The following is a 57,438-nucleotide window of genomic DNA, read 5'->3' as shown; positions in this document are numbered from 1 at the left end:
AATGATTGGATTTTTGGTTCATGGTCATACCCATTACTAAGATATTGAACTTTTCAGACAGGATGTTGGCCAAGGTTTCAGCGAGGCTTTAGACCTCAAAAAAACACCATTCGAACATTAGCGTCAAAATAGCAAATTTAGACGCTCGGTCAGACTGAGTCACTTTCGGGTACAATGATACAAATTAGTTCTTATTGAGATTTATTTTCAACAGGGTGTAATGTTTCATGGTCAATTTCGTATATTTCATATAACTCCCTTGAAACAACTTTTAGGAAAGAGAAAATGCTCAAAATTCAGTCACTTAATTTTCGATTTGTCCTGCCATTAGTGGGATTAGTTCATCCCGTTTTAGCGCAAGATTTTCTAGAGGCAACTGTGGTTACCGCATCACGGGTAGAGCAATCACAATTGGAGTCGCCTTATAGTATTTCAATTATTGGTAAGGATGAAATTGTCAATGAGCAGCTAAGAACTGTGCCTGAAGCATTGAGAAACACTTCTGGTGTGCTGATACAAAAGACGACTCATGGACATGGTAGTCCATTTATCCGTGGTTTTACAGGACGCCAAAACCTATTGTTAGTTGATGGTGTTCGATTGAATAATTCGACCTGGCGTAGTGGCCCTATCCAGTACTGGAATACGCTCGATGTGTACTCGGTGGATCGCATGGAGCTGGTCAAGGGACCTGGCTCGGTGATGTATGGCTCGGATTCGCTAGGGGGGACATTGAACCTCTTCAGCAAGGGCGCTGAGTTTCGAGATCAGAAAGGTTTTTTTCAGGACGGCAGTCTGTTTTATCGTTTCGACACGAATAGTCAAAGTCACATAGGACGCATGGAGCAACGGATTGGTGAAGGTGGTAAATGGGGGCTAAATCTTGGTATTAGTGTGAAAAGCTATGGTGACATCCGCGATAGTTATTTCGGTCAAATGAACCGTACGGGCTATCCTGAGCAAAATGTTGATTTAAAGTTTAGTTATGCATTGAGCGAGACGACACAAATGGATTTGGCCTACCAATACGTCAATCAAGATGATGTTTGGAGGTGGCATAGTACTACCAATAATAAGGGATGGACCCACGGGGATCATGTGACTCAGCCTGGAAAGTTAGACTATAGAATTTACGATCAAGAGCGCTCGCTTACTTACGCAAAGTTTTCAGGAACGAATGCCGAAGGAATGATGGAAGAATGGACCAGTACCTTCTCCTATCAAAAAACACAAGATTCTGAAAAACGTAGTGACCCTCGTTGGTCGGTTTCTGATGTGCAGACGCTTGGAATGAGTTTTCAGGCTAGTGGAGTAGTGGGCCCAGGGCGTTTGATCTGGGGTGGTGATTTCTACCACGATGCTGTTGATACCGATGCTAGCGATCCAAGTCGCCGCCCAGTGGCGGATAATTCACGCTACGATTCATTGGGAGGATTTGCCCAATACAACTGGGATTTAACAGAAACTTTCCATCTGGATCTAGGTGCCCGTGCGAGCTATTTTGATGCAGCTTGGGACAATGCCTATAATCGCAATATAGATGCAGATGAATCTGGTGATGGCGACTGGTCCGATCTCTCACTGAGTGTGAGGGCTACCTATGATTTCAGCCAGGACTGGGTGTTGTTCGGCGGTGTTTCAGAAGGCTTCAGAGCACCCAATTTAGCAGATTTGACTGGATCTACCGTGTCACGATCAAGCGACGAGGTGATAGGTTCCTCTGACCTAGACGCAGAAAAAACTCTCAGCTATGAGCTGGGAACTAAAGCGGACTTCAGAGATGTGACAGTGAGTCTCACGAGTTTCTACACACAGATTCGCAATCCTATAACAAGCGCTGGAGAAACCATCGGAGGTGTCGACTATCTGCGACTCACTAATGGCGAGGAAGGATATATCTGGGGGCTTGAAGGGGATGCTGCATGGCGAATTTCCGAGCAGTGGGGGCTTTTCGGAAACCTCACGTATCAAGATGGTAAGCAAAAGTCCCGTGAAGTTATTGGCGGCCCCGTGCTTGAGGACACCGTGTCACGTCTGGCTCCTTTGTTTGGATCCGTACGACTGCGCTGGACTCAGACTGGTGGAAAGTACTGGATAGAGGGGCAAATCTTGGGCGCCGCAACTCAAAATAATTTATCAAAGAAGGACCTTGATGATGATCAGCGTATCCCAACGAATGGCACTCCTGGTTACCTAGTGGGCTCTGTGCGTGGTGGGTGGCAGGCTAGAGAGAATTTATTAGTGACTCTTGGGATCGAAAACTTCACTGATGAAGACTACCGTGTGCATGGATCTGGCTTGAACGAGCAAGGGCTCAATGCGCTCATCGGTGTGAAGTACGATTGGTAAAGGAATCACGAATTTGACGTTATCCGAAGTTGCTGAATTGCGGCTTCGGATTTTTTTGCATCTTTTTCTAAGAAAGTCTTGGTCTGTGCGTTTAAGAGTTAAATAGTGCAGGCAAGGGTACTATGAAATTCGATATGATCACAACTTCAGAACAGCTGGTTGAGCATGCTTTAAAAGAGTATGAGTCGCCGCTTATTGGCTTTGCTATTGGCATTGTTCGTGATCATGACCGTGCCCGCGATGTGGTTCAGGACACCTTTATTCGCTTGTATAAACAAGACGTGGATAAGGTGAAAAGTGGCCTAAAGAGTTGGCTCTTTACTGTCTGTAGAAATCGGGCTCTCGATGTGCTGCGCAAAGAAAAACGGATGGTGAGTGTCGATGACGAAATCCTCCAGAAAGAACCGAGCAATGTGACGTCGCCAGATTTGTCTGCTGACCGACACGAACGGCTCGATGAAGTGCACCAGAAAATGGAGTCATTGAGCGAGAACCAACAACTCGTGATCCGACTCAAATTCGAGCAAGGAATGAGCTACCAAGAGATTAGCGAACAAACTGGGCTGAGCTCCAGCAATGTGGGGTTTTTATTACATAACGGGCTCAAGAAATTGAGAGAAATCCTCCCTAAAGATTTATTAAACTAAGCGGAAAAAAGAGAATGATGAAACTAACCATAGATGATCCGCGATTGACTGCATACGCCTTCGGCGAACTCAATCCTAAGGAGACAAAAGAGGTCGCCAAGCTGGTGACTGCTGATCCTGAGTTGAGAGCGGCAGTGAATGAATTGATCGCCATTGAATCAGTTTTTCAGACAGGTTCGGAACCAAAGTATGCACTACGTCCCGAGCAACGTGCGGCCATTTTCCAATCATCTTCAGAGCCTAGCAATGTTGTGCATATTCCAGAAAAAAGCTGGGCTAAGCGAGTGGTGGCTGTGTTAGGAGTTGCCGCCGCAGTGGTGGTCTCTCTGACAATTCTACAGCGGCCTAGTGGTGAGAGTGTTGACTCAGTCGTGCAGTTAGATTGGTCCTCACTATCTGATGGCGAGCTTCTGCAGGGTGTGACCCCAAGCTCGGATTCGTGGACTAATAATGAGTCTGTGAGCCATGAAAAATCAAGTGAGGTGAGTGAGGGACTACAAATGCATGCGAGTTCGATGAGGTCCGAAATGGCTGATCGCGCTGAAGTTGTTGATGTTTCAGTTCTAGCTAAAACTGGTTCTGGTGAACAGAAGTCCCCATGGGTCATGCGCTCTGAACAGGCTGAAACACGCATCCCGCTAGTGGCTGGAAATGCTAGCTATGCCTGGGTGAGTAAGAGCGTGGCTGCAGGTATATTTCCATCGCCAGCTAGTGTGCGGGTGGAGGAGTTGTTAAATCATTTTCCTGCTAGAGGAATGGCTGACATCACACATAGCGGAGCGAGTGCAGGAGTTGAGCTGGTGGAGTCACCACTGGATTCATCTGAGCTGTTGTTGTTTGTCAGTTTCAATGCGAAGCAATCAATTGATCTAGAGGCCGCATTGGAATTTTCTGAATCAGTAAAATCATATAGGTTGTTAGGTTATCAGCAAGATGCTGGAAAGGTAGAGCTCGCGCCATCTCAGTTGATGGATGCTGGGAACTCGCACCAGGTGGCCTACGCACTTAAGCTGGCCGAAGATGCCGATATAAACGAACCCATTCTGAATCTTCATTTACGACAGAAAGGCGCTGCCGAGCAAGCAAGTCTAGCAGTGATTTATTCTAAGACAGAGTGGAGTGACCTTAGCTCTGGTGGTAAAATGCAGTTGTTAGTAGTGACGTGGGCAGAGTGGTTGGTTGAGCCATCGAGGAATGATCTCCGCAAAGAAGTTGAGCTCATTATGGCTGGTGTCACAGCTATTCATGAGAGCGAAAGTGAGATGTTAGAGACTATTCGAGCAAGTCTCCTGCTATAGTAGGTTGATTGATCCAGCATGATGGTATTATGCTGCAGCTGTGAATTTAAATGATCAGCAAGTTCCAGGACTAAGCGTGCGAGTAGACAACGTGATGTACGTTCCCCACATTGATGCTCCTGAGGATAAGCCCTTTGCTTTTGTGTATTTCATCACGGTGATGAATCGAGCAAAAGTGAATGTGACGATCAAGGCGCGCAAGTGGATTGTACGCGAGGCCGATGGTGAATGTACCGTGGTCGAAGGGCTAGGAGTAGTAGGTGAGACACCACTGATTGAGCCTGGAGATGATTTTACTTACAATAGCTATCATGTGATTCTGCATGACGCAGAAGTGCAGGGGACGCTCTTTGGCTCTACGGAATCTGGGGAGATTTTCAGCGTGAGAATTCCCGATTTCACACTGCGCCAGCCGTTGTCTGATGCGTAAAATCTAGGTGCTTTAGTATATCGATCATTTGAGCATCGGTGTGAGGGCCGATGCTCGCGATAGCTAGGTTTTCTTGAATGAAAATATTTTGAGTGAGCGTTTTTAGTTGCTCCAGAGTGACGGAGTCGAGCGTATTTCTTGCGTCGACTGGGTTCACTATTTTACCGAAAGAGGTGAGAGAATCACCCATCCAACTCATCTGAGAATGTGGAGTTTCTAAGCCGATGCGCGCTTGGCCCATTGCGAAGCGTTTGGCTTGGGCTAGCTCATCCTTGGTGAAGCCATTTTCTAGGATGTCTGTGAGAACCTGTTGGATAGCGAGAATACTTTCTTCTAGTCGATCGCTGTCGAGTCCTGCGTGGATTTCAAAGGTGCCAGTGTCCTCGTAGAGGCTAAAGTCGCTAGCGATATGGTAACAAAGTCCGCGCTTTTCACGTAGCTCTTGGAACAAGCGGGAGCTCATAGTCTCGCCTAATAATAGGCTAAGCATGCGCAGGATATGACGATTTTTGGAATGGCGACCAGAGGTATGAAAAGCTATTGCTAGGTGTGATTGCTCGATGTCCCGCTGGTCATGGAGAGAGGGGATGCTTTTTGAGGCAGCGTGCTGAGTGAAGCTCTCGAAGGGGCTTTTCCCATGCGTTTCTTGTGGAAGGTATTTCTCAACGAGTGTGAGAACCTCTGCATGTGTGGTGTTGCCAGCGATGGAGACAGTAATCCCTTTACTAGCATAGTGCTGATTAGTGAACGCTTTGAGTGACTCGGCATTGATCCCTAGAATCGATGCTTCGGATCCGGTGATCGAACGCCCCATCGGGTGGTTTGGCCAGAGGACTTCAGAAAGTAGATCGTGCAGGTGCTCTCCAGGGTTCTCCTGGTACATCACGATTTCTTCCGCGATGACCTCACGCTCGCGTTCGACTTCTTCATCCGGAAATGTTGAGTTCCAGAGCATGTCAGACATGACTTCTAATAAGTGAGGTAAGAGCTCGGCAGGACCTCGGGTTTCGAGGCAAGTTTGGTCCTCAGTGGTAAATGCATTGACGCTGCCACCTGAGCCTTCGATGGAGATTGCTAGATCGAGAGCATTGCGAGTTTGGGTACCTTTAAAGATCATGTGCTCAGCAAAGTGGGCTGAGCCATTTTCTGCCGCAGATTCATGGCGACTACCAACCGGGATGAAGATGCCGACAGAGACGCTCTCGACGTGTGGCATTTCGCAAGTTGCAATGTGGAAACCACGAATGGTGGTGTGTTTGTATGTGGCTGAGGCGTGCATTTACTCCGATTCTGGGTAGAGAAGTTCAGCTAAAGCTAAGTCTTCAGGGTAGGTGATTTTTAAATTGGGAGTCGGATTGGGAACGAGGTAGGTGTGAACTCCAATAAGCTCAAGTGCTGAGACTTCATCGGTGACGAGCTGCTGAGACTTTTCAACTTTAGCGTAGGCGTCTAACAATAGATCCTTGCTGAAGATCTGTGGAGTCTCCATAGCCCAGAGGTTTTCTCTATCAACCGACTCACTGATGCATTGGTTGCTATCGGCACGTTTGACGGTCTCGGTGATCCGCCTAGCAGAGGTGGCAGCCTTGTGTCGCTGGGCAGCTTTGAGGGTGGTGACTATTTGTTGCTGGGAGATCAATGGCCGAGCACCATCGTGAACAGCTACCCATGTGCTTGACGCGTCAAGGGCGTCGAGTCCATTAGAGACTGAGTTGTGTCTATCAGCACCACCATCAATGCGCTTGATTACTGTTCCATTCTGAGTGAGATCGAGTTGGGTGAAGCGTTCTTCAGGGCAAACTATGATGACTTCATTCACCGCTTCAGAGCGGATAAAGGCATTGATCGAGTGCTGAAGAACTGGGGCGCCAGCGAGTGGAGCAATGAGTTTATCAAAGCCCATCCGACGGCTGGTTCCAGCAGCGACAATGATAGCAGAAAGCATAGTAGTGCTGATAGCTTAGGAAAGAGCTTTCATGACAGCTTGTGAGAGGATCTTGCCATCTGCGCGTCCTTCAGTCTTTTTCTGGAGGAGGCCCATGACCTTGCCCATGTCAGCGCGAGATGCCGCACCAGTTTCGGAAACGACCGCAGCCACTGCGGCATTGATTTCGTCTTCAGTCATTGCGGTTGGTAGATACTTTTCAAGGACTAAAATCTCAGCTTGCTCGTTTTCGGCTAGCTCAGTACGACCTGCTGCGGTGAACTGCTCGATGGAGTCGAGGCGTTGCTTCACTTGCTTGCGAATGATGCCGATGATGGCTGTGTCATCGAGTATAGTATCTGCGCCACCGAGCTCGATCGCAGCGTTCTTGATCGCTGATTTGAGCGCGCGAATGGTAGTGAGGGCGAGCTTGTCCTTAGCCTTCATTGCGGTCTTCATATCGACGGTCAGTGTGTTGTTCATGCTCATGGGTGCAATGTGGCTGGCGATACGACTCTGCACAAGGGCTGAGTTTGGAGACAGTCGGATTTACGGCGTGTAGTAGCTAAGGCGGTAAAAGACCTTTTCGCCGAGTTCAGAGTTAGGATCACTGACGCTCAGAGATCCGTCAGCTAGCGATTCTGTTGTGCTGATGTCTACCCAAGCAGAAAGCTTGGAACTACGCTGAAGAATGTATTTATGCAGTGGAGCGAGATTGGCAAAAACTAGGTCGTTTGAAGTTGCTCCATGGTTGAAGCTAGAAGGGGAACTATTTGTTTCTGTATCCACTCTCCATGCTAGGGCGTAGTCGGCATTGACACTCCCGTTTCTAGCGACTGTGATAGTGTAGGTGCCTGGCGAGAGGTTAGTTTGCCAAATGTGCTCGATGTTATCTACGCTGCTATCTGAGCTAAATACCACTACGTCAGAGCTATCAGTGAGCGTGAGTGAGAGATTAGCTAAGGTAGAGTAACTCCCACCTGAGCTAGCTCGATTCCAGCTAAGGTTGGCACAGAGTGATGAGGACGTAGAATTATCCGGGATTGTTAATGTGTAAGCTTGGGGAAATCTATTTCTGCCGCCAGGAGAAAAATAATCCCAGCCGTAACTGCCAATTGAGCCAGCACTTTGCTCTCCTCCACTGAGTATTCGAAAGCTATTAAGAATGTTTACTTCACCAGCTCCATAAATGTCATCAATGGGTCTAGTTGAGGAGTTATCCCAATCTTCAAATTTTAATTTATCAGCTCCAGCCAATATGACGCTTTTGATTGCAACTGAAGTAGCACTAGAAGCTTGAGCTCGCAAGAGAGTTGCGACAGATGCGGTAGCTCCTGTTGCAGAGCTACTGCTTCCGAGGGAGTTAACTACTTCAGGTTTTTGGCGACCAGCTCCTTCATAGCCATCGGGCACAGGACCTCTGCTATGGTTACCACTTGAAATGCCGACTGAAATTCCGTTATAAGATTGGTTCAATAGTTCAGGGAGTGTTTTTGCTGACCCATTATTTACCCCTACAATGTGGAGAGTGTCAGAATTTATAGTGGTGGCATCAAGTCTAGCTGACAAAATTTCCGTGCCTTGTGAGCTCCCAACTGAGCCTATCCATGCGTGGCTCATGACCCGCTCAGTCCAGAGACCTGAATTATCGTTTTTAATTTTGTCAATAAAGTCATCTGCAGAGTAAATGTTCACTGAGGCGACAGATGGAGTCATACTGCTGGAATTTCCAAAGAATTGGCTAGCTACACCCGTGGCGTGGCTGGATGGAATTATAGATTCTCCTGTGACGTCGATGATCGATTCGTCAGAGAGTTGGATGTCATTAAAGTCTGGTGCATAGGCTGTGGTTCCGGCTTCAGACATGCCAACAGCAAGACCAGACGTATCAGGCAGTGTCATACTATTGAGGCTAGCCCATTCTTGAAGTTCATCCCACCCAATATCTGTGCGCCAGTCAGCAGACACCAAGCATGGCATCAGTGATAGTAGCAGTGCTGATAGTGTGGATTTCATTGATTAGGGAAGCTAATGTAGGAGCGCTAACCTGTGGGTAAAGGTGAAAGTGCTACATTCGCTAACAGTATGAGGCGTAATAAGTAGCTCGAAAGATCTAAGAAATCCTGTGGATGGCGCGTTTTACTGAGTATGAAAGCCACTAGAGCCTACCAATTACACGTCGAAGAGGAAGAAGTGCCAGTCGACATTTCCTCATTGATCGATGTCTGTTTCCTCCTGCTGATCTATTTTTTGGTGACGGCGACCATAATGCCGCGAGAAAGTGATCTAGACTTACAATTGCCTACGCCGGGAGAAAGTGCCGCTATGGAGGATTTAGTGATGCGGCTAAACCTAGAGACGACAGGAGCGGTGAGCATGGCCCAAGAGTCGGGCTCGGCTGAGCCCCTAGACACTGATGGAGATAGTCGTAGTTTGCCTCTACTTAAGGATAGAATCAATCTGATGCAAATGGCGGCAGCTCCCAATGAGTTGCTGGTGCAAATAGACGTGGAAGGCGATGCTTCACACCAACGGTTTATTGATGTGATGAATTGCCTGTCGGAAACGGATGTCGCTAAAGTAAGCTTTATCGATCGTGGGGAGGCACAATAGGAGCTAATCTTAGGGTTGCTACACTCGGGAGGTTATCTAGGTTGTTGCCTGCGGCGCTCGACAGAATGAACAGAATTTATCCAGAATTAACCAATGAAAAACAAAGCTCTTGGGATATTTAAGAGAGGATTCAGGGTTTTGGCCTTTTTCTTAGCTTAACCTTTTGAGAAATCCTGCGGAGTTTTGTTAATTCTGTATGAAAATTTCCTAGTTTAGTGACCATGGAGCTAATCCCAATCGAGAACTATTTTTCCAGACTGACCAGAGAGCATTGTTTCAAAGCCTTTGGCGAAATCGGTGTAATGGAAGCGATGGGTGATCACTGGGCTGATGTCGAGTCCAGCACGCACCATTGAGCTCATTTTATACCAAGTTTCGAACATCTCTCTGCCGTAAATGCCTTTAAGAATAAGCCCTTTGAAGATGATCCTGTCCCAATCGATGGTCACTTTTTCTGGAAATATACCGAGCAGTGAAATCTTCGCTCCGTTGGAACTGTGCTCAAGCATGTCATTGAGGCCGCTGGGGTGACCGGACATTTCGAATCCAATGTCGAAGCCTTCAGTCATGCCTAGCTCGGCTTTGATGTCGTCGAGGCTTTCTTTAGAGACATCAACAACGCGAGAGGCTCCGAGCTTTTTGGCTAGGTCCAGGCGGTAGGGATTGACGTCGGTGACAACGATGTTGCGAGCACCAGCAAATTTGGCGACAGCGGCAGCCATGCAACCAATGGGTCCGGCTCCTGTGATGAGTACGTCTTCGGCAACGAGGTCGAAGGATAGAGCGGTGTGGATCGCATTTCCAAGTGGATCAAATGTGGATGCGATGTCATCAGGGATGGACGTGTGGACTTTGTAGGCATTGACAGCTGGAATGGACAAGTACTCGGCAAAGGCGCCAGTGCGGTTGACGCCAACTCCTTTGGTGTTAGGGCAGAGGTGGCGTCGGCCAGCGAGACAGTTGCGGCAATGTCCGCACACGATATGGCCTTCACCTGAAACACGTTCACCGACGGTGAAATCATGCACACCAGCCCCGACTTCTGCGATCTCACCACAAAATTCGTGACCGATGGTCATTGGAACGGGGATGGTGCGCTGAGCCCATTTATCCCATTTCCAGATATGGAGATCAGTGCCACAAATCGATGTTTTCTTAATTTTGATGAGAACCTCACCAGGGCCAGCTGTTGGTTTTGGCACGTCTTCGAGCCAGAGACCTTCTTCCGCTTTGGATTTCACGAGTGCTTTCATGTTAGACTTTGTCAGTAATCGTTTTATTTTATCATGCCGTTCTGAGCTAAAAAAGAGGAAGTTTAGCAGTTGGCTAAATTTCTTCTGAGAAGTGATGATTGAGTATAAATTGGAGCGCTATTTTTCCTGTTCAAAATAATCTGGTCTTGGATATGGACGCGCCTTACCCCCTGAGTAGGAGCCAAATTTCTAATATATGACCTACGCAATCGCCGAATTACTGATGATTGCGTATCAGAAATAGAGAAGGTTCTAGACTGCAAGTTAAGTAGAATCGTAAAAAAGAAGACGAACTAAATTACGAATCTCCACTAGCTGAGAAGGAAATGTTTTTTCTTCAAATTACTGAAGTATAGAGGTGACGTAGCTGGATTCTCTCGAGACTGATTTCGGTCAGTTTCACATAGAGAAGAATAGGATTGGTTTCTATTGATTACATTGCTATGAACTCTGGCTGGATTAGGGGAGCTATTTGAAGTCCAAGTATTGATGCTCTGTTTCCAGATAAGAAAAAATATTGGGCTTGGCTATTGACCTAAGTTCCATCTTATCAATGTTTTATTGAAATTTAGTGGGTGATTTTGAGGGTGCGGCAATGGAATCATGTTTACATCAACGCCCTAGTAGTGCGATAGTTTAGGTATCTTGATAAGTTTTTCCATGAATTGCATACCGATGTGATTATTCGAGACTCCTGTAGGTGGGGCATCTCGATCAAGCTTAAGCGCCTACAACCTAACCCAAATGAATACCCAAATAACCCATGAGTTCATCTATCAAATCTTCAGAAGTTACCGATAAGGCAACGAAGGTCAGCACGGATCCTAAATCGCAAAAAGGAACCAGTAAACGATTACAGGAGTTCGGCATCAAAGCTCCAAATCAGAAGGCAAAAAACTTTGTGTTAGATACGAATGTGCTGCTGCATGATCCGGGTTGTTTAAATCGGTTCGCCAACAACCATGTGTGCATTCCAGCGGATGTTCTCTCTGAGTTAGACAAATTTAAGAATGAACAATCGGAGCGTGGGGCGAATGCGCGGCAAGTTCACCGTAAGTTGACTGAGATATTTGGCACATCAGAGCAAGTCACCGAAGGAGTTGAAACTGAAGGGGGAGGGACTGTGAGGTTGGTTATTTATGATCCTACCTTCTGCATGGAAAACTCTGAGATTCTAGCTCAATTCCTGAGAGTGTTTCCGGACAGGGAGCGTATCGATCACCGTATACTAGCGGCCACTTTGTTGTTAGCTGAGCACAATAGCTCACCAGTGGTTTTAGTTACTAAAGATCTTAATATGCAGCTAAAGGCGCGTGCCGTGCACATCAACTGCCAAGATTATCTCAACGATAAAGTGGATCCCAGTGAGGTGTCTAACTATGACATGCGCACTGTGGAAGTCGAAGCCAGTGAGCTTCAAAAGTTCGCCAGTGCTGGGCATTTAGAAATCGAGCACGAGAGAAGACCTGAAGTGGTTCTCAACCAATACGTATTGCTCGAAGCTGGAGAGAAACAGACGATGCCTGCACGCCTGGATTCCGAAGGGACTTTTGTTAGGTTACAAGTTCCCAATGTTCTTAAAATCCCAGATGGACATCATTTGAAGCCTTTGAATTTGGGGCAAAAATGTTTGATCGACGCATTACTCAACCCTGATATTTCTCTAGTCACCTGTTATGGGCAAGCTGGTACAGGTAAGACACTGGTTGCAGTGGCGGCCGGGTTAAGCGAGATGTTCAATCGTGAGTATAATGGAATTACCGTTAGTAGACCAGTGGTGGCTATGGGGGATACGATTGGCTTTTTACCTGGTGATCTAGATGACAAGATGCGTCCTTGGTTGCAGCCTATTTACGATGCCTTGGAGCTACTCATGTCACCGCCTGCTCACACCAGCCAAGCTCCTCGACGCAAGCAAGTAAAGAAGGATTCAGCGAGTAAATCCGTCACTAACGCCAAACCTTGGGAAGCACTTATTGAGCAAGGTCTAATAGAGATCGAAGCGCTCTGTTACATTCGTGGGCGATCTATACCTAACAGATTTTTTGTTTTAGACGAAGCTCAGCAGCTCACTCCTTTAGAAGCTAAAACGATAGTGACACGGATGTCGCGCGGGTCAAAATTGGTAATGGTGGGAGATCCTGCGCAGATAGATAACCCCTACGTTGATAGCCGGAGCAACGGTTTAGTTTACACACGTAATCGTCTAAAGGGGCAGCCTTTCACGGCACATGTATCGCTGTCACGTGGTGAACGCAGCCCACTCGCTGAAGCTGGTGCTCAGTTGATGTAGCAGTTTAGTCTTTAAAGAAGCGCTGGAAATTGAGCTCTAACTGCTCAGCCAGCGTTTCTTTTTTTCATCCATCACTTCAGCGAAACCAGTAAGGATTGAGCTGAGGTTTGCTGGATGATTCGCCTGGTTCACAAGGCTATGGCTAATCCATTGGGGAGGGGGAGTCATATCTGGAGCGTCGGTTTCTATCAAAATGCGCTCGCGTGGTAGGGAGCGAAATGTGTCTTGAACGCCAATTTTGCGTTGCTGCAGGAAGTAGCCAGAAAAAGAAAAGTACGCTCCATGTTTTGCCAGCTGTTTCGCGATTTCTGTGGAGCCGCCAAAGCTATGGAGGAGGAAGCCGCGAGTCGGTGTGGGAGTTTCCTGTAGGATGTCTAACAGCCAACCCCAGGCTTTAAGAATATGGATGGAGATTGGGAGGTTCCTGTCGCTAGCCAGTTTGAGTTGGAAGACGAATGCCCCTTCTTGGGCTTGCTTGTCTAGGCCAGTCATCCAGCGGTCGAGGCCGCATTCGCCGATGCAGGCATTCGGGTGGGAGTCGAGTTTTTCGATCAGAAGATCTTTCCATCCATCTTTGATTTCTGGAGTTTTCCAGGGATGAAGGCCGAACGATGGGATGATTATTTCTGGGTAGCGATGTGCAAGTTCGCTCACTTCGTCCCAGTCAAGTGGACTGGTGCCATTGACAACCATCTGGCTGATTCCGACATCCTGCGCTTGCTTAACAATGGCATCACTATCAGCCATCAATAGTGACGACTGAAGGTGAAGATGCGCGTCTTGCAGGCGGAGGGGAGGCATGGGGTTAGATATTCAGATTGACGAGGTCTTCGGCAGATTTGTCGTAGGAGTAGAGTGAAGCGGACTCGACAGTTAGCTCGGCCAAGGGGGCTGAGTAAATGGATTTCTGATCGCTCGGTTTGCGATAGCTTAGGTCGTAGTGGTCGACCAAGATAGACTGAAGGAATGCTTCCCAATCGGAATTTGCAATTTGCTCTTGCCACTGGCTGACTTGGTCCTGGCCACGCAAGCGTACGAGCACATTGAGGAGTTCGGTAAGAGTGGCTGGATTTTCACAAAAATGTGGATAGTCCTCACGCAGCAGAACGCAGCGCTCAGCGATTGAGAGCTTGAGTTCAATGAGTTTACTTTGGCTCAATTTCTTCCACAAGACCGGTGGGCAATGCACATTACCGATTCGGTTGCTTTCAGCTTCGGTCCAGACCTTTTTCTGAGGGTCGTGCGACTGTAAGGCGTTCCAAAGTCGTGTTTCAAATTGCTTTTGACTTGGTTGCTTACCTACTTGTGGGCTGCCTAAAAGCGATCCCTTGTGATTAGCTAAGCCCTCGAGGTCGAGGATTTGCTCACCACGTTTTTCGAGAGCGTGGAGCATGCGTGTTTTTCCCACGCCAGTTAGGCCAGAGAGGACAGTCAGTTCCAGTGTAGTTTCTGTGAGAATGCGGTTGAGGTCGTCTACTACAAATTTTCTAAATGAGCGGTAGCCGCCTTTGAGTAAATGGCTTTGAAGCCGATGGAACTCAGGATGTGGGTGAGCGAGCGCGAGCGCATTCCTCCACGCCAACAATAGAGCAGTGGATTGTAGTCGATCTCTTTGTCAGCAAAGTGACCAGCGAGAGCAGCTGAGGCATTGGCTGAGATCAATCCCGCGCCAAGCTTACGTGCTTCGAATGGCGAATCATTGTAGAGTGTGCCGACTTTTACTCTTTCCTCGTCGTTGAGGACAGGGATGTTGATTGCTCCTGGGATATGGTCGATCGCGAATTCAGAGGGGGATCGGACGTCGATGACCTCAGAATGGATGCTTAGATCACTAGGCAGGGTGATGGAGTCGAGAAAATGCAAAAGAGTGTAGGATTGTTTACTTTATGAGGCGAAAAAGCGCTCGGACTCCAGGGAGTGACGAGCGCTTAATATTGATAACTGTCAAAGGTCGAGTTAGATATTGTGCTAGAATGAATACCCGAGGTTCACACCGATGAATGGAGATGGGTCGTAGTCTTCTCTGGCTATACGGTGACCGTTAGAGTCATCGAGTAAAAGATCATTAGCAAAACCAACACCTGCGATAAAAGAGGTCTGCAGGTTATCATTGGCTTGCCATGTGAGTATGCCAAATACTGGGATGCTGTTATCTTCACCAATGGCCTGTTTGCCGTTTGTAATGGAGTCATCAAGACGGAAGCGGAGGCGTTCGGAGCGAGCTCCAAAGGTGAAACGTAAGTCATGTTTGATTTGCCATTTGACGGCTAAACCTGGGCCGAGTGATGCTCCAACAATAGGGCCGGTGGTGAGACTCAGATTCTGGCAAAATTCCCAATCAACAACAAGGATAGGAAAGACGCTGGCACTATCTTCGAGTTGCCCGACATAACCCACACCTGGCCCAATAGTCAGGGTGTCACTGAATTTATAGGAGGCACCAAGTAGGGCTCCACCTGTGAGGGTGTCACTAAAACTAGCGCCGCTTTCACCAGAGGTTCTGACGCTGGGGAGAGCAAAGAGTTTCCAGTTGTCGGCAAATTTCCAGCTAATGAGCGCTCCTAAATTACTAGTGTGGATGTTATCCCAAGGATTGAGTCCAACAAAACTGCCTGCAGACCCACCGTCGAAATCGTAGGAATGGAGTTGGTAGGAGGCTGTGAGAGCGACGAATAGGTCGTCATTGTTATTATAAATTGGGACGCCACCTGAGATGTGGAAGAACTGGTTAGAGACGTCACCGCCGCCATCAACATTCGCACCGAAATCGTAGATATATCCAGTCTGGATAGGGGCTACTTCCATTGCATAGGAAGAACATGTGAGAGCTGCTGCTAGTGTGCTGCTGAGTAGTAGGTTTTTCATGAGGTGTCGAATGAGTGATTTATTTTCTTATTTCCCAGATCTCACAGATTTGATTATCGAGTGGCTGCTTTGAGAAGCGATCGGTTTGGCCTAGGAACACTGCGCGCGTGTTACCGTCTTTGACGTGTTTAACGATAGATGCTATTGCGACTGCGCGTTTAGCTGAGAGGATTTTATTATCCACTTTGTTGCCGGTCTCGGAGGCGTAGCCGACGATAAGGAAGAATGAATCTGGGCGAGCAGCAGCAAGGGTGTCTATAATTTCCGAGCGGTCTTTGTCAGCTACTTCTGACGAATTGGTCTTGAAGCGAATTGAGCGAACCATGTGATCGTTGAGTTCGGTATTGATAAGTCCGTAAGCTTCAACCAGCTGTTTAGGGTTGAAGTCTTCTAGCTTCTCTAGTTCTTTATAGAGTCGTGATGCTGCAGGGTGAAGCTCGTCTACAGATTTAGCATAGAGGCTGTCGTAGTCGTTTGCCGCACGGAGTTGTTGCAGTTCGATTCTCATTCTTTCGACCTCGCTTGAGTTCATCGCGCCAACTAACTGGACTTCGAGGTCAGCAATCTTCTTATTGAGCTTTTCGTTGGTGAGCATGGTCTCATTGAGTGATGCGCGAAATTGGGCAACCGTTTCCGGTGTAGGGCGTCCAGCTAGCTCTTTGATTTGTTTGTCGCGCTCGGCTAGCTTAGCTTTGAGGGCTTCAGCTTCTTGTTTGAGGTAGGCAACATTTACTTGTTGGCCTTGGAGTTGCGCCAGCTGTGAACGGAGTTTACTCGCTTCATCGCTGAGTGACTGGTTCATTGAACCCGCCGCCTTGAGATCGAGCTGAGCCTTGGTGAGTGAGGCTTCTTTGGCACTGAGGGCAGTTTGGAATTCCTCAATGTTGGTGCGCAAATCCATAGCATCGCGGCTGATGCGTGTGCTGAGCTCATCAATTGAACTGGTATCAGCCGGGAGAGCGATACCGAGTGACTTGAGCTCTTGCTCTTTGGTGGCGACACTCTGACGGAGCCCGATGAGCTTTTCGGTATTTACTCCACTCACTGCAGGAACATTACCTTTCTGCTGCATGCTGAAGAACATCATGAGGGCAATGATAGCTAACATCGCTATGACGATCATGATGAGAGTATTTTGGCTGCTCGCTGGGGCAGCTGTGGGTGTGGAATTTTTTTCGGACATTTGAAGATTGGGTCGGGTGTTGTAGGTGTGGGCTAGTCTTTAGTGAATTATGAGTGGGGCGGCAAGCACAGGTTTGGGGCCAAGGTTATTTACGCAATTTCAGAGTGTTGAGTGGGAGGTTTGGGTCGATATCGCAACACATGTCTGAGTATTCATTTCTGAGGAATTTTTGCAGTCCAACGAAGGCGATCATGGCTGCATTGTCAGTGCTTAGGTGCTTGCTGCAGACTTCGAGCTCCATGTTGTGCCGCTTACAGGCGTCAGCCATTGCGTCGCGGAGGGCGCCATTGCAGGAAACTCCGCCAGACATGGTGATGCGATCCGCTTGGACTGACTGGGCCGCACGAATAGTTTTCTTAACCAAGACTTCGATGACGGCAGCTTGGAAGGAGGCGCAGATGTCTGGAAGTTGCTCAGCGGTGGCTAGTCCGGTTTCTGGGTTGAGCTCTGAGATAGTATAGAGCACTGCAGTTTTGAGACCTGAGAAGGAAAAATCGAGGTTGGCTCGCTTGAGCATTGAACGGGGGAAGCTGTATGCAACAGGGCTGCCGTCACGTGCGACTCGCTCGATTTCTGGGCCTCCGGGATAGGGGAGACCTAGCATCTTGGCGACCTTATCGTAGGCTTCGCCAGCCGCATCATCCACGCTCTTACCTAATAGCTCGTACTCGCCAAATTGTTTGGTGTGCAGGATCATGGTGTGCCCACCAGAGACAACTAACGAGATGTTGGGGAGGATTCCTTTGTCTCCCGCTATGAATGGTGAGAGCAAGTGGCCCTCCATATGGTTAACCGAAATGAAGGGCTTGCTAGCCGCGACTGCCATTGCCTTAGCAGCGGTGTGACCAATCAGCAGAGATGATGCTAGACCGGGGCCTGCGGTGGCAGCAAACCCATCAACTTGTTCGAAAGTAACTCCAGCTTTGTTTAATGCGGCGTCGATCAGTGGGCGCAGCGCTAGCGAGTGATTACGTGAAGCCAACTCAGGAACCACTCCTCCGTACTCGCGGTGGATGTCGATCTGCGAGGAAATCTCAGAGCTGAGCACTTCGGCTTTATTTAAATTTCCTCGTAAAATCGCAACCGCTGTTTCGTCACAGCTGGATTCGATGGCTAGTAAGATGACTGTCGTATCGGGCACAGCTGCGAGTAATTGCTGAAAGCGTATTACTTGCAAGTGGATTTCTCTACGATTCTAGCAAAATTAAGAAAATAGGAATTTAAATGGATCCTCTCGAGTTGGTTGTTTCGTAGGGATTGCGGGTGTTGAGTTGAAAGTTAAGAAAGGTGAAATTCATCTAGTGTGTTGATTTTAAGATAGCTAAGAGCTGCGATGTTTATGGGTGAAAACAAATCTGAGTTTTTTAGTTAAAAAGGACTTGCACAGGGCATGGAAATAGGTAGGTTCCAGCCGCCGCAAGGCAAAGCAACGAAAGACGATGGAGCGGTAGCTCAATTGGTTAGAGCACCGCCCTGTCACGGCGGAGGTTGCGGGTTCGATTCCCGTCCGCTCCGCCATCTTCTTTCAATGCAAAACACATCGACTAAGTGGAGCGGTAGCTCAATTGGTTAGAGCACCGCCCTGTCACGGCGGAGGTTGCGGGTTCGATTCCCGTCCGCTCCGCCACTCGTTGATTAAAAAAAGCGCATCCTAATGGGGGCGCTTTTTCGTTTGGAGAGCTTGACCAGCTTTCTTAAGTTGGCAACAGGCTCAGCGGTCATCTTGGGGGCAGCTTGAGCATTGACAAATGGTAATAGACGTTGCAACTTAGGCAATAATGTTTTCAAAAAGTTATAAAATAGTACTGGCTTTATCATTGTTAGGGCTTCCAGCTCAAGCAAGGACTTGGACGAGTGTTGACGGCTTAAAGACATTTGAGGGTGAGTATAAATCCTTCGACCAAGAGACCAAAGAAGTCACGGTTCTACGAAAGTATAAGAAACTCAAGTTTTCGATGGATGTGCTTTCACCATCGGATCGCGACTGGGTGAATGTAAAAGTTGAAGAGGTTGCCGCTAAAGAGGCTGCTGCAAATGCTCCTACGGTGGAGGAACAATTGGCAGCTCAAACAGTGGGGTCTAAGCTGAATGAGAAAACTCTTGTGCGGCTTGACGGTAAGCGCTTCAAGAAGGCTCAGATTGAGAAAGTTCCGGAATATTACTTACTCTATTATTCTGCGAGTTGGTGACCACCTTGTCGTAAAGCTGCGCCACAGTTAGTGGCCAAATTCAACAAAGAAATAGCAGGTAATGAAAATGTCGAATTCATTCACGTTAGCCTTGATAGTAATGAGGAATCTGCTCTTGCGTGGGCCAAAAAAGAAAACTTTCCATGGTTACATGTCATGAAGCAAAGCATAGCCAAGGCTGATTTAGCAAAGTTTAAAACGGAGCGGTATGTTCCATTTTACTGTTTTGTCGACAAAGACGGAAAAGTATTAGCGAAGGGCTCTCAAGCATCTTTTGCTAAAGCTAAGGAAGTCGCTCAATAGCAGTCAGATAGACCTTAGTTAAGATTTCAGGTTCACATCAATGATGTGGGCCTTTTTGTTCACTTTTTTTATACTCATTTCGCGGGGCGGACTTAAGAGGTTGACGGCTGAAAATTGGGTTCCTATGTTAGCCGCGAATTTATGAAGAATCCTATCACTGTTTCCGTCACCGGAGCTGCGGGCCAAATTGGCTACGCCTTACTTTTTAGAATTGCATCTGGAGCCATGTTTGGGCCAGACCAACCAGTCGCCCTGCGCTTGATCGAGATCGAGCCCGCCATGAATGCCCTGCAAGGGGTAGTGATGGAGCTCGATGATTGCGCCTTCCCTCTGTTACAGAGTGTTACCACATCGAGCGACCTCGATGAAGGTTTCAATGGGACAAACTGGGCGTTACTCGTCGGTTCAGTTCCTCGTGGTGCTGGAATGGAGCGCAATGACCTTTTGGGCATCAATGGAAAGATTTTCACTGGTCAAGGGGAAGCGATTGGACGTTCCGCAGCGGCTGATGTTCGAGTCGTTGTCGTAGGTAACCCATGTAATACGAATTGCCTGATTGCTATGCAGCACGCGAGTGGGGTGCCGAGTGATCGATTTTTTGCAATGACTAGACTCGATGAGAACCGCGCGAAAAGCCAGCTTGCAGTCAAAGCGGGAGTGCATAGCTCAGAGGTAACGAATCTCTGTATTTGGGGGAATCATTCCTCCACCCAGTATCCAGATTTCTATAATGCTAAAATTGGTGGCAAGCCCGCTACTGAAGTGATCAATGACGAGGCGTGGTTGCAGCAAACATTTATTCCAGCAGTGCAGCAACGTGGCTCAGCGATTATCAAAGCAAGAGGGGCATCGTCTGCGGCATCGGCTGCAAATGGCATCGTCGATACTGTTCGTAGCTTGTGTTCTCCGACTGCTGCTGGTGATTGGTTCAGCGTGGCGGTCTGTTCGCCTGGTGCCTATGGAATTGATGCTGGCTTGATCGCTTCTATGCCGATTCGTACCGAAGATGGTAAAACGTGGTCGGTTGTCGAAGGGGTGGAGGTAAACGCATTCTCACGCGAGAAAATAGATGCCTCAATCGCCGAGCTTAATGGCGAGAAAGAGGCCGTGAAGCATTTGCTCTAGTGGCGAGACGAGCTAATAAGAAAACCATTGTGCTCACTGTCATGTTGGCAGTGAGTTTGGTTTTCTGTGGTGCGTTTTCGGTTAAATCCGAGTATCGGGGGCTTCAGGCCAAGTTTGCACAAGATCAAATCAAGACGTTTTACTTGATTCGCGAGAGTGCTCTCGGCTCAACTGCTGAGGAATCGGCGAAAATAAAAAATCACTATCCATCGGGCACCAAGCAATCGACAGGGAGTCCGTTGGGCGCTGCTGTCGAATTAGTGCGTAGCGAGGTGATGCGTGATGTGATTACTCATTTGCAGACAACTTCAGGACAAACTCTGGGCGATGATCCAGAGGTGTGGATTCGATTTTACGCTGACTGAATAGCTGTCTAAGATGACGCCTTCATTATTCCGATCTTGCGTTCGAACTCGAGATCGGGAGCTAGGCCAGCGCGGAGAGCATTGTTGTAGGCTTCTCTGGCTTTCTTTTTATCGCCTTTTAGGTTGTGCACTAGAGCGATGTTGTAGTAGCCAGCTTCGTATTCTGGGTCGAGTTCTACGGCACTCTGTAAGAAGTCGAGAGCCTTGGTGTAGCGGGCTTTTCTAGCCTCAATGATTCCTCTGTAGAGGAAAGCTTCTATGTAGTCAGGTTTGAGGTCAATGGCTCGGTCGATCGACTTGGCGGCTAGGTCATCATTGTTCTGTTGGAAGCGGGACATGCCCAGCATGAAATGGGTGTAGGGGCTTCTAGGGCGCTGTGATGTGCCTAGTTCGAAGATTATTTCGGCATCTTCTATTTCACCGAGACGCATGCGGATCACTCCGCGATTGATAAGGAAGCTATAGTCTGGGATGGCATCGTATGCTTCATCATAAATGTCTTTGGCGAAGCCGAGGTTATTTTTTTCAACGAGTCGTCTAGCAATCGTGTGATAGATATTGATTTTGTCATTGGCAATTTTTTGAGCGCGATCTCGGCTCTGTCTGCTAGCTCTGCCAAGTGGGCTGTGGAGGGTGCCCTCGGATTTGTGCTCGAGGAGCATTTCGCGTTCACGCTGGGTGAGTTGCAGTTCATCACCACCTGCTGCGAGGTATTCTGTTTCGAAATCAGGGTTTGGTACCGCCGAACGCTGGTATTCATCCCAAAGGAGGAGCTCGGCCTGACGGCGGCGCGAGGACTGGGTGATGAGACGGTTGACTGTTTTCTTGAGAAGTTCAGCCTCTTCACGTGCAGCTTCGTCAGCGAGTGGTTGGCTGGCTTTAAGTGCGAGTTGCTCTTGAGTGGCTTTGAGGGCGGATGCTAGGTTGGTGGTTCTCGTGCGAAATTCGGCGTTTTCTTTGCGTTTAAGAATAAGTTGATTCTTAGCAATAGCGACATCTTTTTCCGCTATTTTTACTAGGTCTAGTGCGATGTTCTTATCGGCATTGAGTTGGGCGAGGCTTTGCTTAGCATCGCGTAGTTCATGGCCGAGACGCAGGTTTTCTTTCATCAATTCCTTGGCTCGGTTGGCATCGCTGAGTTTGAGCATCTGGCTGAGTTGATCGCGCTCGGCCGTCATATTGACGAGGTCTTGTCGCAGCTCATAGCTAAGTGACTCAGAGTCGGAAAGTCGATTGATGAGGTCGGAGATCTCACCTTTTTGGGAGTTCATGATGACGTCAGCTTCGGCAAGTTGGCTTTTCAGGAGGTTAATTTCCTTGCGCATGGTAACGACGACGACCGCTGTGTTTGTCTGTGATGCATCTAGGTCTTTGGTCTTCTTAGCTAATAGACTTTTATTGAGTTTGGTTTCTCTGAGAAGTTTTTGGTTTTCAAGCGTCTTGATCTCTAGAAGTTTCTTGGCCTTAAGATGAGCATTGGTGAGCAAGATGAGCTCTTTCTCTTTCGTATCGTTTTGTTGTTCGAGCTTGTCGACATCAGCACGTAGTGGGGCCGTGGCGAGAGCTGTGCGAGTGCGCTGCAGTTCCTCGATGCTAGAGAGTAGCTTTTGTTGGTCATTTTTCCCTAAGTGCTGACTCTTGCGGAGCTCCTGCTGGAGCCGTGCAATCTCACCATTGAGCATACGGGTCTGAGTGCTTTCTTTACCGAGCCCTTGTTGGTTTTTTCGCAATTCAGTCTGAAGTTTGCTAATGCGTTGAGTGTATTTGAGTTTCTCTGATGTGTGCTTTATTTTAAGAGATTCGAGTTCCTTTTGCTGACTATTCACTCGGTCATTGAGTTGGGTAAGCTGGCGGAGGTCTCCTTGGTTACTTTTCACGACCGCAGGGCTGGGGATGCTTTTTTGCGCGCCTTTACCTATCACTAAATGCTGCAGCTGAGCTTGCTCGGCCATGAACACCTTTTGAGCGGCTGGCTCTACGCGTTTGATAGCGGCCTTTGTTTTGTCAATGCGTCCATGGACTATGTGAGGTTTCCAAGCTGGGTGAGCTGCTGCGAGGGACTCGTAATAGCGCAGTGCCTGGTGGTACTTATTCCAGGCATTCTTGAATGCTTTCTCTTCCTCTAGCTTTTCAGCCTCAGAGACAGTCTGGTAGGCTGAGAGGAGAATAGTTCCAGGGCGCACAGGTTCCTTGACCTCTTGAGCTAGAAGGGTGGAGGGTAAGGCGATAAGAATGATTGAGATGTAGGTGCGTAGGTTTCTTCTCATATTGTTGCAGAGGCTTGTAGGGGAAGTTGCTTTCAAGGGGAAGTGAAAAGTTTTCGTGCTATGTTATGGGAAACCCAGTGCCGTAGTGGACTTAGTCCTCATCGACACCATGGAAGAAGCGATCCGTCCACGGTGAAAATGCTTCAGGCAGAGGAGCGTGAAAGGTCAGGCGCTTGCCGCTACGTGGATGGGTGAAGCTGAGCCGGCGAGCATGAAGCATGAGCCTGCCGGGCTGCGCCTTTTGGCGGTTTGGTTTTGCGTAGATCGGGTCGCCAAGGATTGGACAACCAAGGTGCAGCATATGCACCCGAATCTGGTGGGTTCGCCCAGTATGGAGGTCACAATGGATCAACGAGCTATTGGTGGTGGCGTCGGTGCCGAGATCGCAGTAATCGGTGATCGCTGGCTTGCCAGAGCCAGGATTGACGACTGCCATTTTTAAGCGATTGACTGGGTGGCGGCCAATCTGGGTAAAAATGCTGTCATGGTCTTTGTTTGGTTTTCCTTCTACCACAGCTAAATATTGCTTCTTGGTCGTGCGGTCTTTGAATTGTTGAACAATATCGACGTGAGCGTTGTCGGTTTTGGCAACGACTATGCAACCAGAGGTGTCTTTGTCTAGGCGATGAACGATTCCCGGACGTTCGACACCTGCGATGCCAGCCAGTTTGCCTTTACAATGGTGGAGCAAAGCATTGACGAGGGTCCCCGTGGCATTTCCTGCTGCTGGGTGCACCACTAGGCCTGAGGCTTTGTTGATGACGATGAGATCGTCGTCCTCGTAAATGACATCAATTGGGATTTCTTCGGGCTCGGCGGTGTCTGATTTTGGTTCGGGTATGTTTACCGTGAGGGAGTCGCCGACTTGGATGGAGTACTTAGGCTTGGCTTTTTCTCCATTGACGAGGATGTCTCCCGATTTCAGCAACGACTGGATACGCGCTCGTGAGAGATCTGGCAACTGAGTGCACAAAAATACATCGAGCCGCTTTCCAGTATTGTCGTCCACTTGAATCTTCATCCAGTGATGATTTGTCAGAATCAGAGGGACACCAGAAAAAACTTTCGATTTCTAAAGTTTTTCAGTGCCATTTGAGAATTTTCTTCCTAATATCCCACGAAATGGAGGATTTCCCGTTAGAGGTTGAAGTAGAAGATTGCAGTTCTTGTGGCGAAGTGATGGATGTATCGGCCCTTCCTCCGTACACAAATGTGCAGTGTCCTAGCTGTGGTGAGCACTCTCATGTGAAGTGTCAGATAGGTGCTTATAGTATTATAAGTCGCCAGGGAGTAGGTGGAATGAGCCTAGTGTTTGCTGCCAGAGACCAAACTCTCGGGCGTAAAGTGGCTATCAAGTTGCTGAATGAGGATTACTCCCGCGACACTAAGCGTATTGAAGAATTTGAAAAGGAAGCAAAGATCACAGCATTGATCAGTCACCCCAATGTGGTGCGCGTCTATACTGTTGGCCAAGCATTCAACCGGTACTATATCGCGATGGAGTTGGTGGATGGGGATAGCCTAGAGCAATTGATGCAGAAACAAGGGAAGTTGTGTGAAGACATGATCACTCGTCTTGCCATTGAAATTGTTGAGGGGCTCAAAGCAGCCCATACAGAAGGGCTAATTCACCGTGATATGAAGCCTGGAAATGTGCTGATCGATAGCAATGGTCATGCTAAAATTGTTGATTTCGGTCTCGCTTTGATGACTTCTGGAGGCAAAGCCATCGCTGATGAAATTTGGGCAACTCCTTATTATGTGCCACCAGAAACCTTACAATTACGTGAAGAAGATTTACGGAGTGATATCTACGCTCTCGGAGCTAGCTTGTATCACGCATTGTCAGGAATGGCCCCATTCACTACTGAGACCAGATCGACTACTGAGCTTCTAAAGATCAAGACTGATGTGCCACGCCTTGGCAAGGTGACATCTGATGTGAGTCCCTTTTTGTCTGAGGTTATCGATAAAGCAATGGCTTTTGATGCCGATGATCGCTTCCAGAGTTATGAAGAATTTCTTGCTGCATTACGACAGGTCGAAATGTATTTTCGTACAGGCAATGAACCTGAGGAGTTGTCTGAACCAACAAAATCGCGACGCGGTCAAAGACAACTTAAAAGTTCAAGTGTACTCATCGCCGTAGCAGTTGTGGTAACGGCACTCATCATCGGTGTCGTAACGCTGATGACCACTGATACGACTCCGGAGAAGGTGAAAACGCCAGTGGTCGTTGGTGGCGAACCCGCCGAAGATCCAGGAATAGACGAGGAAGCGATGCATGTGCTGATCGCTGCTGAGTTGCGTATTGCACAGACATTTCTGACTCAAGGGAAATACATGTCGGCTCACGAGCGCTACCTCAAGCTGGCAAAAAATAAAGCGGTTGAGAGTGAAACGATGTACTGGACAGGAATGCGCTCGGCTATTTCAGCCTGGCTCGGAGGTGAATCACAGAACGCCCGAGATGCACTGCGCGAGATTTTAAAGCTTCAAGCACAGTCGGGAAGGGAGGAGCTTTCTACGGTTGATAAGAAATTACAGAAAGCCATGGTGCGACTCCTTGGGCTGAAATCAATCCCGTTAGAGCAAGTAAGTCAACTGAATGACGATTTAGATATCATGATCCTATTTGCCTCAGCTTTGAAAGAATGGGATCAAGGGAGGTGGCAAAATGCGGAGATTTTATTTTTGACTCTGAAGCAAGCGAAGACGGATTCTGATCAAGCTGGATTAGAATACTATAAGCAAATGTCCGATGCCTATTTAGCTGATCTGAAGTTGCTGAGTCCGCTTAAAGAGGGATTTGATCCGAAGACGGTGGAGCAGGCCAAAGAGGATCTAGTGGATGTTCTTAGCGCACGCAATAACCTCAAGACCAAAGGACGAGCACCCTTCAATACTCTTCAATGGCAGCGTCAGATCAATGCTAAGATTAAGCATATCGAGGCGAAGCAGCAAAGAGCTATATTAGAATCCAAAGAGCAGCGAGAGAATGCTGTGAAGTATTGGGCAATGGCCAAAAGCAACGCTCTCAGAGCACTAAAGCAACACGACTTTGAGCGTGTGGTTAAGGAGCTTAAAAAAGTCAAAGCGATCAGTGAGGATGATAAAGCCTGGAGAAGCAGTATTCTTTATTTAACTGAAAATGCAGTGGCTCTTTATAAATCGACCTCTGTTGCTCTTGAGGGTAAATCAGCTGATTTTGTCGTGAAACGACTAGATGGAATGGTTGAGTATGAAAAATTGTTGGGAGCTAAACCTGAAGGGTTGTTAGTTGGAGTAGAGGATAGAGAAAAGTTGTTGGCTTGGCGTGATTTATCTCCTTACACAATGATCGATTTACATAAGAAAATTTCGATTGTTCAGCTGAGCGAAGACGAGAAAAATCAGCGACGCGAGCAGCTTATCGCCTACACTTGGTTGACCGGGCTTGAAGCCAAAGCTCGTAGTGGAGCCGAAAGTTTGGCTGACGCGAGCCCTACCTTTTCTAAGCGCTGGAAGGCATGTATGGAGGCTGTGAATTAGTTTTTTTCCGTGCCGTCAATGGATTGATGGGTACATAGCCAGTCCTGCTTTCGCGGGTAAGGATAGGCTTAATTGAATGCCTTATCCTCCATTGCGGGTGCGCATCTAGGATACGATTGACTGAGTCGATGAATGCGTTAAGAGCATTTAGATCGAACCGATTCCGGCGAAGCCAAGAAATGGGTAGTTCACAGCTAGGCAACTTTGTCAGTGATTTACGCATTTTGAAGTGAGCGCAGTTGACATTGTAGTGATCCAGATGATGCTGCGCACATGAGTATTAAGCACATCATCACCCATCCAGGTGGTGCACACAAAGATGACTTTTTGGCCTGCAGCCTTATGATTTATAGCCACGGAGTACCAGTGCTTCGTAAAGAGCCAAGCGAGGCGGAAGTGGGAGATGCCTCCATCGCTGTAGTTGATGTGGGGGGGGAGCATGAGCCTACGAAAATGAATTTCGACCACCATCAGTTCCCAGCTGATTATGCACCCACTTGTGCTTTGAGCCTGGTGCTTCGCCATTTAGGTCTCTACGAAGATGCCCGCCAGTATTGCGATTGGTTAGAGACTTCAGAGTGGCTGGATACACGTGGTGCTGTGAAAACATCTAAGTGGTTGGGTATTGAGCGCTCAGCGATGGCTAAGCTTAATTCGCCAGTCGATATTACTCTCTTGAGGCGTTTTGCAAAACAGGAGAGACACGAGGCGGGGCAGCCAGTTTACGAGGTCATGCGCATGATAGGTGAAGACATGGTTAGCTTTCTCAAAGGAATGCGTGAGCGCATGAAGGAAATTGAGAGGCAGTCTGAAATATGGGAGATCGATGAGAAGTTTAAGGTGGTATTTATTCCGAGAGTAGAGCCTATGATAGGTGAGCCGTCCGCTGGACTTGGCCGATACATTGAGAGCAACGAGTTGGACTGTGTGGCGATGGTGTATCCAGATCGACGTGGCTCTGGTTATGGATTGTCCCGCTATAACGATGATTTGCGCCTCAACTTCACGAGAATTGGAGACTGTGATGATGTGCACTTTGCGCATAAATCAGGCTTCATGGCTAAGAGTTCAGCCATCGCTCCTGATCGTCTGCGCGAGTTACTTTCCTCGGCTTGGGTCGGATAGTTGAGTTTGACTTTCTTATTGAGCTTCGTTTCTCACGCCAACTTCGGATTGGCGGAGCTTGACGAGCAGAGCATCAAGTTCTTCAACTTTGTCAGCATTGCCTGCTGCGATGTTCTTTTGTTCGCCTGGATCAGTACCGAGGTCATACAGTTGAGCGAGTGGAGCTTTCTTGCCTTTTTGGGCCTGGCGAGCAGGGATGTATTTAAAGTCGCCTTTACGAAGTGCAATACCGCGAGCTTCTTCGAGCATGTATGGTAGTCCTTTGCTATCCTTACCGAGTAGAGCTGGCAGCATGTTGCGGCTGTCGCGCGCTTCACCATCAGCGAGCTTTACGCCCAATAGGTCTGCGAAGCTGGCAATGAAATCAATCTGGTTCATCATGGCTCCCGACTTACCTGGCTTGATCCTGGCTGGCCATTTTACGATGAATGGCACGCGTGTGCCACCTTCGTAGATTTGGTATTTACCTCCACTGTAGATTCCAGAGGCGTCGTGGCCACCGTCAGACTCTTTGCTAGAAGTGTGGACAGTCGTGCCGTCTTCATAGCCGTCATCGTAGACTGGTCCGTTGTCACTGGAGAAAATGACGAGAGTGTTTTCTTCGAACCCATTTTCTTTAATTGCTTTCAATATTTCACCGGTTGCCCAGTCACATTGGACCATGGCATCACCACGGTGACCTAGCTCAGTCTTTCCTTGGAATCGTGGGTGAGGTGCACGCGGTACGTGGATGTCTTGTGAGGCGAAGTAGAGGAAGAATGGCTCATCTTTGCCTTTTTGCTTGGAGATGTATTCTTTAGTCTGTTTGACGAATTCGTCAGCCATTGTCTGGTCATCCCAGAGAGCTGATTTACCACCCCATTGGTAGCCGATACGTCCAATACCGTTGATCACTGAGTGGTTGTGGCCGTGGGAGCTTTGGTAGTAGGTCATCGCTTCACGATCAGTCTTGTCATTCGGGTATCGAGTGGACTTCTCGTCAGGGCTCTCGTAACTACGTGTCACATAGAGTGGGTCCTTAGGGTCTAGATTGAGAACCTTGTGGTTGACCACATAAACACAGGGGACGCGGTCGTTTGTGGAAGGGAGTAAGAAGGAATAATCAAAGCCGATCTCCAGTGGCTCAGGTTTGACTTCGCCATTCCAGTCTAGCGGCGTGCCTCTCTCGCCAATGCCTAAGTGCCACTTACCAACGATTGCAGTAGTGTAACCAACCTTTTTGAAGAGCTTAGGAAGGGTGGTTTTATCTTGTGGAATGTAGAGGGGAGCATTGGGAGGTAAAATGCTCACATCATTGCGGAAGCCATGGACGCCAGTGAGCATAGAGAAACGGGAGGGTGTACAGGTCGCAGCAGAGCAATGACCGTCGGTGAACATCAGGCCCTCACTGACCATTTTATCAATGTTAGGAGTTGGAACCATTTTTGATCCATAAACCCCATTGTCACCTTAGCCGACGTCATCGCCATAGATTATAACGACATTAGGACGGTCAGCAGCCACAAGAGTCATACTTGTCGCTACTAGGAGTGAACTTGTGAATTGGCAGATTTTATTCATTACTGATATAGGTGCATTTGATTGTGAAGTTGCATAAAAACTCATCTTTTTAGATTAGTCAGGTAAATCTAGCTTTAGATTAGTATGAGTCGAGGGTATTCGCTTGAGTTGCGGCTGAGTCTAGCCCTATAGTTTAGCACTCTTCAGATATGGCACCTCAAACAACTAAACCAGTAGGCACCGTCGGTGTGCCAGCCTTACTTTGTGCTCTCACTGGCAGTGTGCTTGCTGTGAGCATGGAGTGGATGGGATTCCTCAACGAGGTGACTGCTAGCTTGGCTTTTTTTTGGGAAAAAGAGCCATTTTTCTTGGTGGACCCCGAGCTTGTTTCCCGTGAATGGAATTGGCTAGTGACCTTTTTAGCGAGTTGGTTGGTTGCCTACTTTACTTTGGCATCAGCCCAACTGTGGCGACGCCTACTGGTGGGTATAATGGCTGGGCTTGTGCTGGTGGGTTTCATGCCGAGTTTAGCATTATGGGGGATACTTTGGTTGCCAATAGTCTCGGCCATAGCCGTACTCTGGACATGGGCATGCGCTATTCTCTATGGAAGTCAGCACGCCATGCCGTGCGAAGCTGTTGCTACAGAAGTGGAGCCAGTGGAAATGAAAGTGGAAACAATTCCTTTTCCAACCAAAAAGAAAGCAAAGTAAACGATGGCCAGAGCAGACTACCCACAGCCAATTCAGGAACTCATAGCTGAGTTGAAGCGTCTTCCGGGCGTGGGACCTCGGAGTGCTGAAAGGATGGCTGTCTGGATGATTCAGCACAAGAAACGTAATCCGCTCGAACTCGCTCAAGCTCTTAGCCAAGCTGAAGCCTCAGTGACGCTTTGCCCAGCCTGTGGCTTTTTCGCAACGGCTGATGGCTGTACTATTTGTGATGACCACAGCCGGGATGAAAAACTGGTCTGTGTGGTGGAGCAAGCGACGGATGTCCTACCGCTAGAACGAAGTGGAGCATTTAGTGGCTATTACCACTGTCTTGGTGGAAAGCTTTCTCCACTGGATAATGTCACCCCCTACGATTTACGCATCAATCAATTGCTCAAGCGCTTGGAGACGTTAGAGGAAGTCGAAGTGATTTTAGCACTCAGTTCCGATGTGGAAGGTGAGGCAACAGCCAACTACCTAGCTGAGGTGTTGGCTGAGAAAAAGTGTGCTGTCACGCGTATCGCGCAAGGCTTGCCTGCCGGTGGTGGGCTTGAGCATGCTGACGAACTCACTCTGATGAGGGCACTCCAAGGACGGAGGTAGTTAGGTTTTTCTAGAAGTAGCTAAAGAGTCACTTTAAGTAAAGCTGTGGCAACACTATTAGGATCGAAGCGTTGTTGGATGGAGTGGTCGATAGCTTTTTTGCTGCGTGGCACGAGACCTTTGAATAGCTCTTTACCTTGCTTGTTGGTTACGGTGATTTCTTTTTCGAGGTTTAGCAGTTTGTCGCTTAAACGTAGAGTGATGGTAGGGACGTTGTCAGAGTCTAAAAGAATCTTTTGGCCATCGATAGTTGCCGAGATGATTTGATCCTTTTTCGGGGCTTCATTGTAGAGCCAGTAGAAGCGCTTTCCTGTGATGTCGTCTTGATGCCATAGGATGTGTTTTGGCCAGGGATCACGCGTGTGGCTGGCCATCCATGGGATAGCTACAGCATCTTTGCCATTCATCCAGTGGCCATAGTTGGGGTAAATGATGGTTTTATGCTTATAGGCACCAGGATTCAGCTTGGCTAAGCCGTCGAGTTTCGCTCCCCATTGGGCTGCAATTTTATTGCGATCGTAGGCCGCGTCCTTTCCTCCACATTGGATAAAGAAGGGGAGGTTGTAGAGGTTGTCTGGGCGAGCTTCATTCGGGTGACCCGCCATCATGGCGGCTGCGGCCCATCTATCAGCCATGCGCGGTGCTAGCTGGTAGGTGCCGTCGCCGCCGGCCGAGTACCCTGTGATGTAGACTTTGTTAGGATCGACGCCTTTGAGGGCTACGAAGTTCTCAATGAGGGTGTCAAACATCGGGTCGATATGGCCTTCGTGCCAGAGGTTCCAGCTGTTTGTTGCTGCGCGGGGAGCTAGGTAGTAGCCCTCCTTTGGTTTATACAGCCGAATTTGGTTCTTCCATTGCCTGTCGTTGACTGCTGCTGGAGCATTGCCACCACCATGCATGGAAATGTAGAGCGAGTGACCAGTCGCGGGTGCTTCACCATATTTGAGGAAGGCATAAGGCATTTTTAACCCACCGTGTTTGATGGTCTTAGAATCGAAATCCTGCTGACGCTCTTCTTAGAGTTCTTTCTTTCGTTGAGCGAGTGATTCCGAGCTATAGGCGTCGGCTTCGGTTTTACTCAGCCCAGCGGCAAAGCTAGGAATGGTTAAGGCGATGAGTGTTAGATGCGTGATGCTTTTTTGCATGCCAAGAATATGCATGCAACTGCGGACTATGCAAAGATCTTAGTTATTGCGGAGCCTTTTCTGCCTGCCATTTTGAATGGGCGCTTGCTTGCCGAGTAGATTGTTTCGTCATATTTCAGTCCCATAGCGTGTCCGATTGTCGCATTGAAGTCCGAGGCGCTCACAGCATCCTTAACCACATTGGAGCCAGTGGCATCGGTTTCGCCGTAGACCATGCCGCCTTTGATTCCTCCGCCAGCGAGGATGGTGGAAAATGCTTTGGGGAAGTGATTGCGTCCGCCATCGTCCGTGACTTTTGGGGTGCGGCCGAATTCGGTAGCTAGCACGACGAGTGTGGAGTCTAGTAGGCCTTTGGCTTTGAGATCCATGAGTAAAGCTGAGACCGCTTGATCTAGGATTGGTAGCTTATCTGCTGCTTGTTGGAAGTTATCGTTGTGCCAATCGAATCCACCGAGTTCAACTTCAACTGAGCGCACACCTTTCTCGACCAGGCGTCTAGCAAGCATGCATCCTTTAGCGAATTGAGTACCGCCATAGAGCTTGTGGGCCACGGGGGATTCGTCTGAGAGGTCAAAGGCTGCGAGGTCTTCACTTTTCATGAGTTTGACAGCAGAGTCGTAAACTTCGCTGTAGGCTCTCACAGTTTTGTGGCCGGCATGGTATTTAGCGTCAAATTCGGTATCTAAGAGCTTACGAAGCTCGAGCTGTTTTTTGAAATCGGATTCCGTGACTTTTCTATTCTTTACAGAATTTTTGAGTCCTTCCGTAGGGTTTCCAACGGGAAGTGGCTGGAGGCTCGGTTCTAGGAATCCAGCCCCTGGGTGATCATTGCTACAGCTGATGGTGACGCTCGAAGGCAGGGTTTTGTTGAGAGGGGTGCTGAGTTTGTTAATCCAACCGCCAGTGGAGGGGTGGACGATGGAGGAGCGCTGCGCGTAACCCGTACGCATGAAGTAGCGGCCAGGTCCGTGTGCGCCCTGGGTGGAGCTCATTGAGCGAATGATGGCGAGCTTGTCAGCTTGTTTCGCTAGCTGGGGCAGCCAATGGCCGAGTTGAATACCGTCGACATTAGTTCCAATGGCGCGGGTGTCACCCATGATGGATGAGCCGGCTTCGGCTTTGGGGTCAAAGGTGTCGATGTGGGTCATTCCTCCGGACATGAAGAGGTAGATGACGTGTTTGGCTTTACCTCCACCAGCAGCTTTGATCGCAGCATTGGCGGCATTGAGCGGTGAGTTAAAGAGGCTGGCCATGGAGCCGCCCAGTGTGACTCCAAAACAGGATTGTGCTGTACGGGCGAGAAATGCGCGGCGGTCGAGTTCAGACATAGTGGATGTGAGTTTTTATATTATTGGATGAAGAGGAAGCGCTTTGAGTTGAGCATGGCTTTGGCGAGAATCTTGATGTCTTGACGGCTGCGCGCTACATATTTGAGGTCGGTACGTTCCTGTTTTGACGGGTATTTATTGTAGATTGAAAGGAAAAGCACATCGAGGCGTTGTTCCCCTCTGTGGGCGGATTTCATTTGTTGCGCCATTTTTCCATTCTCGTCGGTGATAGTTTTTATCTGTTTGCCATTGAGCATGGTTAGAGCTTGGGGGATGGATGCATGGGTGTGCTGGGAGTCTGTGGTGATTCTGTCCGATGCACCGAAGTCACGGGCGAAGCTACCCGGCTTGAAAGGGGAGGACATTTCCGACGCACGGAGTAGTTTTCTATCCCTAACTCTGAGATTACTCATAGGAACCATGCTTGTGTCCATGCTCATTTTTTGATCTGATTTTACTTTTGCGCGGACTTCTTTAATTTTTGCGTAGAGCTTGGCGAGTTTGCGATCAATTTTGGCGATTTCACTTTTTTTGTCATCATTGGCGGCTTGCGCCTTTTTGATTCTGAGCTCCCTAACGACTTGTTGGTATTTCCTAGTGGCGTCTTCTTCGATATCGAGTTGGTCATCGATTTTGATGATTTGTTGTGGAGTTGCCGAAAAGATAGAGTCAATTCCTGAGGTGTATTGTTCCCACTTGATTTGTTGCGCTATATTTTCAAGAGCGTCGATATTACCTTTTTCTAGGGTGAGCAGTGAGTCGTAAATCTGTTCAGCACTCATACGTCTTAGCATAGGGCCTCTGAAGTCGTGCACGCGGCCATCAGTGATTTCAAAATCACAAGCGGCGCGTTGGAATGTTTTCGTATGGTAGATGACCCTAAGAAGTTCACGGGTGTCGTAGTCTGATGCGTGAAGGATTTGTACCAAAGTGTCTAATACCTCTGGGTGAGACATGTTACTGCGTTCCGTCCAGTTATCTACGGGTTCTACAAGACCGTAGCCGAGGGCGTGCTTCCAGAGTCTGTTAGCAAAGACTTTGGTGAACATTGGGTTAGAGTTAGAGGTGACCCATGTCGCGAGTTGTTCATGCGGTGGGATGTCTTTTTTATCCGATTTGGTGGAGAGGTTTCCAAAGAGAACATGGGGAGTGACGGTGTCACCCGGCTTACCATCATTATACTCGTAGTTGCTTGGGAGTTTGAGCTCTTTGCCAGCCTTTACATAGGTGGCATTTTTGTTGAAGTCCTTAAATAAAGATCTGAGGTCTCTTGATTCAGATCTTCTTAGGCCTTTGAGATTTTGAGCATCTTTTCTAGTGCGTTTTGCAGTTTTTTCCTTGTTGTTTTGATTGATTTTGAAGGCAACGGTTTCTTGTATTTTTTTCTGAGCTCCTAGGCTCTGGTAGTCGATCTGTGAACCGAAGGCGGCAAGTTCGTAGTATTGTTTTTGAGTCCAGTCTTCAAAGGGGTGATCATGGCACTGTGCGCAGCCGATCTGGGTGCCGAGAAATATTTTGGCCGTATTTGAGATGTTATCGAGCAACATTCCTCGGTCGCGTAGAGCGTAGCCGACGGCAGGTGTCTCAGAGCAGTGTCCAGTAGCGGAAAGCATCTCGAACACCATTTTGTTGTATGGCATGTTGTCATTTACTGCTTTTTTTAACCACATATGCCAGCCTAGGCCGTGTTGATCACGACTGGTCTGGAGGCGGAGCAAGTTGGCGTAGAAGTTGAAAATTTGGGAGTTGTAGCCCTTGGAATAGACTAGAGAGTCGAGCAAGTCGGACCGTTTATTGGGGGATTTGGCGTCTAGGTCTAGAAAGGATTTCGTTTCCTGGTAGGTGGGAATGCGGCCGATGATACTAATGTAGGAGCGGCGCAGAAATGTGGCGTCGTCAACGATCGGGTTGGGCTGAATTCCTTTAGCCTTATTTGCATTTTCAATGATGTAGTCTATCTCAGCGGCTGAGTTGGTAATCATTTGCAGAGGTAGCTTCTCAGCATGAGAAATAGACAGGCTACTGAGGAGTATACCTGTACTCAGAACTAGAAGGTGGAGATTGGGAAAGGAAGTCATACGGCTTTGGGTGGCAATGATCAGTTACTATCAGTGTAAGGGTAAAACTTAGCAACGTTACAATAGTTGCAAAAAAAAATATATTTTATTTCAGAACTCGAGTTGCGTTCTGAAAATATCCTCAAATTGAGGAATCCCAGACATCTAGAGCTTTGCCGCGGTTGGGCAAGAACATGCTGATGCCCCAAACGAGAGGGTAAGCAAGTAGGCTGAGCGTGATGCCAGCGGCAAGAAAACCTAGAATGAAGTTCCCAGCGTTACCAGATACAGTAGAAGCATCTATGATCGTATTTCCAAAGATTTCGAATGTCGGGATATCTTTACTGAACTCGAGCTTAGATAGAAAGGGGATGTTCGGAACACCTACGGACTCATGTAGCCACCATCCAAATTTTTCTTGAAGAACCCAGATGGGGATCTGAGTTACTGGGTTAGTAACCCAACAAGCAGCAAGTGCAACGGGAACATTACCACGTCCACGAAGGCAGCCTAGTGCAGCGACAAGCATCTGCATCGGGATTGGTAGCATGGCGCAAAATAGGCCAATCGAGAGACCGTTGGCGACTGTTGCTCTGCAGGGTTTCCAGTAACGCTTATTGAAAATCGCCTTGGTGAAGGGGCTCAGCCATTTGATCTTTCGAATCCGAGGGTGGCGCAAGTAGCGATAGGTTCGTCGAACCATTCTGAGATACTTGCGCTTCATCGATACGAGGGTGGCTAGAGAAAGTGTGAAGTTTAGTCCTCGAGGGGAACAATTCTGAGTGTGCCTTTAGGCTTCTGATGCATACTGCTGGCGAGCGTTTGGCTGGTGCCTTGATTGCTCGCTGGCTGACTGCTTTCAGCGTCTTGGTCGAGAGCGTTTTTGAGAGCTCCTTCTACCAGTTGACCACAATGGATTTTCATAGGAGGGAGTGCTCCGAGGTCACCACTCAGCTCTTGGGCATTGAGCTCGGCAGCCTCTTCAGCCGTCTTACCTTTGAGCATCTCAGTCGCCATTGAGGCGACGGCGATGGCTGTCTGGCAACCAAAGGACTGGAAGGAAGCGCGGTCGATGACTTTCTTGCCGTCCTTCTCAGTGAATTTGAGCCACATGCGCAGCATGTCACCACAGTCGGGAGATCCTACGGTGCCGACTGAATCAGCATCTTGCATCTCTCCTTGGTTCTGTGGATTGGCGAGGGTTTCTCGCACCTTTTCCTCAAAGTCGCTCATGCTAGAAACATTGTGCGGGAAGACTCGGCATGCAAGAAGAACATCGTTCTGCTGACAACATTTATTTTTCCTAGCAGGGACTTGTCAATTCTTGGGATGTGGTGGATGGTGACGCCAAGATATGGGGAATCACCAAGAGATTAGAGGCGACAAGAAGCAACGAATTATCGGCACTATTGTCGGCTGGGTGCTACGGCTAGTGGGTGCCTCCCTTCGCATTGAGGTCGAGGATAAATCTGGACTTCTTAGAGGTAGTGATAATCCGATACTTTGGGCATTCTGGCATAATACCGTCTTCGTACTGCCCTACTTGAGCCTCACGTGTTTCTCGCATCGCAAGGTAGTTGTACTGACTAGTGCGAGTAAGGATGGAGCGATTTTAGAAAGTGCCGTAGCAGTCTTTGGTATTGGGGCTGTGCGTGGATCGAGTTCGCGTCGTGCCGTGGCAGCTCTCATAGCACTGCGGAAGGCTATCAAAGCGGGGCGCGATGTCTGTATCACACCTGATGGACCACGTGGACCTCGCTATATTGTGCAGCCGGGAGTTATAAAAATGGCCGAATCTACGGGCGCCCCAATTGTTCCGATTCGTGTGGAATTTGACCGATGCTGGAAGCTCGACACATGGGATGCTTTTCGTGTTCCTGTACCATTCTCCAGAGTCTCGGTGATCCTAGGGGAACCGATAAAGATCGATCTTGGGCTGGACACCGAGCAGTTCGAACAAGCGCGAGCAGATTTAGAATCAGTCATGCAAGAGGGCCTTGATGACATTTAGCTATTGTCTATAAGGCACGGGCTCTTTAAGAAATGTGTATGCAAAAAATCGACGGTAAACTTGTAGCTGAAAAAGTCCTCTCCGAATGCAAAGAGCAAATCGCAGAGTTGAAAGGAAAAGGGATCACACCAGGACTGTCAGTTGTCCTCATTGGTGAAGATCCAGCCTCTATGGTGTACGTCGGATCAAAGGCACGAAAGTGCGAAGAGCTCGGGATTTTCTCCCACAAGATCGTGATGCCAACTGAATCCACCCAAGAGGAAGTCATGGCTGTGGTTGAAGAACTCAACAACGACCCTGCGATCCACGGGATTCTAGTGCAGTCACCACCGCCTGCTCATATCGATGAAGAAGCGATCGTCCGTGCGATCAATCCCGCGAAAGACGTCGATGGATTCCATCCTGAGAATGTGGCAAAGCTAGTGCTCGAAGACCCAACTGGCTACGTGCCCTGCACACCCGCTGGTTGCATGCGCCTGCTCAAAGAAGCTGGAATCGAAACCTCTGGAGCTGAAGCTGTAGTCATCGGCCGTTCAATGATTGTTGGCAAGCCAATGGCTCTTTTACTCATGGGTAAAGCCGGCAATGCGACAGTCACCATTGCTCACTCACGTACTAAAGATCTCGCAGCCGTTTGCCGACGTGCAGACATCGTGATTGCCGCCATCGGCAAGCCTGAGTTTGTCACAGCTGACATGGTCAAAGACGGAGCAACAGTCATCGATGTCGGTATCAATCGTGTCAAAGATGCGTCTAAAAAGAGCGGCTACAAACTCGTTGGCGATGTCGCCTTCGATGAAGTAGCACCAAAGTGCAAAGCTATCACCTCTGTTCCCGGCGGTGTGGGACCAATGACCATCGCCATGCTGATGCAAAATACCATCCAAGCTGCTAAGTTCGCTAACGGATTAGTGTGAGGAACGCTCTCCAATTTTTCAAACCGACCTATAGGATCACAGTGTCTTATAGGTCATTTTTTTAAAATAAAGAGCCGTAGCGTTGTTGCAGCTGAGCTTGCCATTTTTCTAGGAAAGATAGATTTCGGGCGATTTGGGGCAGCTCTGAGTCGTTTATCGGTGAGGCGAATCTCTCGGTTATTTTTGATTGGTTTGACTCGATTGTGGCGATGCGCTCACTGAGCTTGTTCTGCAACTCCATCGATTCGGCCTCTAACAATGCTTTGGCGAGGACGCTGGTTGCAGCAGATTTTTTGCGGATAAAGGAATCAGCTTCTTGGATGAGTGCTCCGACCAGCATAAAGAGATCCATCAAGTCATTGCTGACAGCACCTCGGGCATCGTATTCTATGCCTTGGTGATCCATGATGGCTTTGATCCGCTTTGCTGGAGAACGAAGGATGGCGTAGTCGAGATTGATTTTCTCGAACAGTTGTTTGTCGCCACCCTTATCTGGGTGGTTCTCAGCTGCTAGATTCTGATAGATATCACGTAGGTTATCTAGATCTAAAACTAATGCAGGAGTGAGGGAAAAGGTGTCGAAGGCGTTCATGGTGGGTCTGAGGTGTTGTCTAAAGTTGTGTGAGTTTCGCTAAGGCGCGTTCGGAGGCGAAGAGTCCGACAGTGGCTGTCATGTGGGTGATTGAGCCATAGCCGCTGGCGCAGTTGAGTCGCATGTCGCGGCCATCCGCGTCTTTAGGGCGTTCGGTCGACACGCTGCCATCACATTGTGGGAACATTGCTTGCTCGGTCGAGAATATCGCTTCGACTTTAAATTTCTTGGGCTTCTTGGTGTCACCTTTTGGGAATCCATATTGGCTGCGGAGCTTGGTGCGCACTTGCGCTAAGAGGGCATCGTTGGTCACTCTGCTGAGGTCTGCGATTTGGATCTTCGATGGGTCTCGAAGTCCACCGGCTCCGCCACAACAGATAACAGGGGTTTTGCGCTTTTTGCATTCGACGATGAGGTGGGTTTTTTCTTTCACCCGGTCAATCGCGTCGATCACGACATCAAAGTTGTTTTCGAAAAAGCCATCAGCCGAGCGCTCGGAGTAGAACCCCTGAATGTTAGTGACGACACAATCTGGGTTGATGGCTTTGATGCGTGCTTCCATCGCATCGGTCTTTTGTTGACCAATGTTGCCATCCATCGCGTGGAGCTGGCGATTGATGTTGGTCACGCAAATTTCGTCGAGGTCGACCATGGTGATCTTGCCAACGCCTGAGCGGGCGAGAGCCTCGACTGTCCAAGAGCCGACGCCACCGATACCGACGATCGCCACGTGTGACTGGGTAAACTTCTCTAGTGCATCCACTCCGTAGAGGCGAGCAATGCCGCCGAAGCGTGAGAGGGTATTTTCTGAAAGATTCATCTATGGAGGTGTTTAAATTAACCCGAATTCTTTGGCCTTATACAGGCTGGCGTGGATTTTGAAATCGATGAGTAAGCCCTCGGTCTGCTTGGCCGCGAGGAAGCTGTCAAGCTCGGTCAGCGGGACAACGTGAACAGTGATGTCTTCACCGTCGACTCCTCCTCCATCGTGGACTTTGCTTAGTCCTGTAGCGGCAAACATGTGGGTGATTTCTGGCGTCATCCCCGCTGAGGTAGGAGCGGCTATCAGCTCGATGATCGACTCTGCCTTATAGCCGGTTTCTTCTAAAAGTTCGCGGCCAGCGCAGTCAGCAATGGACTCAGCCTCAAATTCTGGTTCGTCACCGACCAACCCAGCGGGCACTTCCATCACGCGGGCTTGCATAGGTACTCGGAATTGTTCCACCAGCACGATTTCACCAGCATCAGTGATCGGCAGGATCGTGGCACAGACGGATGCATTTGGGCGCAGGGCGAACTCCCAGTTCCCGCGTTGGTAGAGTCCGAGGTATTTGCCCTCGTGAAGTACTTCGATTTCGCTCATGCCGTCATCCAATCTTTGATTGATGAGAAGGTAAATCCTTTTTTAAAATAGTGGGAAGTTACTCGTATTCCCAGAGCTAAAGCACTAAAAGGGGCGTATGCAAATTGAACGACAGGAAACCAAGCCGCGGATGAGCCGAGTTGTGAAGCTCAATGGAACGATCTACCTTTGCGGGCAGGTTTGTGCGGATGCTACTCAGGGTATTGAGGAGCAGACTCAGACGATGTTAGACAAGGTGGATGGGTTATTACTCCAGGCTGGCTCCGATCGTGAACACATGCTGTCTGCGACGATCTACGTTCGCGATATGGAGGACTTTGCTGGAATGAATGCAGTGTGGGACGCGTGGGTGCCTGAAGGCCATGCTCCGGCGAGAGCGTGCGTGGAAGCACGGATGGCGCGCCCTGAGCTTTTGGTTGAAATCTCGGTAGTCGCTGCGGAAAAATAAAGAACTCTTGTGAGAGATAAAAAAGCGCATTGGGCTAGCCCAATGCGCTTTTTTGTAAAATCAATGGAAGAGACTAGCTCTTCTTTTCTGGAGCGATCTTGAAGCCAGTCTTAGTGATGACTTCTTTAACCTGCGCAGCTGTAGCTCCGTCGGTAAGAACGACGTCAACACAGCCGGACTTGTGACAAATTTTCTTCACTTGAACACCCTTGACTGCAGCAAGAGCTGTGGTGAGTTTCTTGGAGCAACCACCGCAAGTCATGCCTGTGACATTGACGTGAGTAACTTCAGCAGTACAACATGCTTTCTTGCAGTCAGCAGCGCACTTTGTCTTAGCCGTGGATGGGCATTCAGTTTGGCACTTTTTTGCGCACTCAGTTTTTTCTGTTTTAGCTGCAGTTTGTGCACCAGCAAAGCTCACCATTGCGGAAGCTGCGAGGAGGGTTGTTATAATTTTCATGATTTTGGTAGTTTTATGTTTATTCGTAAATTATGCCAAACATCGTAGGCATATTACTAAGAGCGTCTGGTTTGTACCTTTATTCCGATGAATTGCAAAATTTTAAATATTATCGATGATACAATCATAAGAATCGATTTCCCCTAAAGGAAGAATCGAGTATTCTAACCCGTGATGAGTAGATTGAATCAATTGGGGGTACTACGGATGCCAATGCCATGGCACAAAGGAGTGAAGCGGGGAAATGGTGACGAGTTAGTGGTCTGCCTACACGGACTATGGCGCAGTAAATGGGCGATGGAGCCGTTGGCTAAACAATGTGTTAGTTCAGGATTCAGTTGTATCAACCTACCTTACCCATCTTTTCGAAACACTCTGGAACAAATGGTCGAGCGCTTAGACCTCTTGATCCAAAAAGAAGCTCCGAACTACCGTAAAATTCATTTACTGACCCATTCGTTAGGAGGAGTCATTGTGCGAAGGTACCTAGATACATGCTCACATGAAAAGTGCTCCAAAGTTTTGATGATTGCTCCACCCCTACAGGGAAGCATGATTATAGATTGGTTAGGTAATTCTCCTCTACGTAAGGTGCTGGGCCCAGCTGGAGATTTTCTTTCAACAGCCCAGATGGCCGGCGAGTGCTCGACCTTTTGCCAAGATGTTGAGTCGGCAGTTATTATGGGCGATCGGGTGAAGATTCCCTTGTTGCACCATGCGATTGAAGGTGATAACGACGGAATAGTCAGGGTGCAGTCTGGTAAGATCGAAGGGCTGAACGACTTCAAGATCATGCACGCGGATCACACCTTCATCACCTCTAATCCTGAGGTGTTAGAATCGGCTAACCGATTTTTAAGAACTGGGAAACTATAGTTAGGAGTAATTAAGAAATAAACTACCGAACTTAATTATTATAGTGTCTAATAATTAGCGTGTTACACAACATTGAGTCATACATTAAGTCTTAGTGACTCCTTAGTTGAATTGGTCTATTACCTTATTTCGTTAGGAAATCACCTAGAATAACAAGAACTTACTGGCGAGAATTAGAGTCCTCATAGACAGTCACCGCAGCCAAGCTCACCATGAATCCGCTAAAAATGAGTGAAATTCACCATGGAAAAATCTAACGGCATTAAGACGAAAACGTGAAAGAAACCCTCAGAAACACCCGATGATTATTCAGCCGTTAACACTCTCTTGTTGAATTGCTTTAGTCTTTCGATGGAGCTATTCGACAATCATGACGCCTTGCATTACTTGCCAATGACCAGGGAAGGTGCAGATGTAGGGGTACTCGCCCTTTTCTTTGGGAGCCGTGAAATAAGTGGTGTGGGTGCCTTTAGGGTCAACCACTGTGGTGTGGGCTATTACGTCTAGACCACCGTCAGGAACGTAGCTCTTCTTGATAGCGTTGGGATCGTTGAGCATCTTGAATGCAGCTTCGCCGACCTTCTCCTTCTTACCGGGCATAGTTAACACCAGATTGTGGGGCATTGCATCTGCGTTATGGAGTTCTAATGCAACTGATTCACCAGCCTTCACCTTGAACTTTAACACATCATACTTGAGGCCTAGAATTGTTTGGATTTTAATACGTTTGGCGTGTTCATCCACTTTGCCAGATTGCGTCACTAACTTAGAGTTCTTCAATTCGTCTCTATCACTGCGAAGTACGAAGGTGTTGGGCTTCGTTGTGTTCTTTGCTTGCGCTCCTTCGAAATTGTAGAAGTCACCTTGCTTCACAATAGTAGGGAACAGGTCTGTCTTGAATGTTACCCCAGCCTTGCTCTTAAGATGCATTCTTAAGTGCATTTGCATGGCGGGTTGCAGCGAGGGAATCTCTACAAATATTGATTTTCCGTTGTCCAATAAATGTGTGCTAGTCACCGGTAAGTGATCGTGTCCGAGTGAGTCAGGGTGCTTGATCGAAAACTCAGGTGAACCATACTGACGTGAGTTGTTATAGTTCCACATTTGGGCAAAGTAGTTCTTTGATTTAATCACCGATTGTTTGTCTAAAGCCTCAGAAAAAGCTATCCTGATGCCATTGTCGAAGACTTCATATTCAACCGGTTTATGCAGCGGTTTGCCAGTGTAACGCACACGGTGTAGACAACCATTTTCAATTGCATAGTCACCCCATCCGTCTAGGCCGACAAGGTAGACTTGACCGTCTTTGGGGTTTACAGCACCACGCGTCACCCCACTAGAAAACTCGCCAGCCATCGGCACTGAGGCAATTTGACGGTGTTTTGTTATCGCTGCGTTCTTGTCGAACATGATGTGATACCACGAGCCATATCCATAGCAGATGCCGATCAAGGACTTTTTTCCCAATGGCCCCCAACGCTTACTATCAACTTCTAGAAAACCACCGGTTGAGTTATCCACTCCTCTGGGGATATAGCCAAGTGGCGTGGATAGTTCTTCCTTATTCTTAAAGCCATAATTGTCGCCCTTTCGGATTTCAATCAGCGTCGAAGTCGGTGTACTAGTTCCCTCTTGCGGACCAACTAAGATGGTGCCGTCCGACATTTGACCAAAGCCCATACAGTTACGTAAACCTGTTACCATTGGCTCGGCCTTGTTGCCATCTTTAGAAATACGGTATGAAGTCCAACCCGATACCAAATGAGTGCGTCCTTCTTTATCCCTCCCCATACCAAAACTATGAGTGTGACTGCCATCTAAACCCTTAAAATCGTTACTGAAATTACCGTAAAAGTCAATTTCACCATCGTTATTTCGATCCTCTAAATAGGTGATCTGTTCACGCTCTAGCACATGAATTTTCCCATCCCAAATCTTAAGACCGAAAGGTTGATTCAGCCCCGTGGCAATTTTCTTCCAGACCACGTTATTGAGAGAAGCATCTAACCCTGAGACTTGCCAAACTTCACCCATTAGTGTGCTAATATAGGCTGTGCCTAGAGTATCGAATGCTATGTCAGTCATAAACATCAACGACTTGTTGGCCGTGTTCATAGGTAGTGGAATATCGTCGACCACGTAGGCTTTATCGTTCTTAGCCAATGTCCCTTTTACAGTGACTGTCTTATCCCAACGAGTCTTGCGAGTTTCGCTGCGCTTGGCCAAGCTTGTTTGTTTGCTGGATCGAGCTAGATTGGCGACGTCAGCTTCAGTAGTGCCCATGTAGAGCTTTACCTGTGAGGCCCGAACTTGTTTGGAAAGGTGTAAAATAAGCATCTGATTTTCCACGACTAACTTTGCCCCACCCTCCACTTGCACGGCCCATGGTCGTTTACCGTCTGGAGAAGTGCCAGCAAGCCCGTTCTTTGATAATGTCAGCCCTTTGTCGCTAGCCTCGAACAAAGCCAGCTTAATCAAACCAGGTGTGCCATCAGCAAATTCCAAGGTTCTGACAAAATGACAACCTTTTAAAGCCTGCACCGAGTCTAAAACCGAAGCTCCTTTGATTTTATAAGAGAAAATGGCTCCTCCATCAGCGTCGTGCATTCCTATATATTTCTGCTCAGACTTATCGACCTGCCAACCAACTGTTTTGGCGTCCGCCTTAGTTGCATTGCGGGCACTACCGACACGTCCTTTACTTTGTGAAAATACCATCTTTCCCTTTGGAGAAGCACCGCTTGACGTTCCCCAGCGGAAATCGCCAAATTTGACAAACTCACCTTGCCAAAACCTAAAAAAACTTAAGTTAGCTTTTGCTGAGAAGGCAGCATAACAGTTATTCCCCAACAACACAGAAATAGTATCAGGCGCTATGCTTTCCATCTGCTGGCCCATGAAGCCACTCTGGCCCATTTCATTCCACCGATTATCACGATAGTTGTTTTGGTTATGCTTACCCCAGTGACCATATTCGCCGCCATCAAGTCCTGGGTAGCTTGGAATCACCTTTGGAAGTCGGTTTTTCGAGTCCATATAGTAATCAGCCTGACGTTGATAGAAGTCATAAAGCCGTACTTCATTCGCTAGCTTACCAGCAAAGCGATAGCCGTCTCGGCCCTTGCTAACATCCACATATGGATGCTTCTCCACTCTAGCTATGTTGAGATCCTTTGCCGTGGATGAGAGAGTTAATCCGAGTGTTGATAGAATAGCGAATTTTATGATCATTGAATAAGACATATTTTTTATTACAGACTCTTAAAAGTTAATTATTAATTTTTCCAACGATTTCTGAGTCAAATTACTTATATTTCGGCTCAACAAGTACACAGCCAAGATTGGTTTTTAGAACGCCGGGGAGCGAAGTGGTGCCTTTTAGAGGGGAGTTGGAACGTTTGATACTGAGTAGATAGCTGCCGTCTTGCTGAAGTTTAAAAGTTTGTTTTTGATCTGAGGAAAGTTGACCATCTGAGGAGAACAAATAAATCGGTTTTTGCTGTACAGGAAGTGTGAAGGATAGGTTGATGACATCTTGCTGAGCTGAGCTAAGAAGCTTGCACTTGATACCTGCTGATGAGCGTGGCAGTTCTTTGCGGGCTTTGGAGAATTTGAGCTGATAAATTGAATTCACCTCACTCTTGGCTCCGACAGGTAGGGTGATAGCTAGAGTTTTAAAGCCTAGTTGGCAATTCATAGCACAGCACATCCAACTAACTTTCGCTGTTAAGGTGAATTGCTTTTTGGTAAATGTTTTAGGGGGTGTGATAGTGACTAGAAGTGTGACATCACGTTCGTAGCCATGGCACGGGTAATCCGCCATCACGCTCTGTTCTGGATAGGGCCATCGAATTGCGGAGGCCGTGAAGCCATCAGGTAAGGTCCAGCTGAGGTTGGTTGGAACACCTACGACTCCTGGGTTCTGCCAATAGGTATGATAGCCTTTGTGATGCTGTATGTGCAGTCCTATAGTAAAGGGCTGTCCTGCTTGAATCGATTTATTCTCTGAAATGAGAGTTAGATTTAAACCCTTCGTTTCCTTTGCCCCAATAGTTGAGGCAAGCATTAGGCAAATAACAAAGAGGCGAAGCGTAGATTGTTGCATGAAGAATTAGGACTATTACTGTTAATCTCAAAGAAACCAAGCATCACTTTATCATGACCAGGAAAGGTACATTTACCTGACTTTCTTCGGTCGGACGAATAGCGTCCTTTATCGCTTCACACCCAGTAGTATTAGGTTCGGTTGCCCGATTTTTAAGAACTGGGAAACCATAGATTTTAGTGCACCGAATAGGTTCTACCGTAGGTTTCATGCACCTAGTCGCTAATGTTGTGTTCATTCGGTAGAATTTATGGAGGGCTTAAGAATTTTTACCGCGTGATCGATCTCGTTGCTGTCGGAGGTACTCCATATAGCGTCGTTTTGCGATGAGGTCTGCATCCATTGCTGGATTTACGAAAGGATTGTTAGTGCCGTATTTTGACCAGGCTCCTTTGGGGACATTTTCAAAATCAATGAAGCGCCAGTGGACTTTAGCTCCGGACTTGAAGCCTAGGTAGTCTCGGACTGCAGGTGAAAGGTCGATGCCCGCAGCATTATTTTTAGAATTCTTTGGCCGTGAAGAGCCAAAGACGTATTTGTAATCATCGGTGCAGAATGGGCCACAATCTTCCCACTGGGCATAGCAAACTTTCCGACCGTGCACGATCTGGAGCCAGCGGCCTTTGCAGACAGTTTTTCCTGGCTTAGGTTGGTATTTACGGAACCAAGGAATCACCTTTGAGGCTTCAGGCTTGTGGCGTCTCCAGTTGATCTTGTCATTGTAGGGAAGGGCGACGTAGAAAGGATTTTGCTTCGGGCGAAAAGCTTTAGGGCGAAAGCCGTAGGTGCGCGCGGCTGGGTTGGGATTATCATAACCTCCAAAGTTCACCTGCCATTTAGTGTCCCAAGAACTGGCGTGGTTTGGGGTGGGGTTTCTAGGAGTAGGTTTCTCTCCGATCCAGAATACGGTGGCGGTGATGTTTTGTTTCCACGGGTAGGCTTGCTTCTTGAACGGGTCTTGAGGAGCGGTAGGTGATGAGAGTCGTTGAGCCGATGCGACACTGGTGAGTGTGCACAGAACGAGGATGATAATGCTGGAAATACGGCGTTGCATAATGGGATTAGGCGTGTGTCGTAGGAGTACGAAATTGTAAGATATTCAACGATTTAACTGAGATCAACCTTCAAATTAACTAACAAGTATCAGCGACTTATGGGATGCATTTTGAGAATCCTAGTTTATACATGTCTATGGAAATTGATTTGAACGAAGTTCTCGAGTACGTGCATGAGCACATTCCCATCACCTGTCACTTCGGAGTTCAATTGGCGAACTATGATGGTTCTTCACTCGAGGTGAGTGCTCCGCTTAAGGCAAATATAAACCATCGCAACTCAGCCTTTGGCGGGAGTATCTCGGCGATAGGGATTCTTTCGGGTTGGGCTCTGCTGTTTATCAAGATGCGTGAGTTGGGGGTGAGAAATAAGCTCGTGATCTAGAGTTCAAATTTCCAGTTCACGGCTCCAGTCGTCTCGGATTTTGTCGTTAGTGTCGAACTTCCAACGAGTGATAAGTACGCAATATTTTTAAAAATACTCAAGCGAAGGGGGAGAGCTAGGCTTGAGCTAAGGTCGCTCATTCGTGACTCCGATGGAAATGAATGTGGCAGCCACATGGGTGAATACGTAGTGATTGCAGATTAAATAAAAAACGCCCAGATGACACGTGGTCAGCTGGGCGCTTTGAAATTTCTAGCAGCGGAGGCTTATATTAGGCCGTCTTTTGCTGAGGCGAGGAGGTAGTCGCGGTTGAGTTTAGCGATATTATCGACGCTGATTTCCTTAGGGCAAACTGCTTCACACTCGTACTGGTTAGTACAGTTGCCGAAGCCTTCTTCGTCCATCTGGCGAACCATTGCGAGAGTACGCTTGGTCTTTTCTGGCTGGCCTTGTGGAAGCTTATTGAGGTGTGCTGCTTTGGCTGAAACGAAGAGCATAGCTGAAGCGTTCTTACAGGCTGCAACACATGCACCACAACCGATACAAGCAGCTGCGTCGAATACTTCGTCAGCAAGCTTCTTTTCGACAGGTATGGAGTTTGCGTCAGGTGCTGATCCTGTGCGAACGTCGATGAAACCACCTGCAGACATGATGCGGTCAAACGCACTGCGGTCTGTGATGAGGTCTTTGACGACTGGGAATGCTTTTGCGCGGAATGGCTCGACCCAGATGGTCTCGCCGTCCTTGAACTTACGCATGTGAAGCTGGCAAGTTGTAATGCCGTGTTCCTTGGAGTGTGGTACACCATTGATGGTGAGTGAGCACATTCCACAGATACCTTCACGGCAATCATGGTCGAAGACGATTGGCAGTCCGCCTTCAGCGATGACACGCTCGTTTACGATATCGAGCATTTCGAGGAAGGATGCTTCCTGCGGAATGTCGGTCGCTTCGTGAGTTTCGATTGTACCGCGGTCGTTAGCGTTTTTTTGACGCCAGACTTTGAGAGTAAGGTTGAGGTTGGCCATGACTGTGTGAATTAAAGGTGATTTTGGTGAATTTGAAAAGCCAGAAAAGAGAGAGATGTAAAGAACTTCATTTATCTCATTCAGGCTAGTGATGAGGAGAACTAATCTTAGCTCTTCTTGGCGTTCTTGGTGTTCTTGGTGTTCTTGGTGTTCTTAAGTTGGATTGGCTTGCGCTTTGGAAACTCGATTTTGACTGGCTTACCGCTTTTGAGTGGCTTTAGTGCTACTTCTTGAGAGGTGATCGCCTGGGCCATGTTGGTGTTAGTGATCTGTGGCTGTTCTGGTCCATCGAGTTCCTGTGGCATGCTTTGCAGGAGCTGCTCGAACTGGTCGAGGCTCGCAGTAGAGCGGAACAGGTTGCTGAGTGCATCACCTTTGATCGAATCCATCAGTGTCTCAAACAAAGCGTATGCCTCGTTTTTGTATTCCACGAGCGGGTCTTTCTGGCCTTGAGCGCGGAGGTGCACACCCTCACGGAGCGCGTCCATGTTATAGAGGTGCTCCTGCCAAAGTCGGTCGATCGCAGTGAGGATGATCTGACGCTCGAGATGATCGAGGTACTCTGCAGGTTGGTCTGCTACTTTAAGTTCGTAGGACTTCTTGACTTCAGCGATGAGCCATTCGGCATTGTCATCAGCCGAGCGGTTTTGAATGCCACTTTCTTCCATACTGAGAGAGAGTGGGAAGGTGGTATTGATCCAGCCGAGGAGCTCAGCGTAGTCAGGAGCTCCTGCGTCGCGCTGGTCCATGTATTCGTGGACGGTAGCAGGAATCATGTCGTCGATCACTTCGTTGAGAAGCTCGCGTGGGTCTTCGGAGGAGAGGACTTCGTTGCGGTAGCCGTAGACTACTTCGCGCTGCATGTTCATCACATCGTCGAAATCGAGGACGCGCTTACGCCATTGGTAGTCGCGTTGTTCGACACGCTTTTGAGCAGTCTCGATGGAGCGGTTGAGCCACTTGTGCTCTAGTGCTTCACCTTCTTCCATACCGAATCGTTCCATCATGGTAGTCATGCGGTCGGCTGCGGCAAAGTTACGCATAAGGTCGTCTTCAAAGGAGATGTAGAACTGGCTGAGACCTGAGTCACCCTGACGGGCGCATCGGCCACGTAGCTGGCGGTCTACTCGGCGTGATGGGTAGCGCTCACAACCGATGACAAAGAGGCCGCCGAGAGCTTCCACACCATCAGCGAGTTTGATATCAGTGCCTCGGCCAGCCATGTTAGTGGAGACTGTGACTGCTCCTTTTTGGCCAGCGTTGGCAATGATTTCGGCTTCTTGTTCGTGGAATTTAGCGTTGAGAACTTTATGTGGGATCTTAGCGCGTTTGAGGAGGCGTGAAAGAGTTTCTGAGGCGTCGACAGATGCTGTACCAACGAGGACTGGCTGACCGCGTTCTTGGGAATCAGCAATCCTTTTGACCACCGCATTGTACTTCTCACGGCGGGTCTTGAAGACCTGGTCGTTGTCGTCAATACGTGTGTTAGGACGGTTGGTTGGGATAGGGAGAACGTCGAGACGGTAAATATCGTGGAATTCTGCAGCTTCAGTTTCAGCTGTACCAGTCATGCCAGCGAGCTTCTCGTAGAGGCGGAAGTAATTCTGGATAGTGATAGTCGCGTAAGTCTGCGTCTCACGTTCCACCGTCACACCTTCTTTTGCTTCGATCGCTTGGTGGAGACCATCGGACCAACGGCGTCCAGCCATCTTACGGCCAGTCTGCTCGTCGACGATCACGATCTTGTTCTCTTCGATCACATATTCGACGTCTTTCTCGTAGATACAAAATGCTTTGAGGAGCTGCGAGATGGAGTGCATCTTCTGGCCTTGGCTGTCGAGGCGAGTCTGAAGAACGTCTTTGTGCTCCGCCTTTTCTTCGGCTGTGAGTTCGTCTTGAGCGTCAATGTCAGCGTATTCTTCAGCGAGGTCTGGGAGAACGAAAGAGTCCGAGTCGTTAGGGTCGAGGAAGATACGTCCTTTATCCATGAGATCAGCATCGTGGCCTTTCTCATCGATGGTGTAGAAGAGCTCTTCTTTGATTGCGTAGAGATCTTTCTTCTGCGCGTCTTGGTACATTGAGAGCTCTGTCTTCTCGATCAGACGGCGAGCGTCTGGATCCTGCATGTAGCGAGCAAGTTGTTTGCTGCGTGGCTGGCCAAGTTTGATTTTAAAGAGTGCGCGGCCGGCAGTTTCTTCGTCATCCGCTGCGAGAGATTTTTTAACTTCTTCGGCGAGTTCGTTACAGAGGAGGTTTTGCTGCTTAACTAGAGCTTGAATATTCCCCTTGAATAAGCCGTACTGCTCAGTGTTTGAAACAGTAGATGGGCCAGAAATGATGAGTGGCGTACGCGCTTCATCAATCAAGATTGAGTCAACTTCGTCAATGATCGCGAAGAAGTGGCCGTGTTGGACCTGCTCTTCTTTTGAGGAAGACATGCCGTTGTCGCGGAGGTAATCGAATCCGAACTCGGAGTTTGTTCCGTAGGTGATGTCACATTGGTATTGGGCCGCACGCAGTTGTGGTGGCTGTTGGTTCTGGATACAACCGATGCTGAGTCCGAGGTAGCTGTAAAGTGCACCCATCCATTCGGAGTCACGCTGAGCGAGGTAGTCGTTGACTGTGACGACGTGCACACCAAGGCCGGTGAGGGCATTGAGGAAAACTGGAAGAGTACCAACGAGAGTTTTACCTTCACCGGTTTGCATCTCGGCAATCATGCCATTGTGGAGAGCTATACCACCGACGAGCTGCACGTCGAAGTGCACCATGTTCCATTTGATTTCACTTCCACCGAGTGGGATGCTGCGGCCACAAATGCGGCGCGCTCCATTTTTTACCACGGCATAAGCTTCAGGAAGGATTTGCTTGAGGTAGAGATCGCGCTTCGCTGGAAATTCGTCCTCGATCTCAATAAAAGCAGCTTTAGCCGCTTCGATAGATTCTGGGGACGCTTCTACTTTTGGTAGTGATGGGTACTCGCTACGCAGGTCACTGAAGCGGGTTTCTAGGGTTTCAGCAAACTGGGAAAGCGTTCCGCTGTCCATTGCTTCGATGGTGCGTTTGGTCGGAGCTCCAAGTGGCAAATAGCGGTGAAGGTGGTGTTGCCACGCAGTGACTTTGGCTAGAACAGCAGCTTCAGATTCATTCTGAAGCGCCTCCTCGATTTCGTTGATTTTGGCAACGACTGGGTTCATGCGCTTTATCTCGCGCTGATTTTTGTTACCGACGATTTTTTGGAGAATCCATTTAAGCATAGCTATCTGCCCGCATTATTAGGGTTGGGCGGATTCTCCATACACCTCTTAGCCCCGATAGGCAAGGGACTTTCTGTGTAGATGTAGTATTCTCCAAGGATTACTACGTATTTCTTAAATGAGGGGTGAATTTGGGCTCGAATTTCGTGATGGAATTCAAATTTAAAGAAAACAAATTTGAAGTTGGAGAGTTAGATCTGCTTTGTCGCAAACCTTCATCAACCTGTTGGGTATTGCTCGCAATAGGTGTGGAGGCAGATGCTGGTGGCGGTGGCCACATTGTAGCTATAAGGCAGCCCCCAGACTGGGATTTCTACCACGTGATCGAGTACATCAAGTGTGTCTTGATTGAGACCTTCGCGCTCGGAACCGACGACTAGGACGGTCTTGTGTGGAAATTGGAAGTCTCCGAGTGGGACGGAGTTGGTGGTCTGCTCAAGGCCGACTAGTTGGTAGCCATCCGCTTTGAGCTTCTTTAGTGCAGGAAGTAGTGTGCGCCTTGAGGTGAGGTTCACGTTGTCGGCTCCATCGCGCGCGATCTTCGGGTTGATCTTGGCATTTCCCGTGGCGATGACCTCCGTGAGGCCTAGACATCCGGCGGTGCGGACAATGGTCGAGAGGTTCGCGTGGGTTCTCAAAGGAGAGAGGGCGATGATGAGCGGCCTCGGGGTGGTGAGTTCCGCCGGTGGCTTGTGGCGGATGTGTTCGAATTTTTTGGAATCACTCATGAGCGCGGGCTATAGTTTGCTTTTCAAGCGGGTGAGAACTTCAGAATTTGACTTGAGTTCTTCTACCAGAGTGGTGATCACGCCGAGTGTGGCTTTGGAAATGTGATGTTCCATGCCTTCAACGTCGGCATAGATAGTGTCTTCATCGATCTCAAAGAGGCGGAGGAACTCGGTGAGCGTGTCGTGGCGAGTGATGATGGCATTGGCTATCGTACGGCCTTTTTCAGTGAGGATAGTGCCACGGTATTTCTCGTGTTTCACCAACCCTTCGGTGTCGAGCCTGCGGATCATGTTAGTGACACTCGCTTGGGAAATTCCGAGTTTTTTTGAGATGTCGACTGGGCGGGCGTAGCCTTTTTCTTCGATCAGATTGAGAATTTGTTCGAGGTAGTCGTCCATGGCTACGGAGCCAGATGTGCGGTTAGATGAAGACACTGAGTGATTGATGATTTGAGATTTGAGATCTAAGATTGAAAAAATTAGTAGTCTTCGACTGGGCTGCGGGAGTTGGCGACTGAATCACTTTGGAATTTTGCCGCTTCTTCACCGAGGGTTTTGATACGAAGTTCCATGATTTCGTCGTTGAGCTTGTCCCAACGTTCTTGGCTGAAATCAATCGGTTTGGCTAACTTTCTTTTCAGTTTGTGGATTCTCTTGAGCGAGTCTTCGAGCGTATAACCAGAGAGTTCCTGTAGAGAGGCTAATGCTTGCTCGGCTGTGTCAGTCTGATGGCAGATCATAGCCATGTCGTTGCCGGCCTCGATTGCCATTTTTACATCGGGGCCACGACCGTAGGTGTTGATGATAGCTCCCATGTCGAGGTCGTCAGTCATTACCACACCATCATAACCAAGTTGGTCACGAAGTAATCTGGTGACGATATTTCTAGAAAGTGAAGCTGGTAAGCCAGGTGAATTTGGATCGAGCTGGGAAAAATGGGTGTGACCAGTCAGCACAGCACTGAGTTCGTCACCGAGCGCCGTGTAGGGCAGTAGGTCACTCTGCATCATATCCTCTTTTGATTTATGAGACACGGGAAGCATGTGGTGAGGGTCCACATCGGCGAGTCCACATGACGGAAAGTGTTTGCCGCATCCGTGCACTTTGGTGCGGATGAGATTTCGGTTATAGACTCCCGCGTTGTTGATGACTTCTTGCGCGTCTCTACCATAGCAACGGCTTCGCAGGGCGTTGTCGGCTTCGGGGTCATAGCAAATGTCTAACACTGGAGCTAAGTTCATGTTGATGCCCAACTGGTTAAGTAGAAGGCCAGTTTGGATGCCATGCCATGCGATGAGGTCGGGCTTGCCACAGATTCGGAGTTGTTCGGCTGAGGGAGGCGTGTTGCCTATTTCTTTGGTGCGAGTGACTCTACCTCCTTCTTGGTCGATGGCAATGATGGGTTCAATGTCGCAGATCTCACGCAGTGAATCAGTGAGTGCACGCACCTGAGTAGGGGACTGCACATTGCGGCCAAAGAGGATAAACCCACCAGGCTGGATTTTACTTAGGTAATGGATCTCGTTAGTCGAGAGTTCGTATCCCTTGATCCCTAAGAGTAACAGTTGGCCGTGCATGGCGGGAGGTTGGAGGGGGGAGTGCTAAGTAGCAAGTCGCTATTGAATTTAAGACTTTAAATTTAAGAAGTTAGATTTTCTGAGCCTCCCTCAGATCATCCAACTTTCCTCCAACGTATCATCGCAGTAAAGAACCTCGCAATATTGTAAATCATGTGTTGAGCACAAATTGTAAAGGGTGTCCTGACCCGTGCCACCGTACCTGGAATTATTAATTATTAATTGTTCATTCTTCATTGGAGCGCAGCGACCCACTTCCCAGTTGCCAGTCAGATGAGTTGCCCTTATAAGCCGGGTATATGGCTAAGAAACCAGTAGTACTCATTATTCGTGACGGCTGGGGTGTAAACCCTGGTGGACAAGAAACAGCAGTGAAGGATGGCAATTCCACACTCCTCGCGGATACTCCATTTCATGATAAGATGTTCGAGGCATATCCTAAGGGATTTGTAAGTGCCTCAGGTATGGACGTAGGTCTTCCTGATGGTCAAATGGGTAACTCCGAAGTGGGGCACCTCAACCTAGGTGCTGGTCGTGTTGTTTACCAAAGCCTCACACGGATCAACAAATCGATCGCCGATGGTGAAATGCCTAACATCGAAGTGATGAAGAAAGCTTTTGAAAAAGCGAAGGGTGGTACAATGCACTTTATGGGACTTGTTTCTGATGGCGGAGTACACAGCCACCAAGACCATCTTGCCGCATTTGTAAAAGCAGCTGCTGATGCAGGGGTTAAAAATATCTCAATCCACGCGATCACTGATGGACGTGATACCTCGCCTAGTGGTGGAATCGGTTACCTTAAGAAGTTAGAGGCTGATATCGAAGGCACCGGTGCTAAGATTGTGACAGTCATTGGCCGTTACTATGCGATGGACCGCGACACTCGATGGGAACGTAATAAGCTCGCCTGGGATGCTATCGTGCTCGGTAAAGGTGAAAAGTTTGAAGGATCTGCTAGTGAGGCAGTGGCTGCGGCCTATGCTAAGGGCGAGACTGACGAGTTCATCACACCAATGATTCTAGCAGATGCTGATGAGCAACGCATCAATGACGAAGATGTTGTCTTCTGGTTCAACTTCCGTGCTGATCGTGCGCGCCAGCTTTGTAATGCATTCCTCAATGGTGAAGCCTTTGTCGCTTTTGATAAAGAAGTGCAGCCAAACCCCTATTTCGTGACTCTTACAGCATACGATGAGACTTTCGATTGTGAAGTTGTCTATCCATCTAGCAGCATGAAGAATGTGTTAGGTGAAGTAGTTGCTGATGCCGGACTGAGCCAGCTTCGCATTGCCGAGACTGAGAAATACCCACATGTGACATACTTTTTCAATGGTGGTGCTGAGTCTCCATTTATGGATGAAGATCGTCAGATCGTAGCATCTCCAGGAGTGGCGACCTACGACCTTCAGCCAGAAATGAGCGCGCCAGAAGTGACCGAGAAATTGGTAGCTAGCCTTAAATATTACGACCTTGTGATTCTCAACTTTGCAAACCCAGACATGGTGGGGCACACAGGAATTGTGGAGGCTTGTAACAAAGCCTGCGTCGCGATCGACACAGGAGTCCAAGCAGTAGTAGAAGAAACTCTACGTCTCGGCGGTAAGCTTCTGATCACTGCCGACCATGGCAACTGCGAGAAGTTGATCAATACTGATGGCTCGCCGCACACAGCGCACACTACCAACCTGGTGCATGCTATCTACGTGGCCGACGACCATGCTGGTGTTACGGTCAACGATGGCATCCTTGCAGATGTGGCTCCCACACTTCTCGATATGTTAGGAGTAGCCCAGCCAGAGGAAATGACGGGTAAGAGCATGCTCGTTAAGTAGATGCTTCCGTAGCGTAAAATATTTTAGCCCCAGTTGATGGATTTCAGCCGGGGCTTTTTATTTTCAGAGGTGGGCTAGTGGTATTATATTTGGTTAGTGGCATTGTCCTGATATGAGATATCCCAAGATGTTGGAAACACTAAGCATACAGAAAGAAATTCAAATGGATATATCCATTGAGCGCGTTTTTACAGCCCTGACGGATAGCGAGGAGATCCCACAGTTCTTTCCGTTGCTTCGGTTAAAAGTAAATGGCTAGTCGGCAGTGAGGTGCTCTATCACGGCGAAATATATGGCAATAAATTTACTGATTTCGGTGTGATTGAGAAACTATATCGACCTCATGTTTATTCCTACCGCTACTGGAGTGATAACCATGGGACAGAACGAGTCGATGAGAACTATCTAACGATCACATATCGTTTGGAAAGTATTACTGGAGGAACTCTACTGAAGGTGAATCAAACTAACATCAAGTCGCCAGAACTCTACGAGCTTATGGATTCTCAAGTTTGGAGCTACTTACTTTCATCGTTAAAACAGTACATTGAACCGCAGTCGTCAGACTTGACCTAGACCTTTAAATGAAAACGCCTAGCAGAATTTAGACTGCTAGGCGTTTTTTGATTTTTAGATAAGTGATAGCAACTCTAACGAACTACTTTTCATTTATGAGCTTCATAGCTTCAGCCATTTGCTGTTCAATATTTTGCACATTGCGCTCTGAGAGAAGGATACCAACTGCGTCAGTCGAGATAACCTGAGCGGCACCATTCTTAACTTTTGCTAGTTGCTCAAGTGCATTATCAATTTGCGTTTTAGCTTCCTCGCCCGCTTCTTCGAGCATTCCACCGCTCTTGAATGTGGTAAGTGTCTGTGTGAGGAATGTGGCGAAATCCTTCGACATATAGGTCATGGAGACTCCCTCTTTTGGAAGTCCAGCCATTGTGGCCTTGAATGCTGCGCTTTCTGCTAGAGTGTTTTTTCCGCTGCTGCTCTTTGTTAGGAATTCAGGTGAAGATGCGACCCATATGTGATTTTTGTTAGAGTCTACTGAGATCACTGGGGAATAGCCCATGAAGTTTTCAGTCATTTCTGCCGGGAGGCTATACGTCGTAACTCCGTTTGCTTCTGTTTTTTCGAATGGTAGACCAGTGAGTCCTAGAAGTTGCCCTCCAGCTTTTGCCCATGCCCATGCCGCTCCGTCGATACGCCCAACGAGATGAGGTTTATCAAATGCTCCGATAGGAGTAGGGAGCTTCTCGGTCGCGTCAAGATCGATGACAAGGTTGAAACGCAAGTCGAGTTTTTGAAGTAGCTCAGAATTGGTCATCTCCATCATTGGGACTGGCTTAGCCATTTCAGCTTTGAACTCAGCTTTGTCTTCATCGCTAGCGGCTGCTTTCATGACTCCCGCGATGAGAGGTTCGAGGCTGGAGAGGTTGATGCTGAGCTGAAGTGCTAGGTCTGTGCCGGCTGGTGCCATTGTCGGCACTGAAAGACCTTTGTGCTGGGTGTCTAATAGAAGTTTGAGTGCTCCTTCGTTTTTTCCTCCATTGTTGAGACGGATTTTATTGATCCACTCGGTACCTCGTGGAGTAGAGGACTGTGCGTAGGTCATGATGTTCTCAAGCCCAATTGCTTTGAATATGTCCCGGCTGGTGAAACCTTCCGTCAGCCCGTCAGCCTTTGTTT

At 48.3% G+C, this 57,438-nt stretch carries 51 protein-coding genes, 2 tRNA genes and 3 pseudogenes; 23 read left to right on the top strand and 33 right to left on the bottom strand.

The window, feature by feature from the left end; genetic code table 11:
• Positions 1-378: 378 nt before the first annotated feature.
• The 4 genes from BSZ32_RS00740 (at position 379) to BSZ32_RS00725 (ending at position 4,724) form a co-directional block, all read left to right on the top strand.
• Complete coding sequence (locus BSZ32_RS00740; RefSeq protein ID WP_165788555.1) at positions 379-2,349, top strand: TonB-dependent receptor plug domain-containing protein; 1,971 nt, start codon at positions 379-381, stop codon at positions 2,347-2,349.
• Between the two features lie 134 nt (positions 2,350-2,483).
• On the top strand, positions 2,484-2,996 hold the full coding sequence (locus BSZ32_RS00735) for an RNA polymerase sigma factor (RefSeq protein ID WP_206018675.1): 513 nt from the start codon (positions 2,484-2,486) through the stop codon (positions 2,994-2,996).
• A gap of 14 nt (positions 2,997-3,010) precedes the next feature.
• Positions 3,011-4,294 carry a VWA domain-containing protein gene (locus tag BSZ32_RS00730; RefSeq protein WP_105041653.1) on the top strand — a complete coding sequence of 428 codons (1,284 nt, stop codon included), beginning with the start codon at positions 3,011-3,013 and terminating at the stop codon, positions 4,292-4,294.
• Positions 4,295-4,334: 40 nt separating this feature from the next.
• Positions 4,335-4,724 (top strand): Co(2+)/Mg(2+) efflux protein ApaG, encoded by a 390-nt coding sequence (locus BSZ32_RS00725; RefSeq protein ID WP_206018674.1) that lies wholly within the window; start codon positions 4,335-4,337, stop codon positions 4,722-4,724.
• Here the strand turns inward: BSZ32_RS00725 and BSZ32_RS00720 are convergent.
• From BSZ32_RS00720 to BSZ32_RS00705, 4 genes are all read right to left on the bottom strand, one after another.
• Entirely contained in the window at positions 4,693-6,003 is a 1,311-nt protein-coding gene (locus BSZ32_RS00720; protein ID WP_105041651.1) for a M16 family metallopeptidase, read from the bottom strand. The genes BSZ32_RS00725 and BSZ32_RS00720 overlap by 32 nt on opposite strands.
• A complete protein-coding gene (gene ispD, locus BSZ32_RS00715) occupies positions 6,004-6,669 on the bottom strand; it encodes a 2-C-methyl-D-erythritol 4-phosphate cytidylyltransferase (protein ID WP_105041650.1) in 666 nt (221 codons plus the stop codon).
• A gap of 15 nt (positions 6,670-6,684) precedes the next feature.
• Complete coding sequence (locus BSZ32_RS00710; RefSeq protein ID WP_240610527.1) at positions 6,685-7,131, bottom strand: GatB/YqeY domain-containing protein; 447 nt, start codon at positions 7,129-7,131, stop codon at positions 6,685-6,687.
• A gap of 66 nt (positions 7,132-7,197) precedes the next feature.
• Positions 7,198-8,664 (bottom strand): hypothetical protein, encoded by a 1,467-nt coding sequence (locus BSZ32_RS00705; protein ID WP_105041648.1) that lies wholly within the window; start codon positions 8,662-8,664, stop codon positions 7,198-7,200.
• Between the two features lie 132 nt (positions 8,665-8,796).
• Here BSZ32_RS00705 and BSZ32_RS00700 point away from each other — a divergent pair, with 132 nt between their 5' ends.
• Positions 8,797-9,261: an ExbD/TolR family protein gene (locus tag BSZ32_RS00700; protein ID WP_105041647.1), complete on the top strand. Its 465-nt coding sequence runs from the start codon at positions 8,797-8,799 to the stop codon at positions 9,259-9,261.
• Positions 9,262-9,488: 227 nt separating this feature from the next.
• Here the strand turns inward: BSZ32_RS00700 and tdh are convergent, their stop codons facing one another.
• Positions 9,489-10,514 carry an L-threonine 3-dehydrogenase gene (gene tdh / locus BSZ32_RS00695; RefSeq protein WP_105041646.1) on the bottom strand — a complete coding sequence of 342 codons (1,026 nt, stop codon included), beginning with the start codon at positions 10,512-10,514 and terminating at the stop codon, positions 9,489-9,491.
• A gap of 763 nt (positions 10,515-11,277) precedes the next feature.
• On the opposite strand from tdh, the gene BSZ32_RS00690 reads away from it, so the two are divergent.
• Positions 11,278-12,807, top strand: a complete 1,530-nt coding sequence (locus BSZ32_RS00690) for a PhoH family protein (protein ID WP_105041645.1) — start codon at positions 11,278-11,280, stop codon at positions 12,805-12,807.
• Between the two features lie 36 nt (positions 12,808-12,843).
• Here the strand turns inward: BSZ32_RS00690 and BSZ32_RS00685 are convergent, their stop codons facing one another.
• The 6 genes from BSZ32_RS00685 to tsaD all read right to left on the bottom strand — a co-directional run bounded on the left by BSZ32_RS00685 (position 12,844) and on the right by tsaD (position 18,032).
• Positions 12,844-13,608, bottom strand: a complete 765-nt coding sequence (locus BSZ32_RS00685) for a TatD family hydrolase (protein WP_105041644.1) — start codon at positions 13,606-13,608, stop codon at positions 12,844-12,846.
• 4 nt (positions 13,609-13,612) lie between these two features.
• The gene (locus BSZ32_RS19040; RefSeq protein WP_206018673.1) at positions 13,613-14,200 is read right to left on the bottom strand and encodes a tRNA 2-selenouridine(34) synthase MnmH; all 588 of its coding nucleotides are present in this window, start codon (positions 14,198-14,200) and stop codon (positions 13,613-13,615) included.
• A gap of 83 nt (positions 14,201-14,283) precedes the next feature.
• Complete coding sequence (locus BSZ32_RS19035; protein ID WP_206018672.1) at positions 14,284-14,670, bottom strand: rhodanese-like domain-containing protein; 387 nt, start codon at positions 14,668-14,670, stop codon at positions 14,284-14,286.
• A 105-nt stretch (positions 14,671-14,775) separates the two neighbouring features.
• Positions 14,776-15,672, bottom strand: coding sequence for a TonB-dependent receptor (locus BSZ32_RS00675; RefSeq protein WP_105041643.1), 897 nt, complete (start codon positions 15,670-15,672; stop codon positions 14,776-14,778).
• 19 nt (positions 15,673-15,691) lie between these two features.
• Positions 15,692-16,855 (bottom strand): OmpA family protein, encoded by a 1,164-nt coding sequence (locus BSZ32_RS00670; RefSeq protein ID WP_105041642.1) that lies wholly within the window; start codon positions 16,853-16,855, stop codon positions 15,692-15,694.
• Positions 16,856-16,940: 85 nt separating this feature from the next.
• Complete coding sequence (gene tsaD, locus BSZ32_RS00665) at positions 16,941-18,032, bottom strand: tRNA (adenosine(37)-N6)-threonylcarbamoyltransferase complex transferase subunit TsaD (RefSeq protein ID WP_240610526.1); 1,092 nt, start codon at positions 18,030-18,032, stop codon at positions 16,941-16,943.
• A 264-nt stretch (positions 18,033-18,296) separates the two neighbouring features.
• Here tsaD and BSZ32_RS00660 point away from each other — a divergent pair.
• The 6 genes and pseudogenes from BSZ32_RS00660 to BSZ32_RS00630 all read left to right on the top strand — a co-directional run bounded on the left by BSZ32_RS00660 (position 18,297) and on the right by BSZ32_RS00630 (position 20,837).
• Positions 18,297-18,373, top strand: a tRNA-Asp gene (locus BSZ32_RS00660).
• 32 nt (positions 18,374-18,405) lie between these two features.
• Positions 18,406-18,482: transfer RNA gene (locus BSZ32_RS00655), tRNA-Asp, on the top strand.
• Positions 18,483-18,633: 151 nt separating this feature from the next.
• Positions 18,634-19,044 carry a hypothetical protein gene (locus BSZ32_RS00645; protein WP_129589517.1) on the top strand — a complete coding sequence of 137 codons (411 nt, stop codon included), beginning with the start codon at positions 18,634-18,636 and terminating at the stop codon, positions 19,042-19,044.
• Between the two features lie 12 nt (positions 19,045-19,056).
• A pseudogene (locus tag BSZ32_RS00640) lies at positions 19,057-19,347 on the top strand (TlpA family protein disulfide reductase); the annotation flags it as partial.
• A 141-nt stretch (positions 19,348-19,488) separates the two neighbouring features.
• Positions 19,489-20,472 (top strand): malate dehydrogenase, encoded by a 984-nt coding sequence (locus BSZ32_RS00635; RefSeq protein ID WP_105041638.1) that lies wholly within the window; start codon positions 19,489-19,491, stop codon positions 20,470-20,472.
• Between the two features lie 29 nt (positions 20,473-20,501).
• Positions 20,502-20,837, top strand: a complete 336-nt coding sequence (locus BSZ32_RS00630; protein ID WP_129589516.1) for a hypothetical protein — start codon at positions 20,502-20,504, stop codon at positions 20,835-20,837.
• 8 nt (positions 20,838-20,845) lie between these two features.
• Here BSZ32_RS00630 and BSZ32_RS00625 read toward each other — a convergent pair whose 3' ends face one another.
• Positions 20,846-23,104 (bottom strand): tetratricopeptide repeat protein, encoded by a 2,259-nt coding sequence (locus tag BSZ32_RS00625; protein ID WP_105041636.1) that lies wholly within the window; start codon positions 23,102-23,104, stop codon positions 20,846-20,848.
• 91 nt (positions 23,105-23,195) lie between these two features.
• Complete coding sequence (locus BSZ32_RS00620) at positions 23,196-24,125, bottom strand: RluA family pseudouridine synthase (protein ID WP_105041635.1); 930 nt, start codon at positions 24,123-24,125, stop codon at positions 23,196-23,198.
• 101 nt (positions 24,126-24,226) lie between these two features.
• On the opposite strand from BSZ32_RS00620, the gene BSZ32_RS00615 reads away from it, so the two are divergent.
• Together BSZ32_RS00615 and BSZ32_RS00610 are read left to right on the top strand one after the other, a co-directional pair.
• Positions 24,227-26,635, top strand: coding sequence for a serine/threonine-protein kinase (locus BSZ32_RS00615; protein ID WP_105041634.1), 2,409 nt, complete (start codon positions 24,227-24,229; stop codon positions 26,633-26,635).
• 273 nt (positions 26,636-26,908) lie between these two features.
• Positions 26,909-27,760, top strand: a complete 852-nt coding sequence (locus tag BSZ32_RS00610) for an MYG1 family protein (protein ID WP_105041633.1) — start codon at positions 26,909-26,911, stop codon at positions 27,758-27,760.
• A 15-nt stretch (positions 27,761-27,775) separates the two neighbouring features.
• Here the strand turns inward: BSZ32_RS00610 and BSZ32_RS00605 are convergent.
• A pseudogene (locus BSZ32_RS00605) lies at positions 27,776-29,188 on the bottom strand (sulfatase-like hydrolase/transferase); the annotation flags it as partial.
• 281 nt (positions 29,189-29,469) lie between these two features.
• Between BSZ32_RS00605 and BSZ32_RS00600 the strand changes: the two are divergent.
• Together BSZ32_RS00600 and recR are read left to right on the top strand one after the other, a co-directional pair.
• Positions 29,470-29,973, top strand: a complete 504-nt coding sequence (locus BSZ32_RS00600) for a hypothetical protein (protein ID WP_105041632.1) — start codon at positions 29,470-29,472, stop codon at positions 29,971-29,973.
• A 3-nt stretch (positions 29,974-29,976) separates the two neighbouring features.
• The gene (gene recR, locus BSZ32_RS00595; protein WP_105041631.1) at positions 29,977-30,576 is read left to right on the top strand and encodes a recombination mediator RecR; all 600 of its coding nucleotides are present in this window, start codon (positions 29,977-29,979) and stop codon (positions 30,574-30,576) included.
• Between the two features lie 20 nt (positions 30,577-30,596).
• Here the strand turns inward: recR and BSZ32_RS00590 are convergent, their stop codons facing one another.
• From BSZ32_RS00590 to BSZ32_RS00570, 6 genes are all read right to left on the bottom strand, one after another.
• Positions 30,597-31,538, bottom strand: coding sequence for a dienelactone hydrolase family protein (locus tag BSZ32_RS00590; RefSeq protein WP_105041630.1), 942 nt, complete (start codon positions 31,536-31,538; stop codon positions 30,597-30,599).
• Positions 31,539-31,592: 54 nt separating this feature from the next.
• Complete coding sequence (locus tag BSZ32_RS19940) at positions 31,593-31,721, bottom strand: hypothetical protein (protein ID WP_276308383.1); 129 nt, start codon at positions 31,719-31,721, stop codon at positions 31,593-31,595.
• Positions 31,722-31,747: 26 nt separating this feature from the next.
• Positions 31,748-33,049 carry a DUF1501 domain-containing protein gene (locus BSZ32_RS00585; RefSeq protein ID WP_105041629.1) on the bottom strand — a complete coding sequence of 434 codons (1,302 nt, stop codon included), beginning with the start codon at positions 33,047-33,049 and terminating at the stop codon, positions 31,748-31,750.
• 20 nt (positions 33,050-33,069) lie between these two features.
• Positions 33,070-35,127, bottom strand: a complete 2,058-nt coding sequence (locus BSZ32_RS00580; protein WP_105041628.1) for a DUF1549 domain-containing protein — start codon at positions 35,125-35,127, stop codon at positions 33,070-33,072.
• 121 nt (positions 35,128-35,248) lie between these two features.
• Positions 35,249-35,809 (bottom strand): DUF2062 domain-containing protein, encoded by a 561-nt coding sequence (locus tag BSZ32_RS00575; protein ID WP_165788553.1) that lies wholly within the window; start codon positions 35,807-35,809, stop codon positions 35,249-35,251.
• Positions 35,810-35,862: 53 nt separating this feature from the next.
• Positions 35,863-36,339, bottom strand: a complete 477-nt coding sequence (locus BSZ32_RS00570; RefSeq protein ID WP_105041626.1) for an iron-sulfur cluster assembly scaffold protein — start codon at positions 36,337-36,339, stop codon at positions 35,863-35,865.
• Positions 36,340-36,460: 121 nt separating this feature from the next.
• Here BSZ32_RS00570 and BSZ32_RS00565 point away from each other — a divergent pair, with 121 nt between their 5' ends.
• On the top strand, positions 36,461-37,117 hold the full coding sequence (locus tag BSZ32_RS00565) for a lysophospholipid acyltransferase family protein (RefSeq protein WP_105041625.1): 657 nt from the start codon (positions 36,461-36,463) through the stop codon (positions 37,115-37,117).
• Positions 37,118-37,155: 38 nt separating this feature from the next.
• Entirely contained in the window at positions 37,156-38,034 is an 879-nt protein-coding gene (gene folD, locus BSZ32_RS00560; RefSeq protein ID WP_105044725.1) for a bifunctional methylenetetrahydrofolate dehydrogenase/methenyltetrahydrofolate cyclohydrolase FolD, read from the top strand.
• A gap of 61 nt (positions 38,035-38,095) precedes the next feature.
• On the opposite strand, the gene BSZ32_RS00555 is transcribed toward folD, so the two are convergent.
• From BSZ32_RS00555 to BSZ32_RS00545, 3 genes are read right to left on the bottom strand one after another with little or no spacing between them, the layout of a single operon-like run.
• A complete protein-coding gene (locus BSZ32_RS00555; RefSeq protein ID WP_105041624.1) occupies positions 38,096-38,626 on the bottom strand; it encodes a hypothetical protein in 531 nt (176 codons plus the stop codon).
• A 19-nt stretch (positions 38,627-38,645) separates the two neighbouring features.
• A complete protein-coding gene (locus tag BSZ32_RS00550) occupies positions 38,646-39,446 on the bottom strand; it encodes a tRNA threonylcarbamoyladenosine dehydratase (RefSeq protein ID WP_105041623.1) in 801 nt (266 codons plus the stop codon).
• 12 nt (positions 39,447-39,458) lie between these two features.
• Positions 39,459-39,989: an NUDIX hydrolase gene (locus BSZ32_RS00545; RefSeq protein WP_129589515.1), complete on the bottom strand. Its 531-nt coding sequence runs from the start codon at positions 39,987-39,989 to the stop codon at positions 39,459-39,461.
• 97 nt (positions 39,990-40,086) lie between these two features.
• Between BSZ32_RS00545 and BSZ32_RS00540 the strand changes: the two genes are divergently transcribed.
• Positions 40,087-40,437, top strand: a complete 351-nt coding sequence (locus BSZ32_RS00540) for a RidA family protein (protein ID WP_105041621.1) — start codon at positions 40,087-40,089, stop codon at positions 40,435-40,437.
• A gap of 73 nt (positions 40,438-40,510) precedes the next feature.
• On the opposite strand, the gene BSZ32_RS00535 is transcribed toward BSZ32_RS00540, so the two are convergent.
• Positions 40,511-40,897 (bottom strand): heavy-metal-associated domain-containing protein, encoded by a 387-nt coding sequence (locus tag BSZ32_RS00535; RefSeq protein WP_105041620.1) that lies wholly within the window; start codon positions 40,895-40,897, stop codon positions 40,511-40,513.
• Positions 40,898-41,071: 174 nt separating this feature from the next.
• On the opposite strand from BSZ32_RS00535, the gene BSZ32_RS00530 reads away from it, so the two are divergent.
• Entirely contained in the window at positions 41,072-41,773 is a 702-nt protein-coding gene (locus BSZ32_RS00530) for an alpha/beta hydrolase (RefSeq protein WP_105041619.1), read from the top strand.
• Between the two features lie 357 nt (positions 41,774-42,130).
• Here BSZ32_RS00530 and BSZ32_RS00525 read toward each other — a convergent pair whose 3' ends face one another.
• The 3 genes from BSZ32_RS00525 to BSZ32_RS00515 form a co-directional block, all read right to left on the bottom strand.
• On the bottom strand, positions 42,131-45,004 hold the full coding sequence (locus BSZ32_RS00525) for a plastocyanin/azurin family copper-binding protein (protein ID WP_165788552.1): 2,874 nt from the start codon (positions 45,002-45,004) through the stop codon (positions 42,131-42,133).
• A 73-nt stretch (positions 45,005-45,077) separates the two neighbouring features.
• Positions 45,078-45,878, bottom strand: coding sequence for a protein-disulfide reductase DsbD domain-containing protein (locus BSZ32_RS00520; protein WP_105041617.1), 801 nt, complete (start codon positions 45,876-45,878; stop codon positions 45,078-45,080).
• A gap of 259 nt (positions 45,879-46,137) precedes the next feature.
• Positions 46,138-46,932: a hypothetical protein gene (locus BSZ32_RS00515; protein WP_105041616.1), complete on the bottom strand. Its 795-nt coding sequence runs from the start codon at positions 46,930-46,932 to the stop codon at positions 46,138-46,140.
• Between the two features lie 104 nt (positions 46,933-47,036).
• Here BSZ32_RS00515 and BSZ32_RS19525 point away from each other — a divergent pair.
• Positions 47,037-47,522 (top strand): annotated as a pseudogene (locus tag BSZ32_RS19525) (YiiD C-terminal domain-containing protein).
• Between the two features lie 62 nt (positions 47,523-47,584).
• On the opposite strand, the gene BSZ32_RS00505 reads toward BSZ32_RS19525, so the two are convergent.
• From BSZ32_RS00505 to nagZ, 5 genes are all read right to left on the bottom strand, one after another.
• Positions 47,585-48,346, bottom strand: coding sequence for a succinate dehydrogenase/fumarate reductase iron-sulfur subunit (locus tag BSZ32_RS00505; RefSeq protein ID WP_105041615.1), 762 nt, complete (start codon positions 48,344-48,346; stop codon positions 47,585-47,587).
• A gap of 107 nt (positions 48,347-48,453) precedes the next feature.
• Positions 48,454-51,603, bottom strand: a complete 3,150-nt coding sequence (gene secA / locus BSZ32_RS00500) for a preprotein translocase subunit SecA (protein WP_105041614.1) — start codon at positions 51,601-51,603, stop codon at positions 48,454-48,456.
• A gap of 218 nt (positions 51,604-51,821) precedes the next feature.
• Positions 51,822-52,331: a TrmH family RNA methyltransferase gene (locus tag BSZ32_RS00495; protein ID WP_105041613.1), complete on the bottom strand. Its 510-nt coding sequence runs from the start codon at positions 52,329-52,331 to the stop codon at positions 51,822-51,824.
• Positions 52,332-52,340: 9 nt separating this feature from the next.
• Positions 52,341-52,766, bottom strand: a complete 426-nt coding sequence (mntR, locus tag BSZ32_RS00490; RefSeq protein WP_240610524.1) for a transcriptional regulator MntR — start codon at positions 52,764-52,766, stop codon at positions 52,341-52,343.
• Between the two features lie 44 nt (positions 52,767-52,810).
• Positions 52,811-53,908 carry a beta-N-acetylhexosaminidase gene (gene nagZ, locus BSZ32_RS00485; RefSeq protein ID WP_105041611.1) on the bottom strand — a complete coding sequence of 366 codons (1,098 nt, stop codon included), beginning with the start codon at positions 53,906-53,908 and terminating at the stop codon, positions 52,811-52,813.
• A 299-nt stretch (positions 53,909-54,207) separates the two neighbouring features.
• Here nagZ and gpmI point away from each other — a divergent pair, with 299 nt between their 5' ends.
• The gene (gene gpmI, locus BSZ32_RS00480; protein WP_105041610.1) at positions 54,208-55,743 is read left to right on the top strand and encodes a 2,3-bisphosphoglycerate-independent phosphoglycerate mutase; all 1,536 of its coding nucleotides are present in this window, start codon (positions 54,208-54,210) and stop codon (positions 55,741-55,743) included.
• A 270-nt stretch (positions 55,744-56,013) separates the two neighbouring features.
• Entirely contained in the window at positions 56,014-56,319 is a 306-nt protein-coding gene (locus tag BSZ32_RS20265) for an SRPBCC domain-containing protein (RefSeq protein ID WP_206018670.1), read from the top strand.
• A gap of 82 nt (positions 56,320-56,401) precedes the next feature.
• On the opposite strand, the gene BSZ32_RS00470 is transcribed toward BSZ32_RS20265, so the two are convergent.
• Positions 56,402-57,438: hypothetical protein (locus tag BSZ32_RS00470; protein ID WP_165788551.1), on the bottom strand; the 1,037-nt coding region annotated here is incomplete at its 5' end.

This window comes from Rubritalea profundi (genome assembly GCF_002954445.1).
In the GTDB taxonomy this organism is placed as follows: Bacteria; Verrucomicrobiota; Verrucomicrobiia; order Verrucomicrobiales; family Akkermansiaceae; genus Rubritalea; species Rubritalea profundi.
Note: the sequence above shows the minus strand (reverse complement) of the source record. Positions and strands in the feature narration are given on the sequence as shown.

Excerpts from the sequence above, each read along its gene's own strand:
- BSZ32_RS00735 (WP_206018675.1), top strand. The coding sequence starts at position 2,484 with ATGATCACAACTTCAGAACAGCTGGTTGAGCATGCTTTAAAAGAGTAT.
- BSZ32_RS00730 (WP_105041653.1), top strand. The coding sequence starts at position 3,011 with ATGATGAAACTAACCATAGATGATCCGCGATTGACTGCATACGCCTTC.
- BSZ32_RS00720 (WP_105041651.1), bottom strand. The coding sequence starts at position 6,003 with ATGCACGCCTCAGCCACATACAAACACACCACCATTCGTGGTTTCCAC.
- ispD (WP_105041650.1), bottom strand. The coding sequence starts at position 6,669 with ATGCTTTCTGCTATCATTGTCGCTGCTGGAACCAGCCGTCGGATGGGC.
- BSZ32_RS00710 (WP_240610527.1), bottom strand. The coding sequence starts at position 7,131 with ATGAACAACACACTGACCGTCGATATGAAGACCGCAATGAAGGCTAAG.
- BSZ32_RS00705 (WP_105041648.1), bottom strand. The coding sequence starts at position 8,664 with ATGAAATCCACACTATCAGCACTGCTACTATCACTGATGCCATGCTTG.
- BSZ32_RS00700 (WP_105041647.1), top strand. The coding sequence starts at position 8,797 with ATGAAAGCCACTAGAGCCTACCAATTACACGTCGAAGAGGAAGAAGTG.
- tdh (WP_105041646.1), bottom strand. The coding sequence starts at position 10,514 with ATGAAAGCACTCGTGAAATCCAAAGCGGAAGAAGGTCTCTGGCTCGAA.
- BSZ32_RS00690 (WP_105041645.1), top strand. The coding sequence starts at position 11,278 with ATGAGTTCATCTATCAAATCTTCAGAAGTTACCGATAAGGCAACGAAG.
- BSZ32_RS00685 (WP_105041644.1), bottom strand. The coding sequence starts at position 13,608 with ATGCCTCCCCTCCGCCTGCAAGACGCGCATCTTCACCTTCAGTCGTCA.
- BSZ32_RS19040 (WP_206018673.1), bottom strand. The coding sequence starts at position 14,200 with ATGCTCCACGCTCTCGAAAAACGTGGTGAGCAAATCCTCGACCTCGAG.
- BSZ32_RS00675 (WP_105041643.1), bottom strand. The coding sequence starts at position 15,672 with ATGAAAAACCTACTACTCAGCAGCACACTAGCAGCAGCTCTCACATGT.
- BSZ32_RS00670 (WP_105041642.1), bottom strand. The coding sequence starts at position 16,855 with ATGTCCGAAAAAAATTCCACACCCACAGCTGCCCCAGCGAGCAGCCAA.
- BSZ32_RS00645 (WP_129589517.1), top strand. The coding sequence starts at position 18,634 with ATGTTTTCAAAAAGTTATAAAATAGTACTGGCTTTATCATTGTTAGGG.
- BSZ32_RS00635 (WP_105041638.1), top strand. The coding sequence starts at position 19,489 with ATGAAGAATCCTATCACTGTTTCCGTCACCGGAGCTGCGGGCCAAATT.
- BSZ32_RS00625 (WP_105041636.1), bottom strand. The coding sequence starts at position 23,104 with ATGAGAAGAAACCTACGCACCTACATCTCAATCATTCTTATCGCCTTA.
- BSZ32_RS00620 (WP_105041635.1), bottom strand. The coding sequence starts at position 24,125 with ATGAAGATTCAAGTGGACGACAATACTGGAAAGCGGCTCGATGTATTT.
- BSZ32_RS00615 (WP_105041634.1), top strand. The coding sequence starts at position 24,227 with ATGGAGGATTTCCCGTTAGAGGTTGAAGTAGAAGATTGCAGTTCTTGT.
- BSZ32_RS00610 (WP_105041633.1), top strand. The coding sequence starts at position 26,909 with ATGAGTATTAAGCACATCATCACCCATCCAGGTGGTGCACACAAAGAT.
- BSZ32_RS00600 (WP_105041632.1), top strand. The coding sequence starts at position 29,470 with ATGGCACCTCAAACAACTAAACCAGTAGGCACCGTCGGTGTGCCAGCC.
- recR (WP_105041631.1), top strand. The coding sequence starts at position 29,977 with ATGGCCAGAGCAGACTACCCACAGCCAATTCAGGAACTCATAGCTGAG.
- BSZ32_RS00590 (WP_105041630.1), bottom strand. The coding sequence starts at position 31,538 with ATGCCTTATGCCTTCCTCAAATATGGTGAAGCACCCGCGACTGGTCAC.
- BSZ32_RS19940 (WP_276308383.1), bottom strand. The coding sequence starts at position 31,721 with ATGCAAAAAAGCATCACGCATCTAACACTCATCGCCTTAACCATTCCT.
- BSZ32_RS00585 (WP_105041629.1), bottom strand. The coding sequence starts at position 33,049 with ATGTCTGAACTCGACCGCCGCGCATTTCTCGCCCGTACAGCACAATCC.
- BSZ32_RS00580 (WP_105041628.1), bottom strand. The coding sequence starts at position 35,127 with ATGACTTCCTTTCCCAATCTCCACCTTCTAGTTCTGAGTACAGGTATA.
- BSZ32_RS00575 (WP_165788553.1), bottom strand. The coding sequence starts at position 35,809 with ATGGTTCGACGAACCTATCGCTACTTGCGCCACCCTCGGATTCGAAAG.
- BSZ32_RS00570 (WP_105041626.1), bottom strand. The coding sequence starts at position 36,339 with ATGAGCGACTTTGAGGAAAAGGTGCGAGAAACCCTCGCCAATCCACAG.
- BSZ32_RS00565 (WP_105041625.1), top strand. The coding sequence starts at position 36,461 with ATGGGGAATCACCAAGAGATTAGAGGCGACAAGAAGCAACGAATTATC.
- folD (WP_105044725.1), top strand. The coding sequence starts at position 37,156 with ATGCAAAAAATCGACGGTAAACTTGTAGCTGAAAAAGTCCTCTCCGAA.
- BSZ32_RS00555 (WP_105041624.1), bottom strand. The coding sequence starts at position 38,626 with ATGAACGCCTTCGACACCTTTTCCCTCACTCCTGCATTAGTTTTAGAT.
- BSZ32_RS00550 (WP_105041623.1), bottom strand. The coding sequence starts at position 39,446 with ATGAATCTTTCAGAAAATACCCTCTCACGCTTCGGCGGCATTGCTCGC.
- BSZ32_RS00545 (WP_129589515.1), bottom strand. The coding sequence starts at position 39,989 with ATGAGCGAAATCGAAGTACTTCACGAGGGCAAATACCTCGGACTCTAC.
- BSZ32_RS00540 (WP_105041621.1), top strand. The coding sequence starts at position 40,087 with ATGCAAATTGAACGACAGGAAACCAAGCCGCGGATGAGCCGAGTTGTG.
- BSZ32_RS00535 (WP_105041620.1), bottom strand. The coding sequence starts at position 40,897 with ATGAAAATTATAACAACCCTCCTCGCAGCTTCCGCAATGGTGAGCTTT.
- BSZ32_RS00530 (WP_105041619.1), top strand. The coding sequence starts at position 41,072 with ATGAGTAGATTGAATCAATTGGGGGTACTACGGATGCCAATGCCATGG.
- BSZ32_RS00525 (WP_165788552.1), bottom strand. The coding sequence starts at position 45,004 with ATGATCATAAAATTCGCTATTCTATCAACACTCGGATTAACTCTCTCA.
- BSZ32_RS00520 (WP_105041617.1), bottom strand. The coding sequence starts at position 45,878 with ATGCAACAATCTACGCTTCGCCTCTTTGTTATTTGCCTAATGCTTGCC.
- BSZ32_RS00515 (WP_105041616.1), bottom strand. The coding sequence starts at position 46,932 with ATGCAACGCCGTATTTCCAGCATTATCATCCTCGTTCTGTGCACACTC.
- BSZ32_RS00505 (WP_105041615.1), bottom strand. The coding sequence starts at position 48,346 with ATGGCCAACCTCAACCTTACTCTCAAAGTCTGGCGTCAAAAAAACGCT.
- secA (WP_105041614.1), bottom strand. The coding sequence starts at position 51,603 with ATGCTTAAATGGATTCTCCAAAAAATCGTCGGTAACAAAAATCAGCGC.
- BSZ32_RS00495 (WP_105041613.1), bottom strand. The coding sequence starts at position 52,331 with ATGAGTGATTCCAAAAAATTCGAACACATCCGCCACAAGCCACCGGCG.
- nagZ (WP_105041611.1), bottom strand. The coding sequence starts at position 53,908 with ATGCACGGCCAACTGTTACTCTTAGGGATCAAGGGATACGAACTCTCG.
- gpmI (WP_105041610.1), top strand. The coding sequence starts at position 54,208 with ATGGCTAAGAAACCAGTAGTACTCATTATTCGTGACGGCTGGGGTGTA.